Below are 57,132 nucleotides of genomic sequence, written 5' to 3'. Positions count from 1 at the left end.
ACGTCCCGCCGGACCCCAGGGCACAGATCGGCCGATGGCCAGCCGTCATCCAACCAGGAACTGAACCAAGGAAATCGGAGTCCATCGTGACACTGACCGCCAACGGCATACCGGAGATCGCGAAGCTGGCCGGCCGCGATCTCGGACACTCCGAGTGGAGGGAAGTCACTCAGGAGCTCATCGACGCCTTCGCGGCGGTCTCCGGCGACGGCCAGTGGATCCACACCGACGTCGAGCGCGCGGCCGCGGGCCCGTTCGGGCGCACCATCGCGCACGGCTACATGGTGCTCAGCTGGGGCATCCCGATGGTGGCGGAACTCCTCCAGGTCACCGGCGTGGGCATGGCCCTCAACTACGGTGTGAACAAGGTGCGTTTCCCCGCGCCCGTGCCGGTCGGCAGCAAGATCCGCCTGCGCGCCGAGATCACCGAGGTGCGCGAGGTGAGCCGGGGCGGCGTCCAGGTGCACCGCGCCTTCACCTTCGAACTCGAAGGATCCGACAAGCCCGCCTGCGTCGCGGAGTCCCTCACGCACTACTACCCGTAAAGAGAGCCATCCCCGAAGAAAAACGGCCTTGGCGGCCGGGCACCCTCGATCTCTCCGGCCGCCAAGGCCGTTCTCATGACTGCGGCGGGTGACGTCCGACGCCCGGCGGCGTGGCACGGCCCGAGAGGCCGGGGGGGCCGGGGGCGCCGGGGAGGTACGAAGCGTCCACGAGGGACGGTACGGGCCGCAGACGGGCGAGGACCTCGGAAAGGTGGGTGTGTCGTGCCGGGGGTGGCACGAGGGCGAGGTGGGCGAGGCAGTCGAGGTCGTAACGCAGTGCGGCGAGGCCGGGTCCGGTCAGTTCGACGGCGCCGGAACGGCGGTGGGCCTCGCGGGAGCCGATTCCGTAGACGGGACCGAGCGCGTGTCCGGGGCGCGCGGTGAGGAGCGTGGTGCCCTCGTCGTCCGCGTCGGGTAGGAAAGCCCGGTCGTGGGCCCCGGCCTCGGTCAGGGCCCGGCCGAGGAGCGCGGGTTCGATCAGCGGCAGGTCGGCGGGGAGCGCGGCGACACCGCACCCGGGGTGGCCGGCACGGGCGGCCAGTTCGCCCTGGCGCAGGGCCTCGTTGAGACCCGGGCCGGTCCCGAGGACATGTCCGACACCGAGGCCGGCGACGGGTTCGAGGTCCTGGATCCGGTCGACGACGACGATCACCGTGGCCACGCCAGGCGTGTGCTGCGCGGCGGCCACGGTGTCGCGGAACAGGGCGCTCGCGACCCGCTGCCGGTCACGCGAGTCGAGTGCGAGGCGGCTCTTCGCCAGGCGGAGGTCCTTCTGCGGGACGACAACGGCCCAACGCACCTCACGGCGCGCACGGTTGTCGCGGTGTCCGCCCCTGTCGGCGGGGTGGTGGGCCCGGCCGTGCGCGCCCCCGGCCGCGCGGCCGGGCCGGCCAGTGGTCATCGTACGAATCCGACACTCAGCGGCACGACCCGGTGTACCTCCGTGTCGAACCTGCGGGCCGCTTCGGCGCGTTCCGCGCTGACCTGGCCGTAGGTCGTCGAGCGCTGCCGGGCCGGCCGGCCGGCGGCTGCGGCGAGGGCCTCGATGTCCGCGATGGTCTTCATCGACCCGTTCGTCGAGCCCGCCATCCGGCTGATGGTCTCCTCCATCAGCGTCCCGCCCAGGTCGTTGGCGCCCCCGCGCAGCATCTGTTCGCACTGGTCGGGCGACAGCTTGACCCACGAGCACTCGATGTTGTCGATGTACCCGTGCATCAGCAGGCGCGCGAGGGCGTGGACGGCCCGGTTGTCCCGGTGGGTGGGGCCCGGCCGGGCGATCCCGGCGAGGTAGATCGGGGAGGAGTGGTGCACGAACGGCAGCGGTACGAACTCGGTGAACCCGCCCGTCTCCCGCTGGATGTCGACCAGAGTCCGCAGGTGCCCGACCCAGTGCCGGGGCTCGTCGACGTGTCCGTACATCATGGTCGCGGTCGTGGGGATCCCCAGTCCGTGCGCGGTCTTCACCACCCGGATCCACTCCGCCGCGGGGAGCTTGCCCTTGGTCAGGATCCAGCGGATCTCGTCGTCGAGGATCTCCGCCGCGGTGCCCGGCACGGAATCCAGCCCCGCCTCGCGCGCGCCGGCCAGCCACTCGGAGACGGAGATCCCCATCCGGGACGCGCCGCTGATGATCTCCATCGGGGAGAACGCGTGCAGGTGCATGTCGGGGCAGCGTTCCTTGACGGCGCGGGCGAGGTCGTGGTGGACGCTGCTGGGCAGGGCGGGATCGATGCCGCCCTGCATGCACACCTCGGTCGCGCCCACGGCCCAGGCCTGTTCGACGCGGTCGCCGACCTCGCCCAGCGACAGCCGGTAGGCATCCGCGTCGGTCTCCCGCTGCGCGAACGCGCAGAACCGGCAGCCGACGTAGCAGACGTTGCTGAAGTTGACGTTCCGGTTCACCACGTAGGTGACGGTGTCCCCGACCGCGGACCGGCGGACCTGGTCCGCGATCCGGCACATCGCGTCGAGCCCGGGACCGTCCGCATACGCCAGCGCCAACGCCTGCGCGTCCGTGAGGCCCGCAGGGTCCCGCTCGGCCGCCCGCAGGGCGTCGGCGACGTCGCTGTCGAGGCGCTCCGGCGCACCCGCACGGACCCCGGTGGGGAGGTTGTGGACCTGGTCGGCCAGGACCTGCCAGTCGCCGAACGCGTTGTCGAAGTCGCCGCGCGCGGTGGTGAGGCGGCCCTCCCGGTCGATCGCGGTGTGCAGGTCGGTACGCCCGGACGAGACGGCCGCGGCGGCTTCCTGCCACGGCCTGCCCACCGGCAGCACGTCGGCGGCAAGCCCGGTGTCCGGGTCGGCGAGTGCCCGCAGGTGCGGCTGGACGCGGGCGTCCGCCCACGGGCTGCCCGCGCGGATGTACTCCGGCTGGGCGGCGAGGCGTTCGCGCAGTTCGAATCCGGCCCCGGAGGTCAGTTCCGCGAGGCGCTCCAACTGCGGCCAGGGCCGTTCGGGGTTGACGTGATCGGGTGTCAGGGGCGACACGCCGCCCCAGTCGTCGACGCCGGCCGCGAGCAGGAGCCGCAGTTCGTTCGGGTCGGACAGGTTCGGCGGGGCCTGGATCCGCATCTTCGGCCCCAGCAGGATCCTCGCGACCGCGATCGCCGCGAGGTACTCCTCCAGGTCCGCGTCCGGCACCGACTTCATCGCCGTGTCCGGCTTGGCCCGGAAGTTCTGCACGATCACTTCCTGGACCGCCCCGTACTGCCGGGCGATGCGGCGGATCTCCAGGATCGACTCGACCCGGTCCTCGGCGCTCTCACCGATACCGATCAGGATCCCCGTCGTGAAGGGGATACTGCTGCGGGAGGCGTCCTCGATGGTCCGCAGCCGCACCGCGGGGTCCTTGTCCGGGGAGCCGTAGTGGCAGCCCCCCGGCTCCGACCACAGCGACCGTGCCGTCGACTCCAGCATCAGGCCCATCGACCCCGCGACGGGCTTCAGTCGCTGCAGTTCCGTCCAGCTCATCACCCCGGGGTTCAGGTGCGGGATCAGGCCGGTCTCCTCCAGCACCAGGATCGCCATCGCCCGCACGTACGCGAGGGTGTCCTCGTAGCCGTGCGCGTCCAGCCACTCCCGGGCGGCCTTCCAGCGGTCCTCCGGCCGGTCCCCGAGCGTGAACAGGGCCTCCTTGCAGCCCAGTCGGGCACCCTCGCGGGCGATGTCCAGGACCTGCCCGGGCGTGAGATAGGCCTCCTCGACCCGGCCCGGGGTGGTCGCGAAGGTGCAGTAGTGGCACCGGTCCCGGCACAGCCGGGTGAGCGGTACGAACACCTTCTTGCTGTAGGTGACGATGCCGGGCCGCCCCGCGTCGAGGAGACCCGCGGAGCGCACGGACCCGGCGACCTCGCACAGCGAGGCCAGGTCGTCGCCGCGCGCCCCGAGCAGGGCCGCCGCCTCCCGGCGGTCGATGTTCTTGCCCGCCCTGGCCCTGGCCAGTGCACGGCGTACGGGTGCGGAAGTCACCGCGGTCTCCTCACATGGACGCTCAGGCATGGTCAGTTGCCGCGCAGGCCCATGGACCGCGCGATGAAGTTCAGCTGCACCGACGGCGGGCCGGCCACGACCCGCGCGATGATTCCGTCCGAGTGGTGCATCGGCAGGGTGTGGTCGCGGACATAGCCGTACGCGCCCTGCAGCTGGACCGCCAGTGCCGATGCCTCGGCGTATATCTGCCCGCACAGGAACTTCGCCATCGTGCTCTCCGTCTCGCACGGCAGGCCCGCGTCGAAGAACGCCGCCGACCGCTGCACCGCGCAGCGCGCCGCGTCCTTGCGGACGAACATCTCCGCGAGCGGCAGCGTCACACCCTGGTACGAGGAGATCGTCTTCCCGAACTGCTCGCGCTCGTTGGCGTACTCGACCGTCATGTCCAGGACCTGTCCGACACTGCCCAGGAACCCCGAGCTGATCATGATCCGCTCCAGGACCAGCCGCTCCTTGAGGATCTGCCAGCCCTGGCCGGGCTCGCCCAGCAGGGCCTCGTCGGGGACCAGGACGTCGTGGAGGAACACCTCGTAGATCCCGCTGATGTTGCGGCCCAGGGCCGGCATCCGGCGGATCTCCACACCCGGGTGGTCCGAGGGGACCAGGAACACGGCGAGGTCATCCCGCTTGCGGCCGCTGTCGCCGGTCTTCGCGAACAGCTCCATCACCGTGCCCGGGATCCCCGCGCCCTCGCAGTACGTCTTCTGCCCGTTCAGCAGCCAGCCGCCCTCGACGCGCTCCGCGGTCGTCGCCACGCTCGCCGCGTCCGAGCCGACGTCCGGCTCCGAGACCGCGATGGAGAACCGGCCGTCGCCGCGCAGCACGGGCTCGGCGTACTTCTCCTGCTGTTCGACGGTGCCCCAGCGGATCAGGTCGCGGATCCCGCTGATGTTCAGGTTCAGCAGCGCGACCAGGTCCGAACTGGCCCGCCCGACCTCCTCACACAGCGCGATCAGCAGGCCGGCCATGCCGTCGAGGGGCTCGTCGTCCGCGACGATGTCGTACCAGCCCAGCTTCGCGATCTCGCGGTAGAGGTGCTCGGGGTAGGAGCCCTCCTCGTCCCAGATCCGCACGTCACGCTGGGGAGCGTGCCGTGCGATCACCGCGCGGGCCGTGGCCCGCAACTGCTCCTGGTCCTCGGACTCGATGAAGGGGTTCGCACTCATGGTTGTCGCCTTTCCGGAGGGGATCGGGCGGCCGGTGGATCGGGTGGTCCGAACGGTGCGGTCGCCGCGGGGGAATCAGGTGGTGAGAGCCGTCCGAAGGGTCTGGACAAGATCCGACGGCGCGGCCGCGAACTGCTCGGCGAGGTGCCGGGCCCGGTGGCCGAGGTCCGCGGCCCCGGCCACGTCGACCAGGCCCAGCCGGGCCAGGTCGTCCCCGGTGAAACGTTCATCTGCCACCAGCAGCCGGAACGCCGCGGCGGGACCGACAGCGGCTCGCAGGCGGCGGACCGTCTGGTCCGGGGGCAGGAAGCCCAGCCGGAGCTCCGGGAAGCGGAACATCGCGCCCGGAGCCGCCAGAGTGACCACGGCGGCGGCGGCCAGGGCCCATCCACCGCCCACGGCCGGGCCCTGTACGGCGGCGACCGAGGCGGGGAACGCCTCGACGAGGTCGCACGCCTCCTCGATCAGTTGCCGGCGCAGGCCCGGCCGGCCCATCGCGGTGCCGTCGTCCGACCGCACGTCGGCACCCGCGCAGAAGGCCGGGCCCTCGGCCTTCAGCAGCAGGACGCCGACTCCCTGTTCGCGGGCGCCCTTGAGCGCCGCGACCAGTTGCTGGAGCAGAGGGATGTTCATGGCGTTGCGCGCGTCGGGGCGGTTCAGCGTCACCGTCGCGACGCCGCCCCCGGTCTCCGACAGGCACAGCGGTGTCTCGTCCGTGACGGCGTTCATATGAGCTCCGGGAGGACTTCGGTGGTGAGCAGGTCCACGGCTTCCGCCGGGTCGGGACCGACGGGGGCTCCGACGTATGCCTCGGTGAAGCCGGCCCCGCGGGCGTACTCGAGGAGTTCGGCGAGCGACGCGATGCAGTCGCCAGGGGTTCCCGAGATGACGAGCTGGTCGGCCACGTGCTGGGGCAGGAGTTCGGCCGCGGCGGCGATGCCCCGGCCGGTGTGGACGGCCTCGCGGGTCGCCGCGTAGTCGGACTGTTCGAAGCCGACCTGCTGCAGACTCTCGTGCGGCTGCTGGGAGACGATCAGGGCGGCCTGCCGGCGGGCGGCGGCGTTGGCGCGGTCGCGGTCCGCCGAGACGGACACGTTCACCCCGTATATACGGGTCAGCTCCGGGCGGTCGCTGCGCTCCCGGCCGGCGTCGAGGCGGTCGAGGTTGCTGACCGCGTCGAACTGGCCGCTGCGGAAGGCCGCGAGGCTGTGTGACGGGAAGTTGCTCGCGCAGATCACACCGTCGGCCAACTCGCCCGCCATCTCAAGAATCTTGGGACCCGTGCCGGCCACGATCACCCGGACCGCGGGGTCGTCCACCCAGTCGAGGGACGCCCGGCCCTCCGCACGCAGGCCCAGGTCCGCGCAGGTGAGGGGGTAGTCGCCCATGCGGACGCTCTCACCCCGCCAGAGCGCGCGGCAGAACCTGATGAGTTCGGCGACGCGGCCGACGGGCTGCTGCCGCTCCATCAGAGCGCTCACCAGTCCACCGCCGGTGCCGATCCCCATGCTCACCTGGCGGCCGGCCGGCATGAACTCGGCCAACGTGGCCATCGTGGAAGCCTGTTCCAGGGGGTTTCGCCCGAACGGGAACGTCACCGCCGTGCCGACACCCGCACCGGTCCTGGCCGCGATCGCCCCCAGGACGGCGCCCACTCCTCGCGACTGCATCTGGTCGGTGACCCAGATCGTCTCGAAGGTCCGAGCGGCGACCTCGGCGACCTCGACCATGCTCGGTCCACCTGCCCAGGCGTGTAGCTGAATGCCCTTGATCATCGACTCTCGATTCACGATGGTGAACAGTGTCCACGGCAATGAAAAAATGGGAATGGCGAATCCATTCCGGCCGGGGCTTGGACGTCCGCCGGCCGGTCACGGCGGGGCCGTATGCGCGACCGCATGCGGCCCCGCCGGAAAATCAGCGATGAGCCGCCATGTACTCGGGTTCGGTGAGGTACGTGCTCACGATTTCCTCGATCAGCGGGCCCTCGGCCTCACTGCGTTCCTTCAGCCCGATCCACCGCGGATCCGCCCTGAAGGCATCCCAGAACTCAACCGCCGCGTTCACATCCTCGAACGCACACAGGTAGTAGATCCGCCGTCGGTCGTCGACGACGTGCCAGAAACCCCTGAGATCGAGACCGAATTCCCTGAAGAGGTCGAGGGTCTCGTCGGCGAAGCGCCGGTGCAGGTCCTCGGTCCGGTCCGGCAGCGCGGTGTACTCGCGCAGTTCGAGGATCATGCCGGGATCCCGGAGACCGAGACGCCCGAACGGGTCTTGTAGCGCCGGTTGATGTTGATGAGGACGGCGGTGAGCGGCTCCAGCTGACGGGCAAGCCGCAGGACCCCGCCGTCGATGCCGGGGCGGCCGGTGATCGTCGCGGCGAGGGCGGCGACCTTCTCCTTGGCGTCCCTGTCGTCACCGACCACCAGGACGTCCTCGTGCCCGAGGGGACCCTCGGCCTCCCACAGGGAGACGGCGGACAGGTGGTGGAAGGCGCCGACGACCACGGCGTCGGGCACGAGCCTCTGCGTCTGCTCGGCGGCGCTGCCGTCCTCGACGTCCAGGCCGTACGCACCGCGCTTGTCGAAGCCGAGCGGGTTGACGCAGCTGATTACCAGCTTCCCCGCCAGCACCGGCGCGAGCGCCGCGACCAGCTCCTCGTGGCCGTCCCACGGCACGACGATCAGGACCGCGTCGGCCGCCTCGACGGCCCCCTTGTTGTCGAGGCCGAGCACGTCGACGGCCGAGCCGACACGCGCACGGATCTCGGCCGCGGCCTCCTCGGCGCGCCCGGCCGAGCGCGACCCGATGACGACCTTGTGGCCGGCGCGGGCGAAGTGCAGGGCCAGGCCCTTGCCCTGTGGTCCGGTACCTCCCACAACGGCGATGGTGTGGCTGTCCATGGTTCGTGCTCCTCAAGAAGTGCCCGCGACCGGCGGTGCGGGTTCACAGGACCGGCGGTGCGGGCGCCGGTCCTGTGGGTCTGATGGGGTCAGCCGGCAGATCGCTCCGGGCCGGCCTCCGGGTAGTCGGCCGGTACCCGGCCGCCGCTGCGCACCGTGATGGCACGCGCGGCGGTGACCAGGTAAGGGGCCAACTCGTCGATGTCCTGCGGCGTGAGATCCGTTCCCATGCCGAGCAGGCTGATCACGAGGCAGGGCTGCCCGTCACGGTCGAAGACGGGGAAACCCATGACATTCAGCTCGGGGGCGTACTCCCCGAAGACGACTCCGAAACCGCGGGAGCGCACTTCCTCGCGGCGCGCGTCGTCGTCCGCGGCCGGCACGACGTCATGCCACGCGTCCGTCAGCCGGCTGAGCAGCGGCGCGTCCCGGTCGAACCGGGAGCCGATCTCGATGGTGATCTTGATGTCCTTGCGGCTCTCGATCTTCGCGATCGCGGTGAAGTGCCCGTCGGGCATCGGCGAGATCGCGAGGCACGCCAGCTCGGTCCGCTCGGCCAGCCGCTCCATGAACGGCCGCGCCTCGGCGACCGGGGTGGTCCTGGTGACCGCTGCCACGCCGTACTCGACGAGCAGCGGTCCCAGGTTGTAACGCCGGGTGTCGGAGTCGTACTCGATGAGACCTTCGCTGACCATCGTCCGGATCAGGTTCGACGCCGTGCTCTTGGCCAGCCCGCACGATTTGGCGAGTTCGGTGACCGTCGCCCCGTCGACATGCCGGACCAGGTGGTCGAGTACCCGTACCGTGCGCGACACCGCCGGCACGAGAACCTCGGCTGCCTGCTCGGCATCGTCGTGGACGACCCCGTCGCCGGACTCGGAAGGCTCCTTCGCCACGTCTCCTGCTTTCCGGTCAGGGAAGCCTCAGTGCTTGGCTGAGTCCCCTACCAACTCGACAAAGTGGAACAGCGTACCGTCGGGGTCCGCCGCAAAGAGGATCTTCCATCCGTTCACCCCGTCGGGGGCCATGACGGTCTGCGGGGTGTGCAGGAACTTGACGCCCGCGACGCTCAGGCGGTCGTACTCGCCCTGGATGTCGTCCGTGAGGATCGAGAAGCGGCACAGGCCGGGGTTGACGGTGTCGGCGATGGACCGCTCGCGGGTCACCGGCACGTCGCGCCACTCGATGATGTCGAGCATCGCCTCGTCGGGCGAGTTGTTCAGGCGCATGTGCGCGAAGCGCAGTTTGCTGCCCTCCTCGATCATGAACGCCCGCGCGAGGTTGGCGTCTTCGAGCTCCTTGTCCTGCACGACCTCGAAGCCCACGAGCCGGTAGAACTCGATGGTGCGGTCCATGTCGGTGACGTTGAGACCGACATGCCAGAATCTACGCATAGGTGGTCCCTCTCGTGATGTGTGTCTGTACGTGACGTGTGTGCGTACGTTGATGTGTGTCTGTAGGTGCCGTCCGGGTACGGACGCCGCCGGGGCGCCCTCTCGGGCGGCAGTGCCGCCGGAGCGGGCCGGTCAGTGCGGGGCCGGAGCGAGGGCGCGCCGCAGGAGCTTCCCGGTCTCCGTCCTCGGCAGCGAGGAGACCACCTCGAACTCACGGGGTCTGGCGTGCGGCCCGACCGTGGCGGCCACCAGGTCGCACAGCTCCGAGCGGAGCGCCTCCCCGACCTCGCCGCCGGTCTCGCCGCCGGTGATCCGCAGGAAGACCTTCACCCGCTGACCGATCTTGTCGTCCGGGATGCCGACCGCGACGGCCTCGGCCACCAACGGGTGGTTCACCAGGGCGTCCTCGATCTCCGAGGGGCCGATCCGGTAGCCGCGGCTCTTGATGACGTCGTCCGCGCGGCCCAGGTACTCCAGGCGCTGTCCATGAGCACGCCTGGCCAGGTCGTTGGTCCGGTGCCATTCGCCGGCCGGAGGTACCGGGCCCTCCGTCTTCGCATCCCAGATCCCCAGCAGCGCGACCGGGTCGGGAAGCCGCAGGGCGATCTCGCCGACCTCACCGTGGGCGACCTCCCGGCCGTCCTCGCCGAGCAGCGCGATGGTGTGGCCCGGGTAGGGGGCGCCCATCGTGTCGTCGTCGACGGAGCCCAGCACCGCCGAGTCACCGATGAGACCGTTCGCCTCGGTCTGGCCGTACGCCTTGTTCACGGCCTGCGACAGGTGCAGCCGGGACCACGCCATCTCCGAACGTCCCGCCGCCTCGCCGCCGGTGACGACGGCACGCAGCCTGCGCTCCGGCGCCCGGCCGTTCGCCTGCAACAGGCGCAGGACGGAGGGCGGCAGGAAGGCGGTCGTGACGCCGCACCGCGCGAACAGCTCCAGCGTGGCATCGGCATCGAAACGCGTCTGCCGCTGCGCGACGACCGGGACGCCGAACGACCACGGGACGAGGAGCCCCAGCATGAGGCCACCGATCCACCCCCAGTCGGCCGTCCCGTAGTAGACGTCCCCGGGCTGGAACAACTCGAAGGCGTAGTCCACTCCGGCATGGCCGAGCAGCACCTGGTGGCCGTGCAGGATGCCCTTGGGCGGACCGCTGGTGCCCGAGGTGTACATCAGCAGGGCGGGGTGCGTCGGACCGGCCGGCCAGGGTGCGTCGGAGTGGTCGTCGACCTTCCGCCCGGCGATCCCCTTCCCCTCGGAACCGTCGACCGTCAGCACCGCACGGCCCTCGATGTCGCAGCCCGTCGAGCGCAGCCGTTCAAGGCCCAGCCCGTCGGTGACGAGCACCTTCGCCCCTGAGTCGCTCAGGCGGTGCGAGACCGAGCCGCCGGCCATGAGCCGCGGGATCGGCAGCAGCACCGCCCCGGCGGCCAGCACTCCGAAGACCACCTCCGCCGCGGCCGGCGAAGGGTCGAGGTAGAGCGCGACCCGGTCGCCCGGATCGACGCCCTGCGCCCGCAGTACGTCACCGATCCGCAGCGCGGCCTCCTGGACCTCGCCGAACGTGATCTCGCCGACTTCCTGCGGTCCGGCCGTGAGCACGGCCACCGCGTCCGGATCCTGCGCGAAGAGCGCGTCCTGGACGATCGAGTAGTCCGCGGCGGGTGACCACCGGGCGAGGCCCCGCAGCTCGCGCAGTCGGGCGACGACCGGGACGTCGGCGCCCTGCGGCGCTAGTCCAGACGTACCCATACGCTCTTCTCCTTCGTGAAGCTCTCGATCGCGCTGCGACCGAGGTCACTGCCGTAGCCGCTGTGGCGGAACCCGCGGTACGGCGAGGCCGGGTTGAGCACGCCCCAGCTGTTGATCCACACGTTCCCGGCGTCCAGCGTCCCGGCGAAGCGCAGGGCCCGGCCGACGTCCCGGGTGAACACGCCGGCCGCGAGGCCGTAGATCGTGTCGTTCGCCAGCTCGATCGCCTGCTCCTCGCCCTCGAACGGCAGCACACCGAGGACGGGACCGAAGATCTCCTCGCGGGCGATCCGCATGTCCGGGGCCACGTCCGCGAACAGCGCCGGCTGGTAGAAGAAGCCCGGACCGTCTGCCGGAGCCTCGGTGCTGCCCGCCAGCAGACGAGCGCCCTCCGCGGCACCCGACACCACATAGGAGTGAACCGAGTCGCGCTGCGCCGCGTTGACCAGCGGGCCGATCTCCGTCTCGGGGTCGAGCGGGTCGCCGACCCGGGCCGCGTCGACCCGTGCCTTGACCAGCTCCACGACCTCGTCGTAGATCGGACGCTCGACCAGGAGCCGGCTGGGCGCGGTGCAGGTCTCACCCTGGTTGCCGTACATGGCCGCGAAGACCACGTCGGCGACCGCCTTCGGGGACGCGTCCGCGAACGCGACCAGCGCCGACTTCCCGCCCAGCTCCAGGGAGGTGGTGATCAGCCGGTCCGCCGCCATCCGGCCGATCTCCTGGCCGATCTCGGTCGAACCGGTGAAAGTGATCTTGCCGACGCCCGGGTGCTGGACCAGTGCGTTGCCCGCCACCGAGCCGCGGCCCGGCAGGACGTTCACGACACCGGGGGGGATGCCGGCCTCCAGGGCCAGCTCACCCAGCGCCACCGGCACGAGCGGCGCGAGCTGCGCCGGCTTCAGGACGATGGAGTTGCCCATGGCCAGCGCCGGCGCGATCTTCCAGATCGACTGCACGGCGGGGAAGTTCCACGGGGTGATCGCACCGACCACACCGATCGGCTCGCGCACCGTGTAGTTCAGGAAGCGGCCGGGGGCGGGGGTCGTCCGTCCCTCGATCTTGGTCACCAGGCCGGCGAAGTACTCGACGGTCTCGACCATGACCGGCAGGTCGATCTTCGCGGACTCGCGGATCGGCTTTCCCATGTCGCGGCTCTGCAGCTCGGCGAGCTGCTCCTTGTTCGCTTCGATGAGCGCCGCGTAGCGCAGCATCAGGCGGGTGCGCTGCGAGGGGCGCATCCGCTGCCAGGCCTTGGCGCCGGCTCGCGCGGCCTCGACGGCGCGGGCGACGTCGTCCACGGTCGCCTCGGCGACCTTCGCTATGACGCTGCCGTCGGCGGGGTTGACGGTCTCGAACGTGGCTCCGTTCGAGGCGTCCGTGAGCTGGTCACCGAGGACCAGCGGAACACTGGAGGTCAGTGCACGCATGATCGGCTCTCTTTCGTTCGGGCCTCAGGGGAGGCGGTGCGCGGTCGGCAGGACCGCCTCGGCGAGGGCCTGCAGCTCCTCCATCGCGGAGTCGAGCGTGGCGTGCTCGAACGAGGTGTCGCAGATGAAGTGCGTGACACCGAGGTCGCCGTACGCCTCGATCGTCTCGGCGTTGTAGGGCGCCGTGCGCAGCGGGCGCGCGGTGAGCGTGATCTCGCTCATGTCACGGCCGGCCTCCGCCACGTACGACTTCAGCGTGGCGAGGTAGCCGGCGTAGTCCTCCGGGCCCACGGCCAGCGGGTGCCAGCCGTCACCGATCGCGGCGATACGGCGCAGCGACGCCTCGCTGTAGCCGGCGAACCAGACCGGGATCGTGCCCCGCACGGGCTTGGGGAACATCATGAAGTCGTGCAGGTTGTAGAAGTCGCCGTCCCAGGAGACCTCGTCCTCGGTCCACATCTGGCGCATGGCCTTGACCATCTCGGTCACCCGGCGCCCGCGGTCCTTGAAGGGCGCTCCCAGCGCCTCGAACTGCTCCTTCATCCAGCCGACGCCGATGGCGACGGACAGCCGGCCCTTGGACAGGACGTCGATGCTCACGAGCGTCTTCGACGTCTGCACCAGCGGGCGCCACGGCAGGATCAGGCAGGACGTGCCCAGCTCGACGGTCTCCGTCGCGGCCGCGGCCCAGGTCAGCGCCGTGAGGCAGTCCAGGTAGGGGGTTTCGGGCGCCCAGAGGAACTTGCCGTCGGCGGTGTACGGGTAGGCCGTCTCCACCTTCGTGGGCAGGGCCACGTGGTCAGTCATCCACAGCGAGTCGAAGCCGATCTTCTCCGCGTAGCGGGAGACCTCGCTGATCGCGTCCGGTCCGGCCCAGGGACCGGCACCGGGGATCCTGATACCAACCTTCATGTGATGCTCCCGTCTCAGGACGTTGTGTGTTCAGCGGACGACGCGCGCGGCCAGCAGCCGTGCGATGTCTTGGTCGTTGTGTCCGAGCTCCTTGAGAAGCTCGGCGGTGTGCTCGCCCAGGGCGGTCGGCGGACGCTCCACACGGCCCGGAGTGTCCGACAGCTTGATCGGCAGGCCCGGCACCCGGACCTCGCCGAGTGCCTCGCTCTCCAAGCCGACGACCATCTCGAGCGCGCGGATCTGGGGGTGATCCACGGCCTCGTCGTACGCGAGGACCGGGGCGCAGATGATGTTCTGGTCGGTGAGCAGGGTGACGATGTCGTCCCGGTCGCGCTCGGCGAACCAGGGAGCGAGCACCACGTCGAGTTCCTCGCGGTGGGCCAGCCGGCTCGCCGCGTTCGTGAACCGCTCGTCGTCGAGCAGGTGCTCGGCGCCGGCCGCCTTCACGAACCGCTCGAAGTGCCGGTCGTTGAAGGCGACGATGTGGACGGCCCCGCCGTCGCGTGTCGCGTACGCGTTGTACGGCGCGTAGAAGTTGCTCGCGTTGCCGACGCGCGGTGCCACGTAGTCGGCCAGCATGTACTGGCCCAGCCACGGTGACTGAAGGTGGAACAGCGAGGCCACCAGCGACACCGAGCCGTTCTGGCCGGCTCCGGTCTTCTGCCTGGCGAAGAGTGAGACCAGGGCCGCGACGGCGACAAGGTATCCGGCCGAACTGTCGGCGACCGGCGGACCGGCCTTGATGCCGCGGCCGTCGGGGTCCCCGGTGCCCTGGATCATGCCGGTGAGGGCCTGGGCGACGGGATCCAGCGCGGGCCGGCCGGCCGACGGGCCGCTGTCACCGTAGCCGCTCACGTTCAGGCAGATCAGGTGGGGGTGGCGCTCGCGGAGCTCCTCGGCGGTCAGGCCGAACTTGGCGCGCACCGTGGGCAGCATGTTCTCGATCAGCACGTCGGCGCCGGCGCACAGCTCGTGGAAGAGCTCCCGGCCCTCCTCCGTGCGCAGATCGAGTGCGATCGCCCGCTTGTTCCGGTTGACCCCGGCGTAGACACCGCTCATACCGTCCCGGCCGGGGCCGAACGTACGGGACTCGTCCCCTGCGATGGGCTCCACCTTGACCACGTCGGCACCGAAGTCAGCCAGGATCGACGCGCCCAGCGGGCCCGCAACCATCGTTGCGGCGTCGATCACCCGCGTTCCTGCCAGAGCCCGCACCTGCTGAGTCATCTTTGACCACCCGTGTTCATTATCTCGAACTCGCGCCAGCATTTGGAACGACCATAGGTAGGGTGTTCGTCGACGTCAAGACTCGCCTGGGGACTTCCTGGGAAGGCCCTTTCGTCCCGGGGCCCTGGCGCCGGGACGTCGACGACCGGACCGAAGGACCGGCGCACAGGCCTGACACATCGCCAGATCGCTTCACCTGAAGGCAACTTGGAGGCGAATTGCTCGCGCATGACCGGAGAGTGACGAGACCCCGGCCGAGCCCGGAGGGGCCGCGAAGAGACCTCGGCCAACGGGAGTCGATCAAGGAATCCGCCGCTCATCGGGAGTTTCGCTCGCATGTCCAGCCGCACCGGCGACGGCGTGTACAGTGCTGCCGATCACCCACACCCTCGGGAATTTGCCCGGTCTGCCGCATTTGCCCAGCCGTGCGGGAGATCCTTCGACGCCCCGAAGCTCCCGGGTTTCCAGCGCCCCGCACGGTCGGCGGCCGGCCCGCCGGGCCACCCACATCCGCACAGCGGACATGTGGCGCATCCACGCCATCGGCATCATTCCGGCCGGGCCGCGACAGGACGTCCTTGCGACGACACCCCCGTCCTGGACACACCTCCGCCGGGCCCGCCCGGATGCGCCGGCGGGCGGACCGCCTACAGGGCACAGCCACCTTTGAGGAAGGCGTTCATGCACACGATCGATCTCGCCTACGTGGGGCGCGGTCCCCACGAGGAGCTGGTCACCTACATCGCGGACCAGCAGGACTTCTACGCCGACGCCGGTGTCCACGTCGCCCTGCGGGACGGCTCGATCTGGGATCCGGAGCGGCTGCGCCGCGGCGCCGTCATCGGCCTGGGCCGGACACTGCTGTCCCGGCTGGTCGGCGGCATCCCATGGGTCGCGCTCAATGTGAACACCCAGCAGCCCCAGTTCTGGTTCCTCGCCCGGCCCGGCCTGGACTCGCTGGCCGACCTGGCCGGGAAGCGTCTGGCCGTGCATCCGCGCCACACCGGGCCCGGCTGCTTCACCCGCATCATGCTGCGCCAGGCCGGACTGGACCCGGACCGCGATGTCGAGACCATCGTCCGTGCACCCGGCGACTACGGCATGGACCTGCGCAGGCTTCGCGAGGGCACGATCGACGCCGCGGTGGTGGGCGACACCCTGGTGCCCGAAGCCGTGGCCGCCGAGAACGGCTGGCGGGTGCTGGCCTTCGCCGGTGACCTCTTCCAGATCCCGACGGTCGGTGTGTCCGTCGACCCGACCTACACCGATCCGGAGGACCCCGCGGTCCAGGCCGTCGTGCTGGCCCACCGGCGCGCGCTAGGGGTGATCCGGGACGAGCCCGACACCACGGTCAGGTATCTCCAGGCCTTCCTCAACGGACACACGGAAGAGGAAGTCCGGGCGCACTACGAGAGGTTCATCGCCCCGTCGTTCGGCATCGACGGTCAGGCGGACCTCGCCACCGCCGAGACGGCCGTCAAAGCGGTCGCCGCCGAACTGGGCGTGCCCGCCACGTTCACCGCGGCCGATTTCTATCGCACCCGACCCACCACGGCTTAGGCCGCGGTGTCTTTTCGCACATCAGAGAAAGGCTGGCTTGTGAAAGAGTTCCTGATCGAGGTCACCACCAACATTCCCGACGGAACCGAGACGGCCGAGGTCGACCGCCGTCGCGCCGCGGAGGCCGCCCGGGCCGTCGAGTTGATCGCCTCCGGCCACCTGGTCCGGATCTGGCGTCCGGTGGGTGAGATGCGCAGCATCGCCCTGTGGCGGGCCAACGACGAGGCCGAGTTGCGTGACAGGATCCTGAGCACCTTGCCGCTGTGGTCCTGGATGACGTCCGTCGTCACCCCTCTTGAGTCGCACCCGAGCGACCCCGGCAAGGCGGACACCACCGTCTGACTTTTTTCCTCCGTGCACCTGCCCGACTGCGGTCGGAGCGGTCGGCGGGTGTGCGGGGCAGTGCGTGCCCACGGAGGGAGACCGGGGTTCCCAGTGCCGCCTGCCGCCTGCCGCCTGCCGCCTGCCGCCAGGTACGGCCGGCGGCCGGCCTGCTTCACAAGCCCATTCAGAGCAGGGGTCAGTTGAGGTGGGGGCGAGGCGTCCACCCCACATCCTGGGGCTGCTCGCACCGGCGGATGTCGACGACTTGAGCGATCGTCTCAGGAATGCCGACCATGCACAGGGCGTTCTCGGTCAGGTGCCACGGTTCAGGGTCCGTTCGGTAGGGGGAGTCGGCCCAGTCCTGTGAGTCCGGATTCCGGGCGAACGCGCGGCCGCCGTCCCACGGCCCCGTCAGCGCAGCGTGTCCGCCCAGTTCGCGGGCACGCGTCCCGCGGGGCCCGGCGTGGGCTGGTCCAGGGGGTGGCATTCGGGGGCGACGAGATCGGGGCCCGTCTCGTACATCTCGTTCGTCTCGAAGTTCCAGAACCACGTCTCGCCGGGCTCGTAACTGCGGATGACGGGATGTCCGGTGCTCTGCGCGTGGGCGGTGGCGTGCTTCGACGGTGAGTCGTCGCAGCAGCCGATGTGACCGCACTGCGCGCACCGCCGCAGATGGAACCACCAGCCGTCGACAGCGTCGCAGTCACCGCACCCCGCGCCGCTCGGCGGGACGGACGGGTCGATTCCGGCGGGCAGGGTCATGACGCCTCCTCGGGCGTTTCGGTGTCCGCCGCGGTCAGCGGCAGACGGACCTGGAAACGGGTGTCACCGGGGACGGACTGCACCGACAGGCTCCCGTGGTGTTTGTTGGCGACGATCCGCCAGGAGATGTCCAGTCCGAGCCCCGTGCCCTCACCCACCGGTTTGGTGGTGAAGAACGGATCGAAGATGCGGTCGCGGATCTCGGCCGGCACCCCGGGGCCGGTGTCCCGGAACTCGACGAGCAGTTGGTCGTGGTCGTGCGCGGTCCGCACGGTCAGCCTGCCCTCGCCCTCCATCGCCGAGGCGGCGTTGTCGATGAGGTTCGTCCACACCTGGTTCAACTCGCCCGGATAGGCGGGGATCCGCGGCGCCGTGCGGTCGTAGTCCTTGGTCACCTTGATGCCCGAGCCCATCTTCCCGGCGAGCATCATCAGTGTGCTGTCCAGGAGTTCGTGCACATCGACGACCTGGTACGGCGCGCGGTCGATCTGGGAGTACTGCTTGGCCGCGTCCACCAGGTGCGAGATACGGGTCGTGGACTCCTCGATCTCGGTCATGAGGAGCTCGGTCTCCACGGTGTAGTTCAACCACCGGATCGCGCCTTCGAGGGTGTCCTCGTCCACCGTCGCCGCGACCTGGTCCAGCCAGTCCGTGTCGAGTCCCGCCTGCACGAACGTCGGCGCGAGCTGCCAGCCCCCGGCGATGCCGTGGTCCTCCAGCCAGTCACCGAGCGAATCCTCCCGGTCGGAGGCCTCGAGCGGACTCAACGGCGTTGCCTTCGCCACCCGTTCGGCGGTGCGCTCCTGGATCTCGATGAGCGTCTCCAGGGTGTCGCGGGCGTACGGGCCCGAGGCGATGGCGCCGAGCTTGTGCCGCATGTGGGCCACTCGGTCCCGAAGGGTGGAAGTGGCCCGTACCGCCGCCGCGGCCGGATTGTTGAGCTCGTGCGTCAGCCCGGCCGACAGCGAGCCGAGCGCGAGCAGCCGCTCGCGCTGGCCGATGGTCCGCTGCGTGTTCTGGCTGCCGAAGAAGAGCCCTTCGAGCAGATGGACGGCCATCGGGAACCAGTCCCGCAGGACCGCGGCGAAGGTCGCGGCGGGCAGGACGAAGAAGCGGGAGGGCACGGTGACCCTCATCGACCCCTTGTAGAACGTCTGGTCCGGTCCGTTCAGATAGGCCTGCATGGCCCCCGCGTACACCCCGCGCTGGGAGCTGCGGCTGATCTCCACGTCGTCGGCGCCGACCCGGCGCGACATCACGACGGTGCCTTCCAGCAGCACGTAGAAACAGGTGGCCTCGTCACCCTCGGTGTAGACCGGACCGGCGTCGAACTGCTCCACCCGGCCTTCGCGGCACAGTCGCTCCAACTGGTCCTGGTCCAGCTTCTCGAACAGGAACAGGGTGCCGAGCTCGCTCTTGTCGCAGGGCAACGGCCGCGGGCTCACGACTGCTCCAGATAACGGTGGACGAGCATGACGGCCATGGCTCCTTCTCCGACCGCGGAAGCGACCCGCTTCGCGGACTCGGCACGCGCGTCCCCGGCCACGAACACACCGGGCACATTGGTCTCCAGGTGATACGGCGGCCGGTCCAGCTCCCAGCCCTTGGGCGGCTGCCCGTCGACGGTCATGTCGGGCCCCGCCATGATGAATCCGCGTGTGTCCCTCAGCACCGTACCCTCCAGCCAGCCGGTGAGGGGGGCCGCGCCGATGAACACGAACATCCACTGGGCGTCGACGAGTTCGGTGTGCCCGCTCGTCACGTCCCGCAGGGTGAGCTGCTCCAGATGGTCCGTGCCGTGCGCGGCCTCGACGACCGTGCCGGTGCGCACCGAGATGTTGGGGGCCTCCTCGATCTGCTGGACCAGGTAGTGCGACATCGACGCGGTCAGCGAGGAGCCCCGGACGAGCAGGGTGACCGACTTGGCCCCACGCGACAGGTACATGGCGGCCTGTCCGGCCGAGTTGGCCCCGCCCACGATGTACACGTCCTGGCCCTGGCAGGAGGCCGCCTCGGTCAGCGCCGAGCCGTAGAAGACCCCGCAGCCCGTGAGGTCCGCCAGTCCCGGGGCCTCCAGCTGCCGGTACGAGACGCCGGTCGCCAGGATCACCGCGTGCGCGGCGATCGCGGAGCCGTCGGAGAAGCGGATGACGCGTGAGGCGCCGGTGACCTCCAGACCCGTCACCTCCCGCGCGGTCAGGATCTCGGCGCCGAACTTCGCCGCCTGCCGGCGCGCCCGCCCGGTCAGCTGGGAGCCGGACACCCCGTCGGGGAAGCCGAGATAGTTCTCGATGCGCGAGCTCTGCCCCGCCTGGCCGCCGGTCGCAGACCGCTCCACGAGCACCGTCCGCAGCCCCTCGGACGCGCCGTACACGGCGGCCCCCAGGCCGGCCGGACCACCGCCGATGACGACCAGGTCGTAGAACTCCTCGGTGGGGGTCGTGGCCAGCCCGACCTGGGCCGCGAGGTCCGGGTCGGCCGGCTCGACGAGCGGCGTGCCGTCCGGCGTGATCACCAGCGGCAGCCGTTCCCCGTCCTGACCGGCCGCGGAGAGCAGCCGCCGCCCCTCCGGCGTGTCCGACGAGTACCAGCGGTACGGCACCTGGTTGCGGGCCAGGAACTCGCGTACGTCCGAGGAGCGCGCCGACCACCGGTGCCCGACCACCTTGCAGGTCGGCACGGGCCGGAAGTCGCTGGCCCGCCAGGCGTCCAGCAGATCGTCCAGCACCGGATAGAGCTTCTCCTCCGGTGGGTCCCAGGGCTTGAGGAGGTAGTGGTCCAGATCGATCACGTTGATCGCGTCGATCGCCGCGTTCGTGTCCGCGTACGCGGTCAGCAGCACCCGGCGCGCGCCCGGGTAGACGTCGAGCGCCTGCTCCAGGAACTCGATGCCGTTCATCTGCGGCATCCGGTAGTCGGCCACGATCACCGCCACCTGGTCACCGCGCAGCTTCAGCTCCCGCAGCGCCTCCAGGGCGGTGTCCCCGGACTCCGCGCGCACGATCCGGTGCGACTCGCCGTAGCGGCGCCTGAGGTCGCGCGCCACGGCACGCGACACTCCCGGATCGTCATCCACGGTCAGAATGACGGTCCGCGCTGTACCGGCGGCCTGTGCCATACGTCTCCCACCCCGAGCAGGTCGATGCCGTCCCGGCCGCGCACACCGTTCGGCGCCGGTCGGCCGGTCCACGCTCAATCGTATGTATGAACGGTCGCCTTCGCTCTGCAACCGCCTCACGCGGGCTCGACGGGGCCCTTCGGCGGTGGCAGCAGCGACTCGCGGACCTTGGGGAGGACGGTCCTGACGTAGTCCTCGACGGCCGAGTCCAGACCGATGTCGTGCTGGGCGCGCTCGGACAGGTACCAACGGTGTTCGAGCAGCTCGTGATAGATCTCCGCGGGGTCCATGGAACCGCGCAGCTCGGGTGGTACGGCGCGGACGGTGGGCCGGAAGACGTCGCGCACCCAGCGGTGGGCGAGGACCTCGGGGCGCGCCGCCTGGTCGTACCCGTCTCCGGTGCGGGCCGGCGAGCTCGCGGAAGGGCCGCCGGGGGCGTAGTCGTCCTGGGTGGCCATCCAGCTCTCCAGGTCGTTCAGCAGCCGGCGCGCCTGGTTCTCCTCGGCGTCGAGCCCGGTCAGCCGCAGCAGCTGGCGCTGGTGGTGGCCCGCGTCGACGACCTTGGGGACGAAGGTGACCGTGTCGCCGTTCGAGGAGTGCGCGATCTGCATCTCGGCGACGTCGAAACCGAGGTCGTTGAGGCGCCGGATGCGGCGCTCGATGTAGTGGTGCTTGCCCGCCGGGTACACGGAGGTACGGGTCAGTTCCTCCCACAGGCTCCGGTGGCGCGCGCAGATCTCCCTGCCGAACTCGATCGGGTCGACGGAGGGGTGCAGCGCTCCGGCCGCCTCCAGGTCCAGCAGCTCGCCGCTGATGTTGACGCGGGCGAGATCGAGGTCGTACTCCCGCTGCCCGTCGCTCAGCCGGGGGTGCAGTTCGCCGGTCTCGGCGTCCACCAGATAGGCCGCGTACGCTCCGGCGTCACGGCGGAAGAGCGTGTTGGACAGCGAGCAGTCGCCCCACGCGAACCCGGCCAGATGCAGCCGCACCAGGAGCACCGCCAGCGCGTCCATCAGCCGGTGCATGGTCGCGGGCCGCATGGTCGTCTCGAACATCGACCGGTAGGGCATCGAGCCGCCCAGGTGCCGGGTGATGAGGACGGACTCCAGTGGCCCGCCGTCGGCGTCGGTGCGCCCGGTGACCACGGCGAGCGGGTCCACCGCGGGGATGGACAGCCGGTCCAGGCCGCGCAGCATCTCGTACTCGCGCAGGGCGGGCCGCTCCGCGAGCTCCTTGACCGCCACCACCTCGCTGCCGGCGCGCGCGTAACGGACCACGTGCCGCGAGATGCCGCGCGGCAGCGGGACCAGGTGGTGCTCGGGCCATTCCTCCAGCGGCAGGTGCCAGGGCAGTTCGAGCAGGAGCGCGGGATGCTCCGGGTTGGTGGCGCTGATCTGCAAGGCCATCGGCGGGCTGCCCTTACTCTGGAGTCGAACGGGTACCTGCTTCCAGCATCTACGAATGATCGCCGAGGCGGAAGACGCGCCGGGCGTTGCCGGCGAGGAACAAGTCGGTGGTCTCCTCGTCGAGGCCCAGCTCGCCGAGGTGCTCCAGTGCCCGACTCGGCGTGATCATGGGGTAGTTGCTGCCGAAGAGGACCTTCCGGCGTCCTCGGCCGCGGAGATAGCCGACCAGTTCCGGCGGATAGCGGCGCGCGGTGTAGGCACTGGTGTCGATGTACACGTTGGCGTGCTTGTCGGCGACCGCGATCATCTCGGTGGTCCACGGATAGCCGATGTGCCCGCAGACGACGGTGAGTTCGGGGAAGTCCAGCGCGACCTGGTCGATGTACGGGATGGGCCGGCCGGTCTCCGAGGGGCGCAGCGGCCCGGTGTGCCCGACCTGGGTGCAGAACGGGACGCCGAGCTCGACGCAGGCCGCGTACAGCGGGTAGTAGAGCCGGTCGGTGGGCGGCAGCTGCCACAGCCACGGCACGATCCGCAGGGCCACGAAGCCCAGCTCCTCGACGGCCCGGCGCAGCTCGCGCACGGCCGTGACCGGCTTCGCCAGATCCACCCCCGCGACCCCGCGCAGCCGTCCGCGGGACCCGGCGACGAAGCCGGCGACCTCGTCGTTGCTCACGAGGGGACCCTCCGGCCCGTACCAGGCCGCGGCCAGCCCGATCTCGACGTCGGCCGCGGCCAGCGCCGCGACCGTGACCTCGACGGGAAGGGGTTCCCGCAGGCGTTCCATGCCCGTCCAGCGGCGGAGCGACTCGAACATCTCGTGGTTGGCGTGGCGGACGGTCGGGTGCTGCATCCACGCGTCGACGACTGGCATGATCCCGTGTCCTCCCTGAGGCCGGGGCCGGGCGTCCGCCCACCCCGAACCCAGGACCCTAGAGGGTGGCCCGCCGCACGGCTACCTCGAAACGGCGTCGACCAGGGCCCCGAGCGCTGCGGCGAGACGCGCGAGCCCCGGGCCGGCCGGGCCGCCGGGCTCGCTCATGTACGTGTCCCGCCGGATCTCCACCATCAGGGACGTGACCCGTGGATCCGCGCCGTGGAAGCGCAGCGGCACGTAGGCGCCGGAGAACGGACTGTCGATCCCCACACCGCCGACACCCTCGAACGCCTTCCGCGCGTGCTCCACCAGCCCGACGGGTGTGTGGAAGGCGTCGGTGCCCAGGCAGACCGGCGGCCGAGGTCCCCCACCGTGCAGTTCGTACGGCAGCCGGGCGGTCGGATACGAGTGGACGTCGATCACCACGGCCCGTCCGGTGACGGCCAGCCGGTCGGCCACGGCGGCGGTCATCGCCTGGGCGTACGGGTGGAAGTAGCGCCCGATCAGCGGTTCCGGGTCGGCGTCGGCGGGGCGCAGCGGGGCGCCGTGTGTCGTGCGGGTGTAGACCGCGCCCATGCCGACGGCACGCATCTCCTCCCGCTCGTCGGGAAAACGCTCGGGATCGACCACCAGACGCGACAGACGGTTGACGAACCGCCACGGAGTGACGCCGGCGGCGCGCGAGGCCTGCTCGGCGAGCTCAGCGGTGTGCGCGTCCGTGATGTGGTCCAGCTCGCTCTCCAGCGCCGGCCCGTCGAGCGTGATGCCGGCCCGCACCGGCACCGGTATGCGCCGCGAGGAGTGCGGGACGTGCAGGACGACGGGGGAGTCGCGGGCGCCGGGCAGCAGCTCGAAGGAGCCGGGGCGCACGGGCGAGGGCTCCGAAGGCGCCGCGTTCGCGGAGCCGGGACGCGTGGACACGGACTTCGCGGAGGCGGGGCCCGGGGAGGCGGGGTTCTCGGTCACCCCTGATTCCTACCGCGGCCGGCGGGAACCTCGTCTCAGCGCAGACCGCCGCCTCCGTGGCGCGCGTAGTGCTCGATCAGGGCCGCCCGCGTCGTCTCGAGCCGGTGGGCCAGGATCGCCGCGATGGTCCGGGTCAGGGACAGCTCCAGCGCCGGATCCCGCGCGCACAGTCCGAGCACCTCCCCGGCGTCGAACTCGTAGGCGCGCACCGGACTGAACGCCTCGGCGCCGAAGTCCCAGTGGTGCGGTGGGAACAGCCAGGACCAGCCGAGCAGATCACCCGGTCCGAGCGTGGCCACGGAGATGCGCCGTTCCCCGACGACCTGCTGGTACAGCGAGACGGTTCCCGAGCGGACCACCCAGAACCGGTCCGCGGTTCCCCCCGCCTCGAAGATCTTTCCGTCCGCGGGGAAGGAGACCTCCCGGGCGACGGTCATCAGCCGGTCGCGGTGTTCGGCGGAGAGGGCGGGCAGCAGCCGCAGAGCAGTGGGCATCGGGGACCTCCATCGCACCGCCGCGGGACCACGCGGGCTCGGCGGCGCTGTCGTGCCGGTGGTGTGCCGTCACCCTCCATTGGAGCCGGATCCGCCGGATTCGTCTCGTCGGGGGAATCCGGCGACCGGCGGACGGCACCGTGACGCCCGGACCAGGGGCCGTCCCGCGGGCCGTGCGACCGCTTCCCGCGAGCTCAGGGCAGCGGCTGCTCGGCCCAGATCACCTTGCCGGCGGGCGTATAGCGCGTACCCCAGCGCTCGGCGACCTGGGCCACCAGGAACAGGCCCCGTCCGCCCTCGTCCGTGCCGGCCGCGTAGCGCAGCCGGGGCGAGGTGCTGCTGCCGTCGAAGACCTCGCAGATCAGACTGTGGTCGCGCAGCACGCGGACCTGGATGGGGCCACTCCCGTAACGGATCGCGTTGGTGACCAGCTCGCTGAGGATCAGCTCCGTGCTGAAGGCCAGCTCGTCGAGTCCCCACTCCGCGAGCTGACGGGTAACCGCGGCGCGCACCTCGCCGACGGCCACCGGATCGGAGGGAACCTCCCACTCGGCGATGTGGTCGGCGTCGAGCACCCGTGTGCCGGCGACGATCAGGGCGATGTCGTCGCCGGGCCGGGCGGGCAGCAGGGTGTCGAGCACGCCCCGGCAGATGTCGTCCGGGGAACGGCGGCCGGTCCCGGTGAGGGCGGTGCGCAGCAGTTCGAGGCCGACGTCGATGTCCCGGTCGCGGTCCTCGACGAGACCGTCCGTGTACAGCACCAGACGGCTGCCCTCCTCCAGCTTGAGCTCCGCCGTGTCGAACGGCAGGCCGCCCAGTCCCAGCGGGGGGCCGGCCGGCACATCCGGGAACTCCACGCTGCCGTCGGGCCGGACCAGCGCGGGTGGCGGATGCCCGGCCCGGGCGACGGTGCAGAGCCGGGAGGCCGGGTCGTAGATGGCGTACAGGCAGGTGGCGCCCGTGATCGCGGCGTTGCTCTCCTCCGTCGCCTCGTCCAGGTCGATGCGGGCGACCAGCTCGTCGAGGAGACCGAGAATCTCGTCGGGCGGGAGGTCCAGGGAGGAGAAGTTGTGCACGGCGGTGCGCAGCCGGCCCATCGTGGCCGCCGCGTGCAGTCCGTGGCCCACGACGTCACCCACGACCACGGCGACGCGGGCGCCGGACAGGGGCAGGACGTCGAACCAGTCGCCGCCCACCCCGGCGTGGGCCGGCAGGTAGCGGTAGGCGATCTCCAGGGCGCTCTGCTCGGGCAGGCTGCGCGGCAGCAGGCTGCGCTGGAGTGTCACGGCCATGTTGTGCTCGCGTGTGTAGCGGCGCGCGTTGTCGATGGAGACCGCGGCACGCGCGACCAGTTCCTCGGCGAGGGCGAGTTCCTCCTCGTCGAACGGCTCCGGTTTCTCGGAGCGCCAGAAGTTGACCACGCCCATCGCCAGCGGGCCCACCCGCAGCGGAACGGTGATCAGCGAGTGGATGCCGTACTCCACGACCTGGCCGGTGCGCCGGAGGTCCTGGGCGAGCCAGCCGGGGGCCTCGTCCAGCTCGGGCTCGACGACGGCCTCACCGGTCCGCAGGCTGTGGGCCTGCGGGGTGGTGGCGACGAACCGGATGTGCTCGCCCACCGGGTACAGGGGCGCGTCGTCGCGGATCCCGCTGAACGCCGTACGGCGCACGTCGGTGCCCGCTTCCGGATCGTCGCCGTTCAGCACCGAGTCGGCCAGGTCCACCGTGACGAAGTCCGCGAACCGCGGCACCGCCACCTCGGCCAGCGCCTCGGCGGTGCGGGTCACGTCCAGGCTCGTACCGATGCCCGCCCCGATGTCGTACAGCAGTTTGAGCCGCTCCCGTGCCACCTCGGCCTTGCCGGACAGCGCCCGCAGCTCGGTCGAGTCGCGCAGCGTCGCGACGCTGCCGGGCGGGCCGCCCTGGAGGTCCGTGGGCCGCTGGTTGATGGCCAGCAACCGGTCCCCGACCAGGTGCACCTCGTCCGTGACGACGCGTCCGGACGACAACAGGGCCGCGGTGTCCGGGTCGAGACCGAGTTCGAGGACATGCCGTCCCTCGGCGTCCTGGGGCAGATCCAGCAGCCGCTGCGCCTCGTCGTTGGCGAGCAGCAGCCGGCCCTCCCCGCCGGCGATGATCACTCCCTCCCGGACGGCGTGCAGCACCGCGTCGTGGTGCTCGTACATCCGGGTCATCTCGTACGGGCCGAGGCCACGGGTCTGGCGCAGCAGCCGTCTGCTCACGAGGGCCGTCCCCGCCGTGGCGAGGGCGAGGGCGGCGGCCGCGGCGGCCAGAACGAGGGGCAGCTGCCGGTTGGCGACCCCGCCCACGTTCGCCGTCGTGATGCCGGCGGACACGAGCCCCACGACCTTGCCGCCGGGTTCCTTGACGGGAACCACAGCCTGCACCAGCTGTCCGATGGTGCCGTTGACCTCCTCGACGCTGGTGCGGCCCTGCTGCGCGGGGGAGATGTCCCCGACGAACTTCTTGCCGATCCGGTCCGGCTTGGGGTGCGTGTAGCGGATCCCCGCGGCGTTCATCACGACGATGAAGTCCACACCGGACGCCTTGCGGGCGGCCTCCGCCCGCGGTTGCAGCGCCGCCGTGGGGTCGGGACCGCTCAGCGCCTCGCGGGTACCGGGCGAGTTGGCGAAGGTCTCGGCGACTGCCAGTGAGCGGTTGCGGGCCTCCTGCGAGCTGTCGTGCCGTACCTGCAGCACCAGCGCCACCACCGCGGAGACGACCAGCACCAGCACGATCACCACTTGCAGGAGGAACACCTGGCCCGCGACGCTGCGTCCGCTCAGCGCCGCCCTCAGGATCGCCGCGCGTCCGGTCCCCTCACGCGGCCCTTGGGGGCGAGGGGTCGACCGAGTCGGGGAGCGACCCAATAGTCGGACCATGTGCCCATGTCTACACTGCCCGGCGTCCTGAGGCGAGAGGCCCCGCACGGTGCGCGGGGGGCTCCGGTACGGGACGTACGGCCGCGTCCTTCGGCGCGTGTGCCGGTGGGAGCATCTGGCCGCATCATGGAGGGAAGTCATTTGCCCGCATTTGTATCTCGGGCGCGGGAGGTCACGATGCACACCCCGGACCGCTACCGGTTGAGCTTCACCCATCAGGAATCAGGTGTCGGCGTCATCACGGACGAGGTGGTCGTCGAACGCACCGCCACCCTCGGGCCGGGCGGAAACCCGGTGTACTCCGATCCCACCGGGATACTCCGCGCCGAGATCAGCTCCGCGGGAGAGGTGCGGATGCTGGCCAGCGGTGGCTACCAGTCGCCGGTGTCACCCACCGCCGAACCGCTTCCCTGAGCGGCGCTCCCGGGCCGTCCTGCCCCACACCTGCCCACACCCGCCCCGCACCGCCTCCGCCACGGGTGCGGGGCGGGTGTGGGGCGTGCCGACGTGCCGGTCCGGCGGGTGTGGGGCGCGCCGACGTGCCGGCCCGGACGCCGTCGGACGTGGGACGGATGGACAGGCGGCGGCTGGGGCGGCAGAGCAGCGGCGGGCGGTGGGTGGTGGGCGGCAGCCGCCGCCCCATGTCTATCGGCTGTCCTGGGAACTCACGCTGAAGTGCGCCCCGTCGGGGTCGCTGAGGATCGCCTCCGTGGAGCCGGCCCCCTGCTGGTGGGCCGTGCCCCCGTGGGCGCGTGCGGCGCGGGCGCAGGTCTCCACGTCGTCGACCGCGAAGTGGACCCGCCAGTGGGGCCTGATCGTGGGGTCCGGTGCCGCCCCGACCGCGCCCGAGTGGATACGGGCCACGACGTCGCCCTGGCTGCGCAGCACGACCTCGTTGTCCTCGTAGTCGACCTGGCAGGAAGCGGGGTCCGAGGAAGCCCACTGCAGGACCTCCGCGTAGAAGATCGCGGCGTCGAAGGCGTCCCGGGTGTGCAGTCGTACGAAGACCGGTGCCGCCCGGCGCCAGGCCTCCCAGCCGGCCACCAGCTGCCCCTCCCAGATACCGAAGACCGCGCCGTCCCGGTCGGCCAGCAGTGCCGCCCGCCCGGGTGGGAAGGAGATGGGGCCCACCGCGGTCGTACCGCCGCGCTCCTGGCTGCGTGACACGGTCTCGTCCGCCGAGGCCACGGCGAAGTAGGTGGTCCAGGTGGCCATCTTCGGTCCGATCCCGGACATCCCCGAGACGCCCGCGACCGGGACCCCGTTGACCCGGGCGAACCGGTACTGATCGCCCAGCGCGCCCGAATGCCACTCCCAGCCCAGTACGGCGTGGTAGAAGTCCTCGGTGGCGCGCAGATCACGTGTGGTCAGACTGACCCAGCACGGCGCGCCGAACACCGTGTGGCTGGAGACGACCCCACGGTCGAGTGTCCTGTCGCTCATCATCGCCGCACCGTCCTGACATCACTGGCCGGCTGCGGTCGGGCGGGGGTGCCCGTGGGGATGCCCGCGGCCTGCAGCTCGCCTCCGGTCTCCGCACAGCCGACAGGGGCCCTCCGGCCCGGAAGGCCTCCGGCGGCGTCAGTTCACTCGCGGATCCGCTGTCCCATCAGTAACAGCATCCCCCGGCTCGGCGTCCCGCGCACTCCAACGAGGTCACAAGCGGGCATAAAAAGACGTAAACGGACTTATCCGCGAGGCCGCTCGAAGGTCAGGAGGAGCCCCTCGACGGCGCCCGGACCTATGCGGCCCTTCACGTCCGCGGAGGTGATCGCCTTCAGCGCCCAGCCGTCCTCGGCGTGCTTGTTCAGCACCTTCTCCAGCTTGTCGCTGTCCAGCGCGTCGCCGATGAGCGACTCGCGGAAGGTGACGACCTTGTATTCGTACGTGTATGCGCTACTCATGGTGGCGAGGTTCTCCTGCGGATCGAGAGGTGTGCCGGGCCCACCCAATCACCCTTCGCCACCGCGGCACAGGGGGGAACCCACCTGTGGCGATACCTTTGTTGAAGCTTCATGGAGGGCCGGTCCCGGGGCTCGGGGGAAGACCGGCCGCGCGGAGGGGACTCATGACCAGGGCACGGAGCGACGGACGCGCGGGCGACAGCGGCGCGGGCGCGGGGGACGACCGTTTCGCGGAACTGCGGACACGCGACTTCGGCTACCTCGACGAGGGCGGCCACACCTACCTCGACCACACGGGCGCGGGGCTTCCGCCGACCTCGCTGGTCACCGCGAGCGCGGAGCGGATCACCGGCGGGGTGTTCGGCAATCCGCACTCCGAGAGCCCGGCCTCCCGCGCCTCGGGGCTGCTGCTGGCCGAGGCCCGCAGAGCCGTCCTCGCGCACTTCGACGCCGATCCCGCCGAGTACGCCGTGATCTTCACGCCCAACGCGACGGGAGCCCTTCGCCTGGTCGGGGAGGCCTATCCGTTCAGGCGCGGAAGCAGGCTCGTCATGTCGCTCGACAACCACAACTCGGTGAACGGACTGCGCGAGTACGCGCGCGCGGGCGGCGCGTCGACGGCATACGTTCCGGTGAGCGGGCCCGGTCTGCGGATCGACGAGGAACGGCTGCGCCGAGCGCTCTCCGTACGCCGCCGACGGCCCGGTCCGGCGCGCGGGCGGCGCGCGCCGGGCTCGCGCGGCCTGCTGGCCTATCCGGCGCAGAGCAACTTCACCGGGGTCCGGCATCCGCTCGAATGGATCGCGCGGGCCCAGGAGTCCGGCTACCACGTCCTGCTCGACGCGGCCGCGTTCGTCCCGGCGAGCCCGCTCGACCTCAGCAGGTTCCATCCGGACTTCACCGTGGTCAGCTGGTACAAGGTCTTCGGCCATCCCACCGGTGTCGGCAGTCTGATAGCCCGCCGGTCGGCCCTCGCCGGACTGCGCCGCCCCTGGTTCTCCGGCGGCACCGTCTTCGCGGTCAGCGCCCAGGCCCGGTGGCACGTCCTCGCGGACGACGAGGCGGCCTTCGAGGACGGCACGGTGAACTTCCTGTCCATCCCGGACGTCACCGCGGGCCTCCGCTGGATCGAGGGCCTCGGCATGGACCGGGTGCACGCCCACGTCGCCCGCCTGACCGCCCGACTGCTCGACGGGCTGCGGGCGTTGCGCCACGGCGACGGGTCCCCGATGGTCAGGATCTACGGTCCCGAACAGGCCGGGGCGGCCCGGGGCGGCACGGTCGCGCTGAACCTGCTCGGAGCCGACGGCCGGATCGTAGACGAACGGATCGTCACCCGGGACAGCGCCGCCCACGGCATCTCGCTGCGCACCGGATGCTTCTGCAACCCGGGCGCCGGCGAAGCGGCGTTCTCCCTCCGGCCGCGTCTGCTGCGTTCGGTGGCGCGCCGGCGGGTCGGTTCGCTGGAGGAGTACCTGGAACTGCTGCGACTGCCGTCGGCGGGCGCCGTGCGCATCTCGCTGGGTGTCTCCTCACAGCCCGGCGACATCGAGACGTTCCTGACGTTCGTGACCCGGACCTACCGCGACCGGATACCGGGGGTGGCCGGACTGGCGGCCCGGGCGGGCTGCTGACGGCCGACGTGCGGGGCGGGCCCACCGGTCACCGCCCCGCCCGGCTCCGCGCCACGCCCTCCCGGCACTTGCGTACCAGGATCGCCCACGCCACCGCCAGGAACAGCAGCGCGAACCCCGTCAGGACCAGCCAGCCCCGCTCCGCCGGACGACCGAACGAGTCCCCGTACGAATCCAGCAGCGGACGGCCCAGCGGTGAGGCACCCGCGCGCCACAGCGACTCCAGGCCGACCCCGCCGCCCAGCGCCTCGAACGCCCACCGGTTGGTCATCGCCCGGCTGATCGCCTCCCCGGCCCCCGTCATCCGCGGCACCGGCACGAACGCCCCCGAGAACAGCACCTGCGGGAAACAGAGCAGCGGCAGCATCAGCGTCGCCTGCGCCGGCTCCGTCACCGCCGCCGAGGCGAGCAGCCCCATGGCCAGCGCGGCGGCCGAGGCCAGCACACTCGACACGAACAGGGACCCGTACGTCGTCCACCCCGCCGCGGGCAGCCGGTCCAGCGCCCGCAGCACCACCAGCAGCAGCGCGTCCGCGACCGCGAGCAACGGCAGCGTCGTGGTCAGTTTCGACGCGAGGTACGGCCCGATCCGCAGACCGGCCAGCCACTCGCGCCGCACCACGGGCAGTTCGGCGCAGATCTGCAGAAGTCCGTACGTCAGCCCGAAGAAGAACGCGCCGAAGGCGATCCAGAACATGATCATCGCGGTCGTTCCGGGATCCGGCGCCGCGGGGTCGAACGCCCCCGCGCGGAACAGCACCGCGAACATCGCCACGATCAGCACGGGCGAACCGGCCAGGACCGCGACCGAGAGACGGTTGCGCAGGAGCAGCGCGGTACCGCGGCGGGTGAGCAGTGACCACTGCCGCACGGCGCCGACGCGCCGCGGCCTTACAGGAGACCGCGGTGGCCGCACGGGAGACGCCGGTGCGCCGCTCCGCCCGGCGCCCGGCGCGGCGGTCTCCGCGTCGTCCGCCGGGAGGGCCCGCGCGACACGCGCCCCGCCCGCCACCGCCTCGTAGACCTCCTCGACCGTGCCGACCCCGAACGCGCCGCACAGCGCGCCCGGTTCACCGGAGTACGCCACCTCGCCGCCGGGCGAGAGGAACACGACCTGGTCACCGCGGAGCAGATCGGCGAGGGTGTGCGTGGTCAGGACGACGGTGGTGCCCTCCTCCGCCAGCGCGCCCAGGGTCCGCAGCAGGTCGGCCCCGGTCACCGGGTCGAGCCCGGAGGTGGGCTCGTCGAGGAACAGCACCCGTGGCCGGGTGAGCAACTCGGCGGCGACGCACGCCCGTTTGCGCTCCCCGCCGCTCAGCGCGTGCACGGGCGTCGAGGCCCGGGCGGCGAGGCCGAGCGTCTCCAGGACCCGGTCCACACGCACGGTGACCGACTCGGCGGCCGTGCCCGTGGGCATCCGCAGCTTCGCCGCGTACACCAGCGTCCGGTGCAGCGGCAGCTCGCGGTGGATGATGTCCTCCTGCGGAACGAACCCGAACTCCGGCCCCGGCGAGCCGGGTTGGTCCCCGTCGTGCAGGACCGACCCCTCGGTGGGAGCGCGCAGCCCGGCCAGCGTCTGCAACAGGACGGTCTTGCCCGCCCCGCTGCTGCCGGCGATCACGGTGAGCCGTCCGGGAGCGAGGTCGAGGGACACGCGGTCCAGGACACGGCCCGCCCCGCGCACCCGCTGACCCACCGAACGGGCCCGCACGCGCGTGCCGTTGGGCGGGAGTGCGGGGGTTTCGGCGGACGAGCGCGGCTGTATGGGCGTCGGCATGGGTGCAGCATGCCAGGGGCGACCGGGCACGTGCGCCACCCGGGCGCCGCGAACCCCGCGGGCCGCCCCGGTCCTGGGCGAAGCATCCCAGGGGGCGGGCACGGCGACCGGCCGGCCCACGAGTCCGGTGGACCTCGATGGTGACGGCGATGCCACCGTGCGGGCACCCCGGCGGGCCCGCGTACCGCACGGACGTGTCACCTCGGCCGCCGTGTCCGTGCGGGCCCGCGTACCGCACGGACGTGTCACCTCGGCCGCCGTGTCCGTGCGGGCCCGCGTACCGCGCGGACGTGTCACCCCGGCCGCCGTGTCCGTGCCGGGCATCGGCCGGGGGAGCCGTAGCGTGGGGCACCGTAGAGCTGGAATGCCGTGACGGCCGACCCCATGGTGACGCGATGTGCTGGAGTGCGACGGCCGACCTGGCAGCCGGTGCCGGTATCGCCGCTGTCGGAGTGGCCTGTGTGACGCGCGCGCGGCGCTCCCGGGATCTTCCGCTGGCCGCGCTGCCGCTGCTGCTGGGAGCCCATCAGATCGTCGAGTCCCTGGTCTGGCACTCCGGCGGGGGTTCGGGTCCCGCCACCGTCGCCTGGGCCGCCATCGCGCTTCCGCTGCTGCCCGTGTGGGTGTCGGCGGGGGTCCTGTGCGCGGCGCCCCGGCACGCCCGTCCCCGGCTCAAGGTCCCGCTCGTGATCGGCGTGGCCACCGCCGCCGCCCTCACGTTCGCTCTTGTGACCCGTCCGGTGCGCGCCGAGATCCGCGGTCACACGCTCGGCTACGTGGTCGATCTGCCCCATCCCGGGCTGCTCGTCGGCGGCTACCTGCTCGCCACGGTCGGCTCGCTGCTGCTCTCCGGCGACCGGCTGCTCCGGCGGCTCGGGCTGCTCGTCGGCGCGGGGGCGCTGATCTGCTGGGCGCTGTGGGAGCTGGAGTTCGTCTCGACCTGGTGCGCGTTCGCCGCGCTGTGCTCGGTGGCGCTGTACGCATGGGTGCGGCGCCGCCCGCCGGACGCCCCGGACCGGGAGGCCTGACACTCCTTCCGGCGCCGCACGGCGCGACCGGAGCGGGGCGTCGCCTTCGTACGTGTGGGCTGCGCCCACCACACCGCCGTGCCCGCGCGTGGGGGCACGGCGGTGGAACCCTCGGGACCGTCGCGGTCCCGGGTGTCCCCGGGTGTCAGCGGGCGGGCTGTCGCACCACGGCGACGTCCCTCGGGGAGAGGACCACGGCGCCCCCGTCGTCGGTCCGGCCGATCAGCGCGTCCCCGGTGATCCCGGGCACCGCCACCGTCTCGTCGGTCCGGTTGACCAGGAAGAGGTAGCGGCTGCCACCGCCGCGGCGCACGATCAGCTCGACGCTCCCGCGTGCCCCGTCCGGCAGTTCACTGCCGACACCGGCGGGCGCGAGCAGTTCCGGCAGCAGGCCGGTGAGCCCGTCGGCTCCGAGCCGGGTGGACACGTACGCGGCCGAACCCTGGCCCACGGTACGGCGGGTGACCGCGGGCCGGTCGGCGTACGTGCCGCTGCGGTAGTGGGCCAGCACCTCGACCGCCGGGTCGGTGACGGTGATCCGGTCGGTCCACACCGAACCGGCCGCCCCACCGGCCACGCCGTTCACGTCGACGTCGACGGTGTCCGTGCCGAGCAGCGGACCGAACTCCTCGACGCGGATGCCGAGGAGATCGCGCAGGGCCCCCGGGTAGCCGCCGAGCCAGATGTGGTCGTTCTCGTCGACGACACCGGAGAAGTACGTCGTGATCAGGTGGCCGCCGTTCTCCACGTACCGGGTGAGCTCCTTGGCCAGCGGGGCCGGCACGACGTGCAGCACCGGCGCGATCAGGACCTGGTACCGGTCCAGTTCGGCCTGCGGGGTGACGACGTCGGCGCGGACGCCGAGGGCCAGGAGGGCGGAGTACCAGTTCAGCGCCTCCTGCCGGTAGTCGAGGAGGGAGGTCGGGTGCGAGTCCTGCTCGCTCGCCCACCAGGAGTCCCAGTCGAAGACGATGCCGACCCGGGCCGGCTCGCGCTCGGTCCCGGCGACCGGGGCCAGCGCCTCCAGGGTCCGCCCGAGGCCGGTCACCGCACGGAACACCTCGCTGTCGGCGCCGGCGTGCGGGACCATCGCCGAGTGGTACTTCTCCGCGCCGGCCGCCGACTGGCGCCACTGGAAGAAGCACACCGCGTCGGCGCCGTGCGCCACATGGACCAGCGAGTCGCGGGCGAGGTCGCCCGGCCGCTTGGCCACGTTGACGGGCTGCCAGTTGACGGCGCTGGTGGAGTGCTCCATGAGGAACCACGGACGGCCGCCGGAGATCCCGCTGACGAGGTTGGCGGAGAAGGACAGCTCGTCCCGGTCCTGGGGGCCGGGCACCACGTAGTGGTCGTTGGAGACGAAGTCGATCTCGGCGGCCCAGTCCGCGTAGTTCATGCCCTTGGTGCCCCCCATCACCATAAAGTTCGTGGTGACCGGCACCCCGGGCGTGAGCTCGCGCAGCACGTCCCGCTCCGCGCGCAGGTAGTCCTTCAGCGCGTCGGAGGAGAAGCGCTTGAAGTCCAGCTGCTGGGTGGGGTTCGGGTGGGAGGCGGCCAGCCGCGGCGGCAGGATCTGCTCCCAGTCGCTGTAGCGCTGCGACCAGAACGCCGTGCCCCAGGCGTGGTTGAGGGCGTCGAGCGTCGTGTAGCGCGCGCGCAGCCAGCCACGGAAGGCGCGGGCTGCGTCGTCGGAGTAGTCGTAGACGTTGTGGCAGCCCAGTTCGTTGGAGACGTGCCAGGCCACCAGCGCGGGGTGGTCCGCGTACCGCTCCGCCATCGTCCGCACCAGGCGCAGCGCGTGCTCGCGGAAGACCGGAGAGGTGGGACGCCAGTGCTGCCGCGCACCGGGCCACAGCGTCTCGCCGGAGGCGGTCACCGGGAGGATCTCCGGGTGCGCCGTGGTGAGCCACGGCGGCGGCGACGCGGTGGCGGTGGCCAGGTCGACGCCGATGCCGCCCGCGTGCAGCAGGTCCATGATCTCGTCGAGCCAGCCGAAGTCCCACTCGTTCTCGGCCGGCTGGACGCGCGCCCAGGAGAAGATCCCGACGGAGACGATGTTGACGCCGGCCTCACGCATCAGCCGTACGTCCTCCTCCCACACCTCGCGCGGCCACTGCTCCGGGTTGTAGTCGGCGCCGTAGGCGAGCCGGGGAGTGGGATCACCGTCCGGCCCGTGCCGCAACTGGGACAGGAGGGTGGAGATCATGGCGGTCCTTCCGATGTGCTGCACGGGGTGGCGCATGGTGCGTGGTGGGTTCCGGGGCTGCCGCCGGGCGTTCGCCGCTCAGCGGCAGCCCCCGTGTGCTTACTTCTGGACGGTGAAGCCCTGCTCGTTGCCGTACTTGATCGAGGCGTCCTGCCAGGACTTCAGACCCGCGGCCAGCTTGGTGCCGGAGATGTAGGCCTTGCCGACGGTGTCGTTGAAGATCGAGTTGGCGTACTGCTGGAAGGGCAGGTACGACCAGTCGCTGCCGACGTTCGCGGCGGAGTCGGCGAAGATCTTGTTGGCCTCCTGGCCGCCGAAGTAGTCGAACTTGATGTTCTGGAAGTCGGTGGACTGGAGTTCCGCCTTGGTCGCGGGGAACGCGCCCTCCTTGATGCGGCTCTGCACGCCGGCGCCGGAGTCGGCGTACTCGACGAACGCGTAGGCGAGCTCCTTGTTCTTGCCCAGCGCGGGCAGGGCGAGGGAACTGCCGCCGTTCTCCGCGGTCGCCTTGTCTCCCTCGGCCCACTGCGGCATCGGGGCCGCTCGCCAGTCACCGGCGGCGTTCGGCACCCCGGAGACGAAGTTGGCGGGCATCCAGGCGCCGGTGGTCAGGGTCGCGATGGTGCCGTCGCCGAGGCCCTTGTACCAGTCGTCGGTCCAGCCGTTGATGGGCGCGAGGAGCTTCTCGTCGATGAGCTTCTGCCAGGTGTCGGTGTACTTCTTGGCGCCCGCGTCCTCGAAGTTGACCGCCACCTTGGTGCCGTCGACCTTGTAGGGGCGCGAGCCGGCCTGCCACAGCATGCTGGTGGTGAAGCCCGCGTCGCCGGCGTCGTTGGCGATGTACGCCTTGGGGTCGGCCTTGTGCAGCTTGCGAGCCGCGTCGACGTACTGGTCCCAGGTGGTCGGGACGGCGATCTTGTACTTGTCGAAGACCTTCTTGTTGTAGAACATCGCCATGGGGCCGGAGTCCATCGGCAGGCCGTAGACCTTGTCACCGTCGCTCACGGCGTTCCACGGACCCGGGGTGTACTTGGCGGCGAGCTTGCCGGCGCCGTACGGGGCCAGGTCGCTGAGGCCCTTGGTGAGGGAGTACTGGCTCAGCGCGAAGTACTCGACCTGGGCGACGTCGGGGACACCCTTGCCGGCCGCGATGGCGTTCGACAGGGCGGTGTAGTGCTTGTCGCCGGACCGGTCACCGACAAGGTTGATCTTGACCTTGGGGTACTTCTTCTCGAAGTCGGCGACGACCGTCTTCAGCGTGGGCTCCCAGGCCCAGACCGTGACCGACCCGCCCTTCTTGAGGGCCGCCTGGATGTCCGTGGCGGAGACCGCCTTCTGGCCGGAGCTGCTGTCGTCGGAGCCTCCGCAGGCGGTCGCGCCGAGGGCGAGGACGGAGAGGACGGTGAAGCCGCGCAGCAGGCGGCCGGTGGTTCTACGCATGGAGGTGCTTCCACTTCTTCGTGGGCGGGACTTCTTCATGGGTGGGACACGGGGAGAGAAAGAGGTCGGGTTACGGGGTCCGGGGCAGTGCTATTCCTTGACGCTTCCGGCGGCGAGCCCGGACTGCCAGTACTTCTGCAGCAGCAGGAACGCGGCGATCAGCGGCACGATGGTGAGCAGCGAACCGGTGATCACCAGGTTGAAGATGACGTCGCCGCCGATCGTCTGGGCCTGGGAGTTCCAGGCGTCCAGGCCCAGGGTCAGGGGGTACCACTTCGGATCCTTGAGCATGATCAGCGGCAGGAAGTAGTTGTTCCAGGTCGCGACCGTGGTGAACAGCAGGACGGTCACCGTGCCGGGGGCGAGCAGGGGCAGTGCCACCTGGAAGAAGGTGCGGATCTCGCCCGCTCCGTCGATGCGGGCGGCCTCCAGCAGTTCGGTGGGGATGGCCTCGCTGGCGAAGACCCACATCAGATACAGACCGAAGGGCGACACGAGCGAGGGGACGATCACCGCCCAGGGCGTGTCGGTCAGCCCCATCTTGCTGAACATCAGGAAGGTCGGAACCGCCAGGGCGGTACCGGGGACGGCCACGGCACCGATCACCACGGCGAAGACGGCGCGCTTTCCGGGGAACCTGAACTTCGCCAGCGCGTAACCGCCCAGGATCGCCAGGAGGGTGGCGCCGCCGGCGCCGAGCACGACGTACAGCAAGGTGTTCAGCAGCCACCGGACGAAGATGCCGTCGTGGTAGGTGAACGTGTCGTGGATGTTGCTCCACAGGGCGAACTTGTGGCTGAACCACAGCCCGGACGAGTGGGCGAGTCCCTCCTGGGTCTTGGTGGCGCTGATGACCAGCCACAGCAGGGGCACCACGGTGTAGACCAGGATCAGGCCCGTGAGCACGGTCAGCAGAACGCTGCGTCTGGGGCGCCTGCTCACCTGCTTGTTCTTGCGGGAGGCGCGCAGCCTGGGCGTGGCGCTCGCGCCCGACCTGACGTGTGCGGAGGGGGAGCCGTCCGTGACGGGGCCGCTCGTGCTGCTCATCGGGTCACGCTCCCTTGCGCATGCCGCGGAGCTGCACGACATAGGCGATGACCATGGTGATCAGCCCCATGATGATGGCGACCGCCGCGGAGTAGTTGTGCTGCTGTCCGTTGAAGGACAGTGAGTATGTGTAGAAGTTCGGGGTGTAGTCCGTCGTGATGGCGTTGCGCGCCAGCGGCCGCAGGATGCTCGGCTCGTTGAACAGCTGGAAGCTGCCGATGATCGAGAAGATCGTCGCGATGACCAGGGCGCCGCGGATCGCGGGGAGCTTGATGGCCCTGATGACGCGGACCTGTCCGGCGCCGTCGATCTCCGCCGCCTCGTACAGCGACTGCGGGATCACCCGCAGAGCCGAGTAGAAGATCAGCATGTTGTAGCCGACGAACTCCCAGGTGACGATGTTGCCGATCGACGCCAGGATCAGGTTCGAGGAGAGCGGGTCGGGCAGGGTGACGTCGAAGGCGCTGTTGATGTCGCCCACCAGGCCGAACCGCGTGCCGTACATGAAGCCCCACATCAGGGTGGCGACCACGGCGGGCACCGCGTACGGCAGGAAGATCGAGATCCGGAAGAAGTCCCGGCCGTACAGGCGGCCGCTGTCCAGGGCGAGTGCCACGAACAGGGCGATGCCGAGCATGATCGGCACCTGGATCACCAGGAACAGGGAGACGCGGGCCAGGGAGTCCCAGAACTGCTGGTCCTGGAGGGCCTGCCGGTAGTTGTCGATGCCGACGAACGACGTTCCGCCGATGAGCTTGTCGCGGAAGAGGCTGAGATAGATCGAATACGCGATCGGAGCCAGGAAGACGAAGGCGAAGACCACCGCGAAGGGGCCGATGAACCCCCAGCCTGTCCAGGAGCGGCGGTCCCGTTTCCCCGGAGGCTTCTCCGGGCGCCGGGTCACGGCCGCGGGAGGTTGAAGCGTCGTCATGTCGTTCCTCGCTCGTCCATCTCGGAACCGGCGTCTCACGCCGTCGCGATGTTTGCGTAAACATCAGCCGCGCCCTGGGCCCTGGCCTGTTATGTTTACGTAAACATCTGGTGGCGGCATGTCTACACTGCGCCAATGTCGGTGGTCAAGAGTCGTCGGGGGAACGGTGACTCGGGAGCAGGGGAGACGGGTGGACACTGCGGACAGCGGGTCGACGGGCCTGGATCGGGCTCGTACCCGCACGGGGAAACGGGCGGGGCGTCGTACGCAGGGCGCGTCCATGGCGGACGTCGCGCGGCTGGCGGGTGTGTCCTCGCAGACGGTCTCCCGGGTGGCCAACGGTTACGCCGGTGTCAACGAGGAGACCCGGCGGCAGGTGCTGGCGGCGATGAAGGAACTGGGCTACCGGCCCAACAGCGCTGCCAGGGCCCTGAAGCGCGGTGAGTTCCGCACCATCGGAGTGATCACCTTCAACCTCTCCACCACCGGCAACATGCGCACCCTGGAGGCGATCGCCAACTCCGCGGCGCAGGACGGCTACGCCGTGACGCTCCTGCCCGTCGCCGTCCCCACCCAGGACGAGGTGCGGGGCGCGTTCTCCCGGCTGGGCGAGCTCGCCGTCGACGCCGTCATCGCCATCATGGAAGTGCACCTGCTCGACGCGGCGACCATCTCCCTGCCTCCCCATGTCCAGGTCGTCGTGGCCGACTCGGACGCCGGTGACCGCTACGCCGTGGTCGACACGGACCAGGCCGGGGGAGCCCGTGCCGCCGTACGGCACCTGCTCGACCTCGGCCATCGCACGGTCTGGCACCTCGCGGGTCCGGAGGAGTCGTTCGCGGCGCAGCGCCGCGCCGACGCCTGGAGCGCCGCGCTGACCGAGGAGGATCGCTTCACACCGCCGCTCGTACGGGGTGACTGGTCGGCGGAGTCCGGCTACCGCGCGGGCATGCGACTCGCGGACGAGCGGGAGTGCACGGCGGTGTTCGCGGCCAACGACCAGATGGCGCTGGGGCTCCTGCGGGCCCTGCACGAGCGTGGCCTGCGCATCCCCGAGGACGTCAGTGTCATCGGCTTCGACGACATCCCGGAGGCCGGTTCCTTCCTGCCGCCGCTGACCACGGTGCACCAGGACTTCGCCGAGGTGGGACGCCTCTGCGTGGAGGGCGTCCTGCGGCGGATGCACCTGGACGGGACGGAGCACGGCACGACGCTCGTCCCCACCGAACTGGTGGTGCGCGGCAGCACCGCACCGCCCCCCGCCGGGGAACGGCACGACGGCGACACGAGGGTGTCACTCGACGCCGGGTGAGGACGGGGTGAAGCCGGTCCCGCCTTCGCCCCGGTCCTGGTCCTGGTCCCGGTCCTCGTCCTGGTCCTCGTCCTGGCCTCGGTCCTCGTCCTCGTCCTGGTCCCGGTCCTCGTCCTCGTCCCGGTCCTCGGCCTCGGCCGAGCGGGTCACTCCTTCGGCTCAGCTGTGGATGCTCCGCCCGGGACGGTGGAGTCGACTGGGTGGACCGCCGAGGTGACCTCCGTCGAAAGGGACACACCGTGCCCATATCCGGTTCCATGGCGAGCCGTCGGCGTGGGGCCGTGGTCATCGCGTCGGCGGTGTTCTGTTCCACGGTCCTCACCGCGGCGGATCCCGCTCCGGCCGAGGCGTCGTTCCCCGCGGCACCCGTCCCGCGGCTCGACTGGAAACCCTGCCCCGAGGGACCCGGGTTCGACTGCGCGACCGCCGAGGTACCGCTGGACCACCGCGACCCCGGTCGCCGCACCATCGAGCTGGCGGTCGTCCGACACAGGGCGAGCGGCCCGGGACGCCGCGCGGGCACCCTGTTCTTCAACCCCGGCGGCCCGGGCGGCCCGGGAACGGTGCAGATGCCGCAGAACTACGAGTCCTTCCCGCGCGAGGTGCGGGAGCGGTTCGACATCGTCAGCTGGGATCCACGCGGCGTCGGCAACAGCACCGCGGTGAACTGCTTCGCGACCCAGGGGGAAGCCGCCGCCTGGAGTGTGTCCAAGCCGGTCGGTCTCCCGGTGGGCGAACAGCAGCGGAGGGACTGGATCGCCGCGTTCGACGATCTGGGCCGGCGCTGCGAGCGGCGGGACCCCGAACTCCTGCGCCATGTCTCGACCGCCGACACCGCCCAGGACCTCGACCAGCTCCGGCAGGCGGTGGGCGACCCGCAGCTGACCTACCTCGGGATCTCCTACGGCACGTTCCTCGGCGCCACCTACGCCAACCTCTTCCCCGGCAAGGTCCGGGCGATGGTGCTCGACAGCAACATCGACCCGCAGGCCTGGACGAACCACGCCTCCGACGCGGAACCCCGGCTGACACCGTTCCTGCGGCTGGGCTCGGACCTCGGCGCCGCGGCGACCCTGGACCAGTTCCTCACCCTGTGCGGGTCCGCCCCGGCGTCGGCCTGCGCCTTCTCCGCGGGCGGCGCGAGAGCGACCCGGGACAGGTTCGACGAGTTGATGCTGCGTCTGCGACAGCACCCGGTCGGGGACTGGACCTACGGCCGGACCATCGGTGACGTGGTGAGCGCCCTCTACGTCGTCCACCCCGGCTGGACGGACCTCGCGGACACGCTGCGGGACCTGTGGCAGGGGCGCGTTCCAAAGCCGGCGGCACCGGCGCCCGCTCCGCCGGTGCCGGTGCCGTACACGGGAGTGGAGCAGGCCGGTGCCATCCTCTGCTCCGACAGCCCCACTCCGCGTGACCCCGGTGTGTACCACGCGCTGGAGGAGGCCGCCGCCCTCCGCGCGGGTGACGCCGGACGTTTCTGGACCTGGGCCGCGGAACCGTGTGCCACCTGGCCGGTCGTCGCCGCGAACCGCTACCGCGGACCGTGGAACGAGCCCACGGCGCACCCTGTCCTGGTGGTCGGCACCACCTATGACCCCGCCACCCCCTACACGGGCGCACAGGCCATGGCCGAGGATCTGGCCTCCGCCCGTCTGCTCACCAACCACGGGTACGGACACACGGCCCTGCTCAACCCCAGCGAGTGCGTCAGGCGGTACGAGAGCCGCTACCTCCTCGACGGCACCCTCCCGCCCGCCGGAGCGACGTGCGAACCGGACGCACGTCCCTTCCCCGCCCTCCGACCGCGGGGCGGCATCGCCACCGGAGGCGGTGGAACGGCGCGCACCGCCTCCTGAACCGGCGCCGGGCAACCGGCCGCGCCGCGTCCCGGGCTTCACCGGCGCGACGCCGCGAGGGTGGGTCCGGGACCGCGACGCGGCGGGTGCGCACGCACGCTTGGCGCACACCGCCCACCGCGTCGAGGGCGGCGGCGGGAGGCGAGCGGTCAGGCGACGCGAGCCTCGCCGCAGGGCAACTTCGGCCGCACCTCACGACCGGGCTCGGCGAAGGGCAGGGCAGGGCAGCGCAGGGCCGGGGCGGACGCCGCGGCGGCCGGCACGGGAAGGCGCCAGTCCAGCGCACCGGCCGGACCCGCACACGGATATCAGGAAGTTGTCAGCGTGTGGGAAGCGTCTCCCACCTGCACCGTTCCCGGCCGCCGGCGCCTACCATCGGCGGGGTGTGCGCACATGTGCTGGTCGCGGAGGATGACGAGAAGCAGGCGGAGCTCATCCGCCGTTCGCTGCTGCGGGAGGGACACACCGCGACCGTGGTCCACGACGGCGGGGCCGCCCTCGAAGAGGTCCGGCGCGTCAGACCCGACCTCGTGGTCCTGGACCTGATGCTCCCGGTGATCGACGGCTTCGGGGTGTGCAGGGTGCTGCGCGGGGACGGCGACATACCGGTCCTCATGCTCACCGCCCGCTCCACCGAGGACGACGTCCTGCTCGGCCTGGAACTCGGCGCGGACGACTACATGACCAAGCCCTACAGCCCCCGCGAACTGATGGCCCGGATCCGCACGGTCCTGCGGCGCAGCGGGCGCGCGGCCACCGAACAGGACCGGGTCGTACGCGCCGCCGGCATCGCCGTGGACCCGGTACGGCACGAGGTGTACTGCGACGGCGCGCGCGTGGAGTGCACGCCGGGCGAGTACGAGATCCTGCGCGCCATGACCGCCGAACCCGAACGGGTCTTCTCCCGGAGACAGTTGCTGAACTGCACCCGCGGCAGCGACCGGGCCTCCACCGAGCGGGCCATCGACGTGCACATCATGAACCTGCGCAGGAAGATCGAACCGGATCCGCGCCGGCCCGTGCGGCTGCTGACGGTGTTCGGCGTCGGGTACAAGCTCAGCGGTGACCGCGGATGAGGTCCGGCATACCGCTGCGCAAGAGCCTGCTCGTACGCCTGATGATCACCTCGGTGCTGATCGCCCTGTGCTCGGTGGCGGCGACCGCGTGGCTCGCGGTGCAGACCACGACCCGCGCCATCCAGGAGGAGCAGAACCAGGCGCTCGCCGACGACACGGAGATCCTCCGGCAGCTCAGCGGGTACGCCGCGACGCACGCCGACTGGTCCGGTGTCGGGGGCACGCTGCGCGAGCTGTCGGGCAGAACGGGACGCCGCGTCGCGCTGACGGCGCCGGACCGTACGCCGATCGCCGACTCCGCGGCCCGCGGCACCGCCCTGCCGCAGGGGGCCGCGGCCACGGTCGACCCCCTGCACACCGACACCTACACCGAGCCCGGAGCGCAGCTCAGCGGCATCGACCCCCGCGCGGTGGGCCCCTACCGGCTGACCTCGAAGGAACGCGCGCGGCTGCGGGTCCTGGCCACGGAACGGCAGAAGTGCTTCCGGCGCAACGGCATCGTGACCACCGTCACGACGACGCCGAGCGGCCGCCCCGTCCTGATCGACGCGAACGGGGTGGACGGCAACGCGAACGTGCCGAACGAGTGCGCCGACGGACGGCTCAACACCCCCACGCGCACCGAGCAGACCGCGCTGGACGAACTGACGAGGATCGCCCGGCCGTGCCTGGACCGAGAGCACGTGGGCCCCACCGCGTTCATCGAGTTCGGTGTCACCGACCGGACCACGGAGCCGGGCTTCGCCTTCAGCAAGACGGCGCAAGGCGGTCAGGACGCGGCGCGCGAGAGCAAGGGCAAGGAGTGCGTCACCGAGGCGCGCCGCGAACAACTCGACCCCACGGTCGCCCCGGTCGCCGAACTGTTCCTCGGCACCGGCGACACGGCCGTACCGCACTTCGACATGTCACCCGCCAACAAGGCCAAGGTCGTCGCCGTCACCGGTCTCGTCCTCGCCCTCACCGTGGCCGTGACCGCGCTGGTCGCGACCCGACTCGTACGTCCGCTGCGCGCGCTGACCCAGGCCGCCCAGCAGCCGCCCGAGGCGCACGCGCGCGTACCGGTCACCACCCGGGACGAGACGGGCATCCTCGCCATGGCGTTCAACGAGCTGACCGAGCGCCGTGAACGGCTGGAGGCCCAGCGCAAGGCGATGGTCAGCGACATCGCCCATGAGCTGCGCACCCCGCTCACCAACATCCGGGGCTGGCTGGAGGTGACCCGGGACGGCATCGTCGCTCCCGACCCGGAGCTGCTCGCCTCCCTGCTGGAGGAGGCGATGCTCCTCCAGCGGGTCATCGACGACCTCCAGGACCTCGCGGCGGCCGACGCGGGCGCCCTCGCGCTGCACCCGGAGGCGGTCCGCGCCGACGAACTGGTCGAACAGGTCGCCGCGGCGCACCGGGTGGGGGCCGGGGCGGCAGGCGTCGGTCTGCTGACGACCGTGGACGGCACGCCGTGGTTCGACGCCGACCCGGTGCGGATGCGGCAGGCGCTCGGGAACCTGGTGTCCAACGCGGTACGCCACACCCCGCGGGGCGGCACGGTCACCCTCTCGGCCCGGCGGGTGGAGGGCGAGGTGGTCCTCGACGTGACCGACACCGGGAGCGGCATCGCGCCGGAGGATCTGCCCAGCGTCTTCGACCGGTTCTGGCGGGCGGAGAAGTCGCGCAGCCGGCGCACCGGCGGCAGCGGGCTCGGCCTGTCCATCGTCCGCCAGCTCGTCACCGCGCACGGGGGTACCGTCACCGTGACGAGTGAGGTCGGGAGCGGCTCGGTGTTCACCCTCCGCCTTCCCGGCAGCGTCCCGCCGGCCGACCCGGAGGACGACCGCTGACCCGCTCAGGGTGGTGCTGCGGGTACCAGGATCCGCGTTCCTGCGCACAGCAGGGATCTGGCTGCTCAGCCGTCCCGGGAGCACTGTGGTCCCATGAACACCACCAGGATGTCGGGGGCCGGAATCCGGGTCACGCCCCTGAGGGCGCTCGCGGGACGCACCTACGTCCCGCGCGGCGCACGCGGCGCGAGCACGGGCCTCGGAAGCGTGAGCATCACGAGCACGGGCCTCGGAGGCCGGAGCATCGCACGCGCGGGGATCGGAAGCCCGGAGATCGGAAGTACGAGCATCGCGAGCACGGGGATCGGAAGACGGGGAGACGGGGCGGAGGGGCGGGTCCCAGCGGTCGGGGCGGCCGGGGCGGTCAGGGCGGCCGGGGCCGAGAGTGAGGACGCCGGCGGTGCCGTCCGTGACACGGAGCCTCCGGACGCTGTCGGCGGGGAGTGCCGGGTCATCGACGGCGCACGTCGGGTGCGGCTCCGCCCCGGTGTGCCCGACGAGGTCCTCCACCGAGGACCGAGGACACACCGGAGCCGGTCTTCACCGCGGTGCTGACCGGCGAACCGCGGGGACCGGTGCCACCGGCCCGGCGTCACCGGGCTTCTCACCGGGAGCTCGGGAGCCGGGGAGCTCGGGAGCGCGGGCCTCGTACAGGGCGCCGCGGTCCCGGGCGGCATCGGGTGTCGTCGCCAGGGCCGCGGCGACGGTGATGTCGCGTGCTGCCGCCTCAGCGGAACACGTTGTCCGAGTCGTCCCAGACGGACGGCTCGTTCGGCGTGTACTCCCGCGGCAGCCGCGAGGACGTCTGGTACATGGCGTCGATCTCGGCGGCGAACCGCTGTGAGATGGCGTCCCGACGCAACTTCATCGAAGGGGTCAACAACCCGTTGGCCAGGTCGAAGGGTTCCGGAAGGACACGGAACACCCGGATGGACTCCGTGGGGGACACGGTGCTGTTGGCCGAGGCCACGGCGCGCCTGACCTCCTCGCGCAGCTCGTTCTCCTCCCTGGCGTCGCGGGGTGCCGCCGTCTCGCCCTTGGTCCACGTGCCGCGCCAGTGGGCGAGGAAATCGGGGTCCAGGGTGATGAGGGCGCCCACACAGGGCCGGTTGTCGCCCACGATCACCGCCTGGTGGATCAACGGATGGACGCGCAGACGCTCTTCCAGGGCGGCGGGAGCCACGCTCTTGCCGCCGCTCGTGATGATGATGTCCTTCTTGCGCCCGGTGATGGTGAGATACCGCTCGGTGTCGAGGCGGCCTATGTCGCCCGTCGCCAGCCAGCCGTCCTGGAACGACGCGTAGGTGGCGGGCTCGTCGTTGATGTACCCCTGGAACACCGAGGGCCCCCAGACCAGGATCTCCCCGTCGTCGGCCACCCGGATGTCCGTCCCCGGCAGCGCCTGCCCGACGGTTCCGAACTTCGCCCGGCCCACCGGCTGCGCGGTGATGCCGCCGCTCGTCTCGGTCAGCCCGTAGCCGTCGTGGACGAGGATCCCGATGCCCGCGTAGAACAGGGCGAGTTCCCGGTTGAGGGGCGAACCGCCCGACACCGCCCCGCACACCCGCCCGCCCAGGGTGGCGCGCAGCTTCCGGTAGACGGTCTTCTCGTACAGGGCGTGCTGCAGGCGCAGGTCGAAGCCGGGACCGGGCCCGGTGCCCAGCCGCTGGCGCTCGCCGGCTGCGGCGAAGTCCTTGGCGGTCTGGACGGCGCGCTCGAACAGGGCACCGCGGCCGCTCTGTTGCGCCGTCCGCACGAAGTTCTTGTAGATCTTCTCGAAGACGAACGGGACGGCGTAGAGGAAGGTGGGACGGAAGGAGAGGAGCGCCGTGGAGAGCGACTCCTCGCTCAGGTCGGGCTCGTGTCCCAGCAGGATTCCGCCCCGCAGACACAGCCCCTGGATCATCAGGCCGTACACGTGGGAGAAGGGCAGGAAGGCGAGGATGACGGGCTGTTCACCGGGCGGCGCGGCCGTGTGTCTCCAGCCCGCGAGCAGCGTGTCGACGGGGCTGGCCAGACTGCGGTGGGTCAGGGCGCAGCCCCTCGGGTTCCCCGTCGTGCCGGAGGTGTACGCGATGACCGCGGTCGAGTCGGGCAGCACGATCCGGCGGAGCGAGTCGACCGTCGTCGGCGGGATCACCCGGCCGCGCTCGGCGAGCTGCGACAGGGCCCCGGTGTCCAACTGCCAGACGTGGCGCAGCGCCGGGAGCGACGCGCACGCCGAGCCGACCGTCATGATGCCCTGTTCGTCCTCGACGACCACGGCGACGCAGGCCGCGTCCTGCAGGATCCACGCGACCTGCTCGTGCGACGAGGTCGGGTAGATCGGGACGAGTTCGGCGCCCACCGTCCACAGCGCGTAGCTGAGCACGGTCCACTCGTAGCGTGTGCGCGCCATGATGGCCACGCGGTTGCCCGGGCGTATCCCGGAGGCGACCAACCCCCTGGCGACGTCCAGGACCTCGTCCCACAGCTCGGCCGCGGTGATCGATACCCAGGGACCCGAAGGCCCGTCGAGACGGCGCGCCACCTGGGCGAGTGCCGGTTCACGCCGCGCCGTTTCGAAGAGACTGTCGGCGAGTCCCCCCTGCATGACGGTGCCGGCCGGTGGAGGAAGTTCGAACGCGTGCATCCCCGCTCCAGAATTCTCCTCGCCATGGCCTCACAGAGAGGCGCCTGTGCCGAGGATTCCCGAATCTAGCCCAGACCGGGGACCACTGTGCCGGAATCGGGAAGCAGTTCGGCTACCGATGCGGTTACGGTCCGCGGGCGGGCCTCCTTTGCTGGTGAGCGGAGCGTCGGACGGCCTCGGCGAAGGCTCGTCGGGGCCGCGGCGCCGCCCCGCCGGGACCGGGCCGACGGTCGCCGGGAGGGCCTCGCCCCGGGGAGACCGTCCGCGGGTCGGTCGTCGTCGGCGCGCTCTTCCGGACCACGAAGTGATCTTGCGGCTGAGGCCGGCCGGACGATTGATTTCTTACCGGAGCGACAGCTCACGACACGCTAATTTGGGGCATCCCGAAGCAGAGGAGAGCCCCGTGGGCAACGTGGTCATGTACAGCTCGGTATCGGTGGACGGCTTCATCGCGGACGAGAACGACCAGCCCGGACCGCTGTTCGACTGGTTGTCCAGCGGTGACGTCCCGTTGGACGAGAGCGGCGTGGTGAAGGTGTCGCAGACGTCCTACGACTACACCCGGCCGTACTGGGACCAGATCGGAGTGACGATCGTCGGCCGCCACGTCTTCGACATGACGGACGGCTGGGACGGGAAGCCTCCGGGCGGTATCGACCACGTGGTCGTCGTGTCGCACCGGCCGATGCCCGAGGGCTGGGACCCCGAGGCGCCGTTTCACTTCGTCGACGGCGTCGAGGCGGCCGTGGCCAGGGCGCGGGAGCTCGCGGGTGACCGCATCGTCGAGGTCGCCGCCGGCGACGTCGGTGGCCAGGTGCTCGCCGCGGGTCTGATCGACGAGGTGCGCATGGACGTCGTACCCGTCGTGTTCGGGTCCGGCAAGCGCTACTTCGGGTCGGTCCACGCGCAGCACCTGCTGGAGGATCCTGACGTCGTGATTCAGGGCAACCGGGTGCTTCATCTGCGCTGTCGGGTGCGCCGTTGACCGATCCGAGCGGGAACACCGAGAAGTCCACCGCGAACGGTGACAAGAGATCGGGCCTCGGGCCTCGGGCCGCGTTCGCGCGTCGCTGACATCAATGCGGGTCTCATGGGGTTGTCCGGACGGCCGTGTCATGGCCGGATGGAAGCCGCACATCTTCTGAGCATCGGGAGGCCATGATGATCGTCCCGTTCGGGGCCCGTGATTTTCTGGACCGCGCCACGACCGTGTACGCCGACCGGATCGGCGTCGTCGACGAGCCGGAGCAGCCGGCCGAGCCCTGGGACGGGCTGACCTACCGGCGGATCGGCGAGCTGGCGCGTGCCCAGGCCGCCGGACTCGACGCGCTCGGCGTACCGCACGGCGCGCGGGTGGCGGTGGTCTCCCCGAACAGCGCACGGCTGCTCACCGCCTTCTTCGGCGTCAGCGGTCACGGGCGCGTGCTGGTGCCGGTCAACTTCCGGCTGACCGCGGACGAGGTGAACTACATCGTCGACCACTCGGGGGCGAGCGTCGTCCTCGTCGACCCGGAACTGACGGACCGGCTGACCGGAATCCCCTGCAAGCACCGGTTCACCATGGGGGCCGCCAGTGACGCGGAGCTGTACCGGTTCGGCGCAGAACCGGCGCCCTGGCAGCCGGACGAGAACGCCACCGCGACCATCAACTACACCAGCGGCACGACGGCCCGCCCCAAGGGCGTACAGATCACCCACCGCAACATCTGGGTGAACGCGGTGACCTTCGCCCTGCACGCGGGCGTCACGGACCGGGACGTGTACCTGCACACGCTGCCCATGTTCCACGCCAACGGCTGGGGCATGCCGTTCGCGATGTCGGCACTGGGCGTACGGCAGATCGTCCTGCGCAGGGTCGACGGTGCCGAGATCCTGCGCCGGGTGGCCGAGCACGGCGTGACGGTCATGTGCGCGGCCCCCGCGGTCGTCAACGCGGTGCTCGACGCGGCCCGTTCCTGGGAGGGCGAGATCCCCGGCCGCGACCGGGTACGGATCATCGTCGCGGGCGCTCCCCCGCCCACCCGGACCGTCGCCCGCGTCGAATCCGAACTGGGCTGGGAGTTCATCCAGATCTACGGTCTCACCGAGACCTCCCCCCTGCTCACGGTCAACCGCACCCGCGCCGAGTGGGACGGCCTGGACACCCAGGCGCGCGCGGAGCACCTGGTCCGGGCCGGTGCTCCCGCGCTCGGCGTGACCCTGCGCACGGACGACGAGGGCGAGATCCTCGCGCGCTCGAACGTGGTCCTGGAGGGCTACTGGGACCAGCCCGAGGAGACCGCCCGGGCGTTGTCCGACGGCTGGTTCCACACCGGCGACGGCGGATCGGTCGGCGAGTACGGCCACCTGACCATCAGCGACCGGAAGAAGGACGTGATCATCACCGGCGGCGAGAACGTGTCGTCGATCGAGGTGGAGGACGTGCTGTTCAGCCATCCCGCGGTCGCCGAGGTCGCGGTGATCGGCGTTCCGCACGAGAAGTGGGGCGAGACGGTCAAGGCGCTGGTCGTCCTCGCACCCGGCACCGAGGTGACGCAGGACGAGCTGGTCCGGTACTGCAAGGAGCGTCTCGCCGGCTTCAAGGCGCCGACGTCCGTCGAGTTCCGGGACGAGCTGGCCCGGACGGCGACCGGCAAACTCCAGAAGTACAAACTGCGCGAGACGTACTGGGAAGGACACGGCCGAGGCGTCGGCTGACGGGCCGTTCCCCGCCGGGCGGCCGTGGCGGCATCCGGCCGAGGAGGCCAGGTGGCCAGGTGCCGTACGGCCCGGCTCCCCGGGTTCCTCAGAGCCATCCCCGGCGTGCGGCCTGCCAGGCGAGCTGCATCCGGGTGGCCGCGCCGGCGAGTTCCATCATGTGCTGGATGTGACGCTGCACGGTGCGGCGGCTCAGGCCCATCTGCGTGGCGATCGCCTTGTCGGCGACACCGGCCACGAGGAGGGACAGCAGCCGCCGGTCCGTGGCCGAGAGCTGGTCGCCCGAGCCGACCCCGTCGGTACCGGCGACCGCGCCCGAGTCGTCGACGTCCAGGGGGACGGCGTCCTCCCAGTACCGTTCGAACAGCGCGATGAGAGCGGCCAGCAGGTTGCTGTCCCGCACCAGCGCCGCGGTCGGCTCGTCGGGACTGCCCTGCGGGCCGCCGGGCACGAGCGGGCAGACCGCGATGGCACGGTCCGCGACCGCCAGACGCAGCGGCAGATGGGGAACCGCGCGCGCGACCTCCCCGGCCCGCACGCCCGCCACCACGTTGTCCACGGCGCCCGTGTCGTCGAAGAAGGCCTTCTCGTACAGGACCCGGTAGCGCACACCCCGCGCCAGCGCCTCGAACTCCGAACTGTTGCTGCCCGAGGGCATCGCCACGTACTGGGCCTTGCAGAACCAGAGCATCTCGTCCTGCACACTCGCCTGGATGTGGCGCAGATGCTGGCGCAGGGCCTCGGCCCCGATGATCACCTCGATCAGCTCGCTGGCGTCCTGCCTGCGCATCGTGTCGCGGTAGGCCTGCAACAGGCTGGTGGCCTCCGCCCTGGCGAGGTCCAACGCGTCGGCGTTCCGCTTCAGCCGCGGCATCAGCGCCACGTCGGGCGGAGTGGCATGGAAGTGGCGGGGGAGCACGTCCGTGTGGCTGGCCATGCCTTTGGCCGACAGCGCGCCGAGCGCCTGCTCGGCCTCCGCGAAGCTCAGTCCGGTGCGTTCGGCGACGTCCTGGGCCGAGGACCGGCCCGTCGTCACCAGGTGCCGGTAGACGAACTCCTCGGTCACCGAGACCCCTGCCGCCTCAAGCGACACAGCGCCCTCCCCGAGAATGACCTCCTTGACCGTTGAACACCGTACTGCATGCCGTGCGGCTCGGTGGCCGACGGTCGCCCCACACCGCGCCGGGGGCCGGATCACGCGCCGGGACGGTGTGACCGGCACGGTGTGAGGTGCGCCGGTGCGGGTCAGGCCGTGTGGAGCGTGAGCCCGTACCGGCTGAGGATCTCGTTGACCGGCTGATACCAGGTCTCACCGCCGCCGGCGCAGTTGCCCCAGCCGCCGGAGGTGACGCCCTGGGCCTGGTCGCCGCTGATGAACGAGCCGCCGGAGTCGCCGGGTTCGGCGCAGACACTGGTCTTCGTCATCTGGTGGACTGCGCCCTGGCTGTAGTTGACGGTCTCGTTCTTCGCCAGCACGGTCCCGCAGTGCCAGTGCGAAGTGGACCCCGAGCGGCAGATGGAGGCGCCGACGGGGGCCTCCGCCGAACCGCGGACGAGCTGGTCGGAGACGGTTCCCCAGCCCAGCACGACGGGCACGGTCCACCAGCCGCTGCCCACGTTGACCCAGGCGTAGTCGTTGTCGGGGAAGGACGATCCCTGGAAGTTGCCGATGTAGCTGCCGTCCCAGCCGCTGACACCGGCTCCCGGCTGCGCGCAGTGGCCGGCGGTGACGAATCCGCCGTACACCGAGAAGCCTATGGAACAACGGACGTTACCCGTGTAATAGGGGTCGCCGCCCACCGTCCCCGCGGCGAAGGTACGCGGTGCCCGCGGCGTCGTCGCGACAGTCACCGGACCGCTGCGGCGGGCCCGGTCCAGGAACGCGCGGACATCGTTGTCATCCTGGTGCGCGGCGACCACGCCCACGACGACCGAGTTGCTCTTGGCGTCCACGTGCCAACTGCCCACACCGGACGGCGCGTCGAGGGAGTCGATGCGCTTCAGGGTCGCGTCGAGCTGCCGCTCGTCGTGCCGGACGAGCGCGACCTCGGCGCCCGTCGCCTCGACGGCCTTCTGCCGTGAGCCGTCGGCGACGGCGACGGTGAGCTTCCCGGTCCCCGCCTCGAACCACGATCCGCCGTACGCGTCGCCCGCGGCACGCCTGGCCGCGCGGTCCACCGTCCGGGCCGTCGCCTCGGCCTTGAGCCGTGCGGTGGCGTCGTCCTTGGACAGGCCCAAGTCCCTTTGCATGGCGGTGATCAGAGCCGACGACGCCGGGGCTTCGGACGCGGAGGGGGACGCGTTCGCGGGGGTGTCGGAGGCCGATGCCTGGGTGCTGAGGCCGGCGGCCACGGTGGTCAGGAACAGTGCGGCGGAGAGGCCGGCGCGGAGAACTGTTGTGCGTCTCAAGGGAGTTGCCTTTCGTCGTTCCGTCATGGGGGAGTGGAGCGGAAGGGCATGCTGAGAGCGCTCTCAGAGACGTGCGACGCCGAGGTTAGCGACCGATCGCGTGAAGGTCCATACCAAAGTCCGTCATTGCGTGGACGGTTGCACCGTGGGCCGTCGCCGTCGCCGTCGCCGTCGCCGTCGCCGTCGGTCCCGGCCCCCGGGTCGGGACGGGATGGGGGTGTTACTCACTTTCGGGTGACGGGTGGGGTGGCGTGAGGGGTGGCGTTTGTGGTGGCGTCCAGTGTTTTAGCGGATTATGGCGTCAATTTCGCGATGTGGGGGATACGTGCAGAGTGCAGGCGAGGATCACGGCCTTGTTGTTGATCGGTAATGCTGTGCGGGTGGCGGACTCCGGTGGCGTGGTCGGGCGGGAGAGTGTGGCTCTCGGCCAGCGGGCCGAGGCTCAACTCGCGGATTCTTTTGTGTTGTCCGCCTGTTCCCTCTAGGGGGCGTTCGTGTCTGTTTCACGGTCTGTGATGGTTCGTCGCGCTGCTGCGGCCGCGGTGGCTGCCGGTGTGGTGGTGGGTGTCGCGGCGCTGCCGGCGTCGGCGGACCAGGGGCGGTTCCCGCATCGTGCGCAGGTGGAGATCAGCCGGGTGCAGTACGACTCTCCGGGCTGGGACTCGGGGAGCAACGCCTCGCTGAACAACGAGTGGGTGGAGGTGACGAACACGGGCCGTTCGGGCGTCAATCTGAACGGGTGGACGCTGTCGGGTCGTGACGGCCGTGCGTACGAGTTCCACCTGCGTCTGGGTGGCGGTGCGACGGTGCGGGTGCACACGGGAGTCGGGCGTGACGCGGGCCGGGACGTCTACCAGGACCGTCGCTACTACGCGTGGGACAACCGCGCCGACACCGCGACGCTCCGCAACGACCGTCATCGTGTGATCGACGCGGTGACATGGGGCCGCGGTCACGGTGGCCGGGGCCACGGCGCTCCGGGTGGTCACCACGGTCATGGTCACCAGGGTCCCGGTGGTCACAACGGTCACGGTCACCAGGGTCCGGGCGGTCACAACGGTCACGGTCACCAGGGTCCGGGCGGTCACAACGGTCACGGTCACCAGGGTCCGGGCGGTCACAACGGCCAGGGTCACCAGGCTCCGGGTGGTCACAACGGCCAGGGTCACCAGGGCCCCGGTGGTCACAACGGCCAGGGTCACCAGGGCCCCGGTGGTCACAACGGCCAGGGTCACTGAGCCCCTGGCGCGCGCGTTCGTCGCTGACGCCGTCGGAGGACGGCAAGGGGTTGAGCGCCACCCGTGCTCGGCGGGCCGGTGCGTGCGTGGGCACGCACCGGCCCTCGGCATGACCCGCGCCCTGTCCGGACCTAGCCGATGCGGGCGAACGTGATCGTGACCGGGGACTGCTCCAGGCCGGTGTTGCCGACATTGAACGCGTGGCCGGGGAAGTCCACACCGGCGATGCTGTTCCCCGTGACGGTCTGTGTCGCGGTGTTGCCGTCGCCGTTGCCGTTACCGGCGTCACCGTCCGCGGCGGCGGTCCCGGCCGGGCCGAGCAGGGCGACGGCAGCGACGGCGGGGACGGCGAGGGCGGTTCCGATGCGCATGGATGCATCCCTTCGAAGTGGTGTGCGTTGCTCGGCCACCCAACGCGATCGCCCCCGTCGTACGCCCTGATTGACCCGTCCGTCGGCGTGCCGTCCGCCACGGGCCGTGGGTAAGGGAGTTGGGCGAGCCGCCGTCGCGCCGAACGCGCTCGACCGAGTGGTGGAAGCGTCTGTTCGAGCGGGAGGAATCGCGCTCCACCGTCCGTGCCGCATCGCGCGCCGTCTTCTGATCATCCGTCAGGGAGTCGTCGACGAACGGGGTTTCGCCCATGCGGCGGACGACCCGGTCGAGGGCCTGCGCGTGGCCGCCGCCGTGGGGAACCGGCGGGCGGAGCCGGTCTCGGGCGCGTCGGCGGCCCGGTGTGCTATTCGGCCCAGGGCTGGAAGCCGGTGTCGAGCACGGCTGTGAGGGACGTGCGCAGCCGGGCCGCCTCGTCGGTGCCGAAGCTCTCCTCGAACCGCACTTGTACGGCATTCCACAGGGGGAGCGCCGCCTGCAGCCGGGAACGGCCGTCCGGTGTGATGGCGGCGACCCGGGCGCGGCGGTCGGTCGCCGACGGCTCGACGGTCACCAGGCCCTCCCGCGCGAGCGGCTTGAGGTTCGAGGCCATCGTCGTACGGTCCATGGCGATCGTGTCGGCAAGGGTGGAGATCGTCATCTCGCCGTGCGCGCCCAGCCTCTGCAGGATGCTGAACTGCGTGCCGCGGAGACCGACGGGGGCCAGGGCCCTGTCGTACGTCGCCCCCAGGTAGCGGGCAGCCTTGCGCAGCGCCAGGTTGTTGCACCGGTCGGCGCCGCTCGTCGACGTAGGGGTCATGGTCTCCTCCTGAGCTCCCCGTCCATCGTACGAGCTCATGCTCCTTTCCATGGCCGGCCCGGCGTTCCGGGGGTCCCGGGTGAGGCCGGGCCAGGGGTGCGGGCTTGCCGTTCAGCAAATGCGAGCATATGCTCCTAATGATCGGTGCGGCGTGTCTGTCCCGCCCGGTCCGTTACCGCGCCGTCCCCTTCCCAGAAAGCCCCGCCATGGAATCCCCCGTCGGAGCCGCGCCCGAGCCTGAGCGGCTGGCTTCAGCAGTGGCCGAGCCGTCCCCCCGCTCCGTCCGCCCCCGGCCGCCGGTGAGGGTCTGGCTCCAGCCGGCCGTGATCTCCCTGGTCGTCGTGGCGGCCTTCATCTCCTGCTACGTCGGCCTGCAGCGTGATCCCCAGCCCCATCGGGTGCCGATCGCCGTAGCCGCGCCTGTCCTGCCGGGAGCGATACACCAGGCCCTCGGCGACACCGTCGAGGTGCGCCCGGCCGCCGACGCCGGTGCCGCGCGCCACGCGGTGGAGGGCCACGACGTCGTCGCGGCGCTGAGCGCGGACGGCCCGCACGGGCTGCGCCTGGAGATCGCGGGGGCCGACGGTACGTCCACGACATCGGCCGTGAAGACGCTCGTGGGCGCCTACGCCCACGGCGCGGGCAAGCACGTCACCACCGAGGACGTCGTGCCTCTCGCCCACTTCGACACCAGGGGACTGGCCGGCTTCTACATGGCGTTCGGCGTGACCCTGGCCGGCTTCGTCCTCGGCTCGAACGCGCTCGGACTGGCGGGCCTTTTGCACCTGCGCCACCGGTTCTGGCTGCTGGCCGGGGCCTCCCTGGCCATCGGCACGCTCGCCGCGATCATCGCGGGCCCCACGCTGGGGGCGGTTCCCGCCCCGGTCGTTCCGCTGGTCCTGACCCTCACCCTGCTGGCCGCCGCGGCGGCCTTCACCACCAAACTGCTGGGCACCTACCTCGGTCCTGTGGGAGTCCCCGTCGCCACCCTCCTGCTCCTCACCGTCGGCAACGCCACCAGCGGTGCCACCATCGGGCCCGATCTGCTGCCCACCGCGGCCCGGGCCGTCTCCGCGCTCCTGCCCCCCGGCGCCGCCGTCCGAGCCGTCACCGATCTGAGCTATTTCGGCGGAGCGCATGCCGCGGGCCCCGTGATCACGCTCGCGCTGTGGGCCTGCGTCGCGGCGCTCCTGCTCGCTCTGCGCCCCCGTCTGAGGCGACGGCGCGCCGAAAGCGCCGCCTGACCACCGGCACGCCGGTCACGGCCGCGCCTCCCGCGCCGCACCCCGAACCCCGGGGCGACGGGCGCCCGCGCGGGAGCAGGCGGGAGCGCGGCCTTCCGGCCGACAAGCGAGGCCCCGCGGGCCTCCCTAGATTGGGGAGGAAGGGGAACCGGGCCCCCGCCCCGGACCGGCTCGCCCACTCACCCCACTCACCTACGCGCCCACTCACCTACGCGCCCGCTCACCGATTCAGCAGGAGGCCGACCGATGACCACCGACGACCTTGTCCTCATCGCCAACGCCGGTGACGTGGGCCGCACGGTCCTCGAATCGCTGCGCGCCCAGGACACGCCCGTCCGCGTACTGGTCCGCCACGACGACGATCGCGCGGCCGGGCTGCGCGCGCTCGGAGCCGAGGTCGTCGTCGGCGATCTGACCAGGCCGGAGAGCGTCGCCGCCGC

The 57,132-nt window shown here is 71.2% G+C and carries 50 protein-coding genes (2 of these 50 cut by a window edge); 16 read left to right on the top strand and 34 right to left on the bottom strand.

Annotated elements, in window-relative coordinates; translation table 11 throughout:
• Together GFH48_RS04625 and GFH48_RS04620 are read left to right on the top strand one after the other, a co-directional pair.
• Window position 1: a 1-nt sliver of an acetyl-CoA C-acetyltransferase gene (locus GFH48_RS04625; protein ID WP_153287028.1), read on the top strand. 1,223 nt of this gene lie to the left of the window's left edge; a 1-nt sliver of its 1,224-nt coding sequence is all that appears in the window; the start codon falls outside the window, past its left edge; its stop codon straddles the left edge of the window (only 1 of its three bases is visible, at window position 1).
• Between the two features lie 85 nt (window positions 2-86).
• Window positions 87-545, top strand: a complete 459-nt coding sequence (locus GFH48_RS04620) for a MaoC family dehydratase (protein WP_153287027.1) — start codon at window positions 87-89, stop codon at window positions 543-545.
• A gap of 73 nt (window positions 546-618) precedes the next feature.
• Here GFH48_RS04620 and cofC read toward each other — a convergent pair whose 3' ends face one another.
• The 13 genes from cofC to GFH48_RS04555 form a co-directional block, all read right to left on the bottom strand.
• On the bottom strand, window positions 619-1,446 hold the full coding sequence (cofC, locus tag GFH48_RS04615) for a 2-phospho-L-lactate guanylyltransferase (RefSeq protein ID WP_153287026.1): 828 nt from the start codon (window positions 1,444-1,446) through the stop codon (window positions 619-621).
• Window positions 1,443-4,043 carry a bifunctional FO biosynthesis protein CofGH gene (locus tag GFH48_RS04610; RefSeq protein ID WP_153287025.1) on the bottom strand — a complete coding sequence of 867 codons (2,601 nt, stop codon included), beginning with the start codon at window positions 4,041-4,043 and terminating at the stop codon, window positions 1,443-1,445. The genes cofC and GFH48_RS04610 overlap by 4 nt, the downstream gene beginning before the upstream one ends.
• Before the next feature lie 2 nt (window positions 4,044-4,045).
• Window positions 4,046-5,200, bottom strand: coding sequence for an acyl-CoA dehydrogenase family protein (locus GFH48_RS04605; protein ID WP_153287024.1), 1,155 nt, complete (start codon window positions 5,198-5,200; stop codon window positions 4,046-4,048).
• A gap of 75 nt (window positions 5,201-5,275) precedes the next feature.
• Window positions 5,276-5,929, bottom strand: a complete 654-nt coding sequence (locus GFH48_RS04600; protein ID WP_153287023.1) for an enoyl-CoA hydratase/isomerase family protein — start codon at window positions 5,927-5,929, stop codon at window positions 5,276-5,278.
• Window positions 5,926-6,930, bottom strand: a complete 1,005-nt coding sequence (locus GFH48_RS04595; RefSeq protein ID WP_228120358.1) for an LLM class flavin-dependent oxidoreductase — start codon at window positions 6,928-6,930, stop codon at window positions 5,926-5,928. Before GFH48_RS04595 ends, GFH48_RS04600 begins: the two co-directional genes overlap by 4 nt.
• A gap of 187 nt (window positions 6,931-7,117) precedes the next feature.
• Window positions 7,118-7,441, bottom strand: a complete 324-nt coding sequence (locus GFH48_RS04590) for an NIPSNAP family protein (RefSeq protein WP_153287022.1) — start codon at window positions 7,439-7,441, stop codon at window positions 7,118-7,120.
• Window positions 7,438-8,106, bottom strand: a complete 669-nt coding sequence (gene npdG, locus GFH48_RS04585; RefSeq protein ID WP_153287021.1) for an NADPH-dependent F420 reductase — start codon at window positions 8,104-8,106, stop codon at window positions 7,438-7,440. The genes GFH48_RS04590 and npdG overlap by 4 nt, the downstream gene beginning before the upstream one ends.
• 89 nt (window positions 8,107-8,195) lie before the next feature.
• Window positions 8,196-9,002 carry an IclR family transcriptional regulator gene (locus GFH48_RS04580; protein WP_153287020.1) on the bottom strand — a complete coding sequence of 269 codons (807 nt, stop codon included), beginning with the start codon at window positions 9,000-9,002 and terminating at the stop codon, window positions 8,196-8,198.
• A 27-nt stretch (window positions 9,003-9,029) separates the two neighbouring features.
• Complete coding sequence (locus tag GFH48_RS04575) at window positions 9,030-9,500, bottom strand: VOC family protein (RefSeq protein ID WP_153287019.1); 471 nt, start codon at window positions 9,498-9,500, stop codon at window positions 9,030-9,032.
• Between the two features lie 132 nt (window positions 9,501-9,632).
• Window positions 9,633-11,255, bottom strand: coding sequence for an AMP-binding protein (locus GFH48_RS04570; protein ID WP_153287018.1), 1,623 nt, complete (start codon window positions 11,253-11,255; stop codon window positions 9,633-9,635).
• Entirely contained in the window at window positions 11,237-12,685 is a 1,449-nt protein-coding gene (locus tag GFH48_RS04565; protein ID WP_153287017.1) for an aldehyde dehydrogenase family protein, read from the bottom strand. Before GFH48_RS04565 ends, GFH48_RS04570 begins: the two co-directional genes overlap by 19 nt.
• 24 nt (window positions 12,686-12,709) lie before the next feature.
• On the bottom strand, window positions 12,710-13,597 hold the full coding sequence (locus tag GFH48_RS04560) for a TIGR03619 family F420-dependent LLM class oxidoreductase (RefSeq protein WP_153287016.1): 888 nt from the start codon (window positions 13,595-13,597) through the stop codon (window positions 12,710-12,712).
• Window positions 13,598-13,627: 30 nt separating this feature from the next.
• The gene (locus GFH48_RS04555; RefSeq protein WP_228120350.1) at window positions 13,628-14,824 is read right to left on the bottom strand and encodes a CaiB/BaiF CoA transferase family protein; all 1,197 of its coding nucleotides are present in this window, start codon (window positions 14,822-14,824) and stop codon (window positions 13,628-13,630) included.
• Window positions 14,825-15,505: 681 nt separating this feature from the next.
• Between GFH48_RS04555 and GFH48_RS04550 the strand changes: the two genes are divergently transcribed.
• Entirely contained in the window at window positions 15,506-16,384 is an 879-nt protein-coding gene (locus GFH48_RS04550) for an ABC transporter substrate-binding protein (RefSeq protein ID WP_153287014.1), read from the top strand.
• A gap of 39 nt (window positions 16,385-16,423) precedes the next feature.
• Window positions 16,424-16,726, top strand: a complete 303-nt coding sequence (locus GFH48_RS04545; RefSeq protein WP_153287013.1) for a muconolactone Delta-isomerase family protein — start codon at window positions 16,424-16,426, stop codon at window positions 16,724-16,726.
• Between the two features lie 393 nt (window positions 16,727-17,119).
• On the opposite strand, the gene GFH48_RS04540 is transcribed toward GFH48_RS04545, so the two are convergent.
• From GFH48_RS04540 to GFH48_RS04505, 8 genes are all read right to left on the bottom strand, one after another.
• The gene (locus GFH48_RS04540; RefSeq protein ID WP_153287012.1) at window positions 17,120-17,470 is read right to left on the bottom strand and encodes a UBP-type zinc finger domain-containing protein; all 351 of its coding nucleotides are present in this window, start codon (window positions 17,468-17,470) and stop codon (window positions 17,120-17,122) included.
• Window positions 17,467-18,915, bottom strand: coding sequence for an ATP-binding protein (locus GFH48_RS04535; protein WP_153287011.1), 1,449 nt, complete (start codon window positions 18,913-18,915; stop codon window positions 17,467-17,469). Before GFH48_RS04535 ends, GFH48_RS04540 begins: the two co-directional genes overlap by 4 nt.
• Window positions 18,912-20,588 (bottom strand): FAD-dependent oxidoreductase, encoded by a 1,677-nt coding sequence (locus tag GFH48_RS04530; RefSeq protein ID WP_153287010.1) that lies wholly within the window; start codon window positions 20,586-20,588, stop codon window positions 18,912-18,914. The genes GFH48_RS04535 and GFH48_RS04530 overlap by 4 nt, the downstream gene beginning before the upstream one ends.
• A gap of 116 nt (window positions 20,589-20,704) precedes the next feature.
• Window positions 20,705-21,994, bottom strand: a complete 1,290-nt coding sequence (locus GFH48_RS04525) for a DUF4032 domain-containing protein (protein WP_153287009.1) — start codon at window positions 21,992-21,994, stop codon at window positions 20,705-20,707.
• A 49-nt stretch (window positions 21,995-22,043) separates the two neighbouring features.
• Complete coding sequence (locus GFH48_RS04520; protein WP_153287008.1) at window positions 22,044-22,868, bottom strand: amidohydrolase family protein; 825 nt, start codon at window positions 22,866-22,868, stop codon at window positions 22,044-22,046.
• 81 nt (window positions 22,869-22,949) lie between these two features.
• Window positions 22,950-23,741: an N-formylglutamate amidohydrolase gene (locus tag GFH48_RS04515; protein WP_153292716.1), complete on the bottom strand. Its 792-nt coding sequence runs from the start codon at window positions 23,739-23,741 to the stop codon at window positions 22,950-22,952.
• A 131-nt stretch (window positions 23,742-23,872) separates the two neighbouring features.
• Entirely contained in the window at window positions 23,873-24,331 is a 459-nt protein-coding gene (locus GFH48_RS04510) for a Crp/Fnr family transcriptional regulator (RefSeq protein WP_153287007.1), read from the bottom strand.
• Between the two features lie 194 nt (window positions 24,332-24,525).
• Window positions 24,526-27,234 (bottom strand): SpoIIE family protein phosphatase, encoded by a 2,709-nt coding sequence (locus GFH48_RS04505; protein ID WP_153287006.1) that lies wholly within the window; start codon window positions 27,232-27,234, stop codon window positions 24,526-24,528.
• 177 nt (window positions 27,235-27,411) lie between these two features.
• On the opposite strand from GFH48_RS04505, the gene GFH48_RS04500 reads away from it, so the two are divergent.
• Window positions 27,412-27,648, top strand: coding sequence for a DUF6296 family protein (locus GFH48_RS04500; RefSeq protein ID WP_228120348.1), 237 nt, complete (start codon window positions 27,412-27,414; stop codon window positions 27,646-27,648).
• A gap of 231 nt (window positions 27,649-27,879) precedes the next feature.
• On the opposite strand, the gene GFH48_RS04495 is transcribed toward GFH48_RS04500, so the two are convergent.
• Entirely contained in the window at window positions 27,880-28,680 is an 801-nt protein-coding gene (locus GFH48_RS04495) for a VOC family protein (RefSeq protein WP_153287005.1), read from the bottom strand.
• 242 nt (window positions 28,681-28,922) lie between these two features.
• Window positions 28,923-29,138, bottom strand: coding sequence for a DUF4177 domain-containing protein (locus tag GFH48_RS04490; protein ID WP_046728804.1), 216 nt, complete (start codon window positions 29,136-29,138; stop codon window positions 28,923-28,925).
• A 164-nt stretch (window positions 29,139-29,302) separates the two neighbouring features.
• Here GFH48_RS04490 and GFH48_RS04485 point away from each other — a divergent pair, with 164 nt between their 5' ends.
• Window positions 29,303-30,772 (top strand): aminotransferase class V-fold PLP-dependent enzyme, encoded by a 1,470-nt coding sequence (locus GFH48_RS04485; RefSeq protein WP_153287004.1) that lies wholly within the window; start codon window positions 29,303-29,305, stop codon window positions 30,770-30,772.
• Window positions 30,773-30,800: 28 nt separating this feature from the next.
• Here the strand turns inward: GFH48_RS04485 and GFH48_RS04480 are convergent, their stop codons facing one another.
• Entirely contained in the window at window positions 30,801-32,549 is a 1,749-nt protein-coding gene (locus tag GFH48_RS04480) for an ATP-binding cassette domain-containing protein (protein ID WP_153287003.1), read from the bottom strand.
• A 395-nt stretch (window positions 32,550-32,944) separates the two neighbouring features.
• Between GFH48_RS04480 and GFH48_RS04475 the strand changes: the two genes are divergently transcribed.
• Entirely contained in the window at window positions 32,945-33,577 is a 633-nt protein-coding gene (locus tag GFH48_RS04475) for a DUF6629 family protein (RefSeq protein ID WP_153287002.1), read from the top strand.
• Between the two features lie 145 nt (window positions 33,578-33,722).
• Here GFH48_RS04475 and GFH48_RS04470 read toward each other — a convergent pair whose 3' ends face one another.
• The 4 genes from GFH48_RS04470 to GFH48_RS04455 all read right to left on the bottom strand — a co-directional run bounded on the left by GFH48_RS04470 (window position 33,723) and on the right by GFH48_RS04455 (window position 39,201).
• Window positions 33,723-35,783, bottom strand: coding sequence for a beta-galactosidase (locus GFH48_RS04470; RefSeq protein ID WP_153287001.1), 2,061 nt, complete (start codon window positions 35,781-35,783; stop codon window positions 33,723-33,725).
• Window positions 35,784-35,882: 99 nt separating this feature from the next.
• Complete coding sequence (locus GFH48_RS04465; RefSeq protein ID WP_153287000.1) at window positions 35,883-37,223, bottom strand: ABC transporter substrate-binding protein; 1,341 nt, start codon at window positions 37,221-37,223, stop codon at window positions 35,883-35,885.
• 90 nt (window positions 37,224-37,313) lie between these two features.
• Window positions 37,314-38,270, bottom strand: coding sequence for a carbohydrate ABC transporter permease (locus GFH48_RS04460; protein ID WP_153286999.1), 957 nt, complete (start codon window positions 38,268-38,270; stop codon window positions 37,314-37,316).
• 4 nt (window positions 38,271-38,274) lie between these two features.
• Window positions 38,275-39,201, bottom strand: a complete 927-nt coding sequence (locus GFH48_RS04455) for a carbohydrate ABC transporter permease (RefSeq protein WP_153286998.1) — start codon at window positions 39,199-39,201, stop codon at window positions 38,275-38,277.
• Window positions 39,202-39,481: 280 nt separating this feature from the next.
• Here GFH48_RS04455 and GFH48_RS04450 point away from each other — a divergent pair, with 280 nt between their 5' ends.
• Complete coding sequence (locus GFH48_RS04450; RefSeq protein ID WP_153286997.1) at window positions 39,482-40,513, top strand: LacI family DNA-binding transcriptional regulator; 1,032 nt, start codon at window positions 39,482-39,484, stop codon at window positions 40,511-40,513.
• On the opposite strand, the gene GFH48_RS04445 is transcribed toward GFH48_RS04450, so the two are convergent.
• Window positions 40,496-40,663 (bottom strand): hypothetical protein, encoded by a 168-nt coding sequence (locus tag GFH48_RS04445; protein ID WP_153286996.1) that lies wholly within the window; start codon window positions 40,661-40,663, stop codon window positions 40,496-40,498. The genes GFH48_RS04450 and GFH48_RS04445 overlap by 18 nt on opposite strands.
• Before the next feature lie 89 nt (window positions 40,664-40,752).
• Between GFH48_RS04445 and GFH48_RS04440 the strand changes: the two genes are divergently transcribed.
• The 3 genes from GFH48_RS04440 to GFH48_RS04430 all read left to right on the top strand — a co-directional run bounded on the left by GFH48_RS04440 (window position 40,753) and on the right by GFH48_RS04430 (window position 45,283).
• Complete coding sequence (locus GFH48_RS04440) at window positions 40,753-42,372, top strand: alpha/beta hydrolase (RefSeq protein WP_228120346.1); 1,620 nt, start codon at window positions 40,753-40,755, stop codon at window positions 42,370-42,372.
• A gap of 383 nt (window positions 42,373-42,755) precedes the next feature.
• Entirely contained in the window at window positions 42,756-43,448 is a 693-nt protein-coding gene (locus GFH48_RS04435) for a response regulator transcription factor (protein ID WP_153286995.1), read from the top strand.
• Complete coding sequence (locus GFH48_RS04430) at window positions 43,445-45,283, top strand: sensor histidine kinase (protein WP_153286994.1); 1,839 nt, start codon at window positions 43,445-43,447, stop codon at window positions 45,281-45,283. The genes GFH48_RS04435 and GFH48_RS04430 overlap by 4 nt, the downstream gene beginning before the upstream one ends.
• 727 nt (window positions 45,284-46,010) lie before the next feature.
• Here GFH48_RS04430 and GFH48_RS04425 read toward each other — a convergent pair.
• Complete coding sequence (locus GFH48_RS04425; protein WP_153286993.1) at window positions 46,011-47,915, bottom strand: AMP-dependent synthetase/ligase; 1,905 nt, start codon at window positions 47,913-47,915, stop codon at window positions 46,011-46,013.
• 403 nt (window positions 47,916-48,318) lie between these two features.
• On the opposite strand from GFH48_RS04425, the gene GFH48_RS04420 reads away from it, so the two are divergent.
• Both GFH48_RS04420 and GFH48_RS04415 read left to right on the top strand, forming a co-directional pair.
• Entirely contained in the window at window positions 48,319-48,900 is a 582-nt protein-coding gene (locus GFH48_RS04420) for a dihydrofolate reductase family protein (RefSeq protein ID WP_153286992.1), read from the top strand.
• 176 nt (window positions 48,901-49,076) lie between these two features.
• The gene (locus GFH48_RS04415; protein ID WP_153286991.1) at window positions 49,077-50,612 is read left to right on the top strand and encodes an AMP-binding protein; all 1,536 of its coding nucleotides are present in this window, start codon (window positions 49,077-49,079) and stop codon (window positions 50,610-50,612) included.
• 88 nt (window positions 50,613-50,700) lie between these two features.
• Here GFH48_RS04415 and GFH48_RS04410 read toward each other — a convergent pair whose 3' ends face one another.
• Together GFH48_RS04410 and GFH48_RS04405 are read right to left on the bottom strand one after the other, a co-directional pair.
• The gene (locus tag GFH48_RS04410; RefSeq protein WP_153286990.1) at window positions 50,701-51,705 is read right to left on the bottom strand and encodes a helix-turn-helix transcriptional regulator; all 1,005 of its coding nucleotides are present in this window, start codon (window positions 51,703-51,705) and stop codon (window positions 50,701-50,703) included.
• A 152-nt stretch (window positions 51,706-51,857) separates the two neighbouring features.
• The gene (locus GFH48_RS04405) at window positions 51,858-53,021 is read right to left on the bottom strand and encodes a S1 family peptidase (RefSeq protein ID WP_153286989.1); all 1,164 of its coding nucleotides are present in this window, start codon (window positions 53,019-53,021) and stop codon (window positions 51,858-51,860) included.
• Window positions 53,022-53,641: 620 nt separating this feature from the next.
• On the opposite strand from GFH48_RS04405, the gene GFH48_RS39875 reads away from it, so the two are divergent.
• Window positions 53,642-54,259, top strand: a complete 618-nt coding sequence (locus tag GFH48_RS39875; RefSeq protein WP_322746975.1) for a lamin tail domain-containing protein — start codon at window positions 53,642-53,644, stop codon at window positions 54,257-54,259.
• Window positions 54,260-54,390: 131 nt separating this feature from the next.
• Here GFH48_RS39875 and GFH48_RS04395 read toward each other — a convergent pair whose 3' ends face one another.
• Window positions 54,391-54,630 carry a hypothetical protein gene (locus tag GFH48_RS04395; protein ID WP_153286987.1) on the bottom strand — a complete coding sequence of 80 codons (240 nt, stop codon included), beginning with the start codon at window positions 54,628-54,630 and terminating at the stop codon, window positions 54,391-54,393.
• A 365-nt stretch (window positions 54,631-54,995) separates the two neighbouring features.
• Complete coding sequence (locus GFH48_RS04390; RefSeq protein WP_153286986.1) at window positions 54,996-55,448, bottom strand: MarR family winged helix-turn-helix transcriptional regulator; 453 nt, start codon at window positions 55,446-55,448, stop codon at window positions 54,996-54,998.
• Between the two features lie 206 nt (window positions 55,449-55,654).
• Here GFH48_RS04390 and GFH48_RS04385 point away from each other — a divergent pair, with 206 nt between their 5' ends.
• Both GFH48_RS04385 and GFH48_RS04380 read left to right on the top strand, forming a co-directional pair.
• Window positions 55,655-56,692: a hypothetical protein gene (locus GFH48_RS04385; protein WP_153286985.1), complete on the top strand. Its 1,038-nt coding sequence runs from the start codon at window positions 55,655-55,657 to the stop codon at window positions 56,690-56,692.
• Between the two features lie 246 nt (window positions 56,693-56,938).
• A protein-coding gene (locus GFH48_RS04380; protein WP_153286984.1) for an NmrA family NAD(P)-binding protein crosses the window boundary here: on the top strand, window positions 56,939-57,132 show its beginning. Its footprint extends 712 nt past the window's final position; the window shows 194 of its 906 coding nt (coding positions 1-194); its start codon is at window positions 56,939-56,941; its stop codon lies off the right edge, out of view.

This window comes from Streptomyces fagopyri, assembly GCF_009498275.1.
GTDB classification, from domain to species: Bacteria; Actinomycetota; Actinomycetes; order Streptomycetales; family Streptomycetaceae; genus Streptomyces; species Streptomyces fagopyri.
Note: the sequence above shows the minus strand (reverse complement) of the source record. Positions and strands in the feature narration are given on the sequence as shown.

Excerpts from the sequence above, each read along its gene's own strand:
- GFH48_RS04505 (WP_153287006.1), bottom strand. The coding sequence starts at position 27,234 with ATGGTCCGACTATTGGGTCGCTCCCCGACTCGGTCGACCCCTCGCCCC.
- GFH48_RS04455 (WP_153286998.1), bottom strand. The coding sequence starts at position 39,201 with ATGACGACGCTTCAACCTCCCGCGGCCGTGACCCGGCGCCCGGAGAAG.
- GFH48_RS04490 (WP_046728804.1), bottom strand. The coding sequence starts at position 29,138 with ATGAGTAGCGCATACACGTACGAATACAAGGTCGTCACCTTCCGCGAG.
- GFH48_RS04395 (WP_153286987.1), bottom strand. The coding sequence starts at position 54,630 with ATGCGCATCGGAACCGCCCTCGCCGTCCCCGCCGTCGCTGCCGTCGCC.
- GFH48_RS04495 (WP_153287005.1), bottom strand. The coding sequence starts at position 28,680 with ATGATGAGCGACAGGACACTCGACCGTGGGGTCGTCTCCAGCCACACG.
- npdG (WP_153287021.1), bottom strand. The coding sequence starts at position 8,106 with ATGGACAGCCACACCATCGCCGTTGTGGGAGGTACCGGACCACAGGGC.
- GFH48_RS04430 (WP_153286994.1), top strand. The coding sequence starts at position 43,445 with ATGAGGTCCGGCATACCGCTGCGCAAGAGCCTGCTCGTACGCCTGATG.
- GFH48_RS04575 (WP_153287019.1), bottom strand. The coding sequence starts at position 9,500 with ATGCGTAGATTCTGGCATGTCGGTCTCAACGTCACCGACATGGACCGC.
- GFH48_RS04555 (WP_228120350.1), bottom strand. The coding sequence starts at position 14,824 with ATGACTCAGCAGGTGCGGGCTCTGGCAGGAACGCGGGTGATCGACGCC.
- GFH48_RS04485 (WP_153287004.1), top strand. The coding sequence starts at position 29,303 with ATGACCAGGGCACGGAGCGACGGACGCGCGGGCGACAGCGGCGCGGGC.
- GFH48_RS04520 (WP_153287008.1), bottom strand. The coding sequence starts at position 22,868 with ATGCCAGTCGTCGACGCGTGGATGCAGCACCCGACCGTCCGCCACGCC.
- GFH48_RS04570 (WP_153287018.1), bottom strand. The coding sequence starts at position 11,255 with ATGGGTACGTCTGGACTAGCGCCGCAGGGCGCCGACGTCCCGGTCGTC.
- GFH48_RS04590 (WP_153287022.1), bottom strand. The coding sequence starts at position 7,441 with ATGATCCTCGAACTGCGCGAGTACACCGCGCTGCCGGACCGGACCGAG.
- GFH48_RS04500 (WP_228120348.1), top strand. The coding sequence starts at position 27,412 with ATGCACACCCCGGACCGCTACCGGTTGAGCTTCACCCATCAGGAATCA.
- GFH48_RS04480 (WP_153287003.1), bottom strand. The coding sequence starts at position 32,549 with ATGCCGACGCCCATACAGCCGCGCTCGTCCGCCGAAACCCCCGCACTC.
- GFH48_RS04390 (WP_153286986.1), bottom strand. The coding sequence starts at position 55,448 with ATGACCCCTACGTCGACGAGCGGCGCCGACCGGTGCAACAACCTGGCG.
- GFH48_RS04600 (WP_153287023.1), bottom strand. The coding sequence starts at position 5,929 with ATGAACGCCGTCACGGACGAGACACCGCTGTGCCTGTCGGAGACCGGG.
- GFH48_RS04530 (WP_153287010.1), bottom strand. The coding sequence starts at position 20,588 with ATGGCACAGGCCGCCGGTACAGCGCGGACCGTCATTCTGACCGTGGAT.
- GFH48_RS04450 (WP_153286997.1), top strand. The coding sequence starts at position 39,482 with ATGGCGGACGTCGCGCGGCTGGCGGGTGTGTCCTCGCAGACGGTCTCC.
- GFH48_RS04595 (WP_228120358.1), bottom strand. The coding sequence starts at position 6,930 with ATGGTCGAGGTCGCCGAGGTCGCCGCTCGGACCTTCGAGACGATCTGG.
- GFH48_RS04470 (WP_153287001.1), bottom strand. The coding sequence starts at position 35,783 with ATGATCTCCACCCTCCTGTCCCAGTTGCGGCACGGGCCGGACGGTGAT.
- GFH48_RS04560 (WP_153287016.1), bottom strand. The coding sequence starts at position 13,597 with ATGAAGGTTGGTATCAGGATCCCCGGTGCCGGTCCCTGGGCCGGACCG.
- GFH48_RS04550 (WP_153287014.1), top strand. The coding sequence starts at position 15,506 with ATGCACACGATCGATCTCGCCTACGTGGGGCGCGGTCCCCACGAGGAG.
- GFH48_RS04475 (WP_153287002.1), top strand. The coding sequence starts at position 32,945 with ATGTGCTGGAGTGCGACGGCCGACCTGGCAGCCGGTGCCGGTATCGCC.
- GFH48_RS04525 (WP_153287009.1), bottom strand. The coding sequence starts at position 21,994 with ATGGCCTTGCAGATCAGCGCCACCAACCCGGAGCATCCCGCGCTCCTG.
- GFH48_RS04540 (WP_153287012.1), bottom strand. The coding sequence starts at position 17,470 with ATGACCCTGCCCGCCGGAATCGACCCGTCCGTCCCGCCGAGCGGCGCG.
- GFH48_RS04425 (WP_153286993.1), bottom strand. The coding sequence starts at position 47,915 with ATGCACGCGTTCGAACTTCCTCCACCGGCCGGCACCGTCATGCAGGGG.
- GFH48_RS04465 (WP_153287000.1), bottom strand. The coding sequence starts at position 37,223 with ATGCGTAGAACCACCGGCCGCCTGCTGCGCGGCTTCACCGTCCTCTCC.
- GFH48_RS04415 (WP_153286991.1), top strand. The coding sequence starts at position 49,077 with ATGATCGTCCCGTTCGGGGCCCGTGATTTTCTGGACCGCGCCACGACC.
- GFH48_RS04610 (WP_153287025.1), bottom strand. The coding sequence starts at position 4,043 with ATGCCTGAGCGTCCATGTGAGGAGACCGCGGTGACTTCCGCACCCGTA.
- GFH48_RS04605 (WP_153287024.1), bottom strand. The coding sequence starts at position 5,200 with ATGAGTGCGAACCCCTTCATCGAGTCCGAGGACCAGGAGCAGTTGCGG.
- GFH48_RS04510 (WP_153287007.1), bottom strand. The coding sequence starts at position 24,331 with ATGCCCACTGCTCTGCGGCTGCTGCCCGCCCTCTCCGCCGAACACCGC.
- GFH48_RS04460 (WP_153286999.1), bottom strand. The coding sequence starts at position 38,270 with ATGAGCAGCACGAGCGGCCCCGTCACGGACGGCTCCCCCTCCGCACAC.
- cofC (WP_153287026.1), bottom strand. The coding sequence starts at position 1,446 with ATGACCACTGGCCGGCCCGGCCGCGCGGCCGGGGGCGCGCACGGCCGG.
- GFH48_RS04385 (WP_153286985.1), top strand. The coding sequence starts at position 55,655 with ATGGAATCCCCCGTCGGAGCCGCGCCCGAGCCTGAGCGGCTGGCTTCA.
- GFH48_RS04565 (WP_153287017.1), bottom strand. The coding sequence starts at position 12,685 with ATGCGTGCACTGACCTCCAGTGTTCCGCTGGTCCTCGGTGACCAGCTC.